The organism is Streptomyces parvulus (assembly GCF_014648855.1).
GTDB classification, from domain to species: Bacteria; Actinomycetota; Actinomycetes; order Streptomycetales; family Streptomycetaceae; genus Streptomyces; species Streptomyces parvulus.
Map to the genome: position 1 here is coordinate 337,762 of NZ_BMRX01000009.1, position 56,343 is coordinate 394,104.

Sequence of the window (56,343 nt, forward strand, 5' to 3'; positions counted from 1 at the left end):
CGCATGGGTGGTCAGTCCACCATGGCGGTCATCGGTGAGTCGTACGACGGCCCCTTCGGTATCGACATCCGGCGCGACGGCCCGCACGGACTCATCGCCGGTACGACCGGTTCAGGTAAGTCGGAGCTGCTCCAGACCATCGTGGCCGCGCTCGCCGTCGCCAACACGCCCGAGAACATGACGTTCGTGCTCGTGGACTACAAGGGCGGGTCCGCCTTCAAGGACTGCGTCAAGCTCCCGCACACCGTCGGAATGGTCACCGACCTCGACGCACACCTCGTCGAACGCGCCCTGGAATCGCTGGGCGCGGAACTGAAGCGGCGTGAGCACCTCCTCGCCGCCGCCGACGCCAAGGACATCGAGGACTACCAGGACCTGATGCGCCGGGACCCGTCGCACACGGCCATACCCCGACTGCTCATCGTCATCGACGAGTTCGCGTCCATGGTGCGCGACCTGCCCGACTTCGTGACGGGTCTGGTCAACATCGCCCAGCGAGGCCGCTCCCTCGGGATTCACCTCCTGCTGGCAACGCAGCGCCCGAGTGGTGTCGTATCGCCCGAGATCCGCGCCAACACCAACCTTCGGATCGCCCTGCGGGTGACCGACGCCGGTGAGTCGACCGATGTCATCGACGCCCCCGAGGCCGGCCACATCTCCAAGAGCACGCCGGGCCGCGCGTACGTCCGTCTCGGTCACGCCTCCCTCATCCCGTTCCAGTCCGGCCGGGTTGGCGGCCGCCGCCCGGGTGCCGCCGATCCGGCGGCGCTCGCCCCATGGGCCGGGCAGCTCTCCTGGCAGGAACTGGGCCGGTCCGCGCTCACCAAGCCCAAGTCCGAGGCGCGGGAGGACGACGAGATCACGGATCTCAAGGTCCTGGTCGACGCCATCCGGGAGGCCAACGACACCCTCGGCATCCCGGCCCAGCACTCTCCTTGGCTGCCCGCCCTGGACGAGACGCTGCTGTTGGACGACATCCCGCAGGTCCACAGCCAGGGGACGCTCCCGGCGGCTCCCTACGGCATCGCGGACCTGCCGGCCGACCAGGCCCGCCGCCCGGTGGTCGTGGACTTCGCCACCTTCGGGCACCTGCTCATCGCCGGTGGCCCGCGCAGCGGCCGCTCGCAGGTACTGCGGACTGTCGCGGGCTCCCTGGCCCGCACCCTCTCGAGCGCCGACGTCCACTTCTACGGCATCGACTGCGGCAACGGCGCCCTGAACGCACTGGCTCGGCTGCCGCACTGCGGCGCGGTCGTCAGCCGCAATCAGCAGGAGCGGGTCATCCGGCTCTTCAACCGGCTGACCGGCGAACTCACCCGGCGACAGGATCTGCTGGCGGAGAAGGGCTATGCCGACATCGGGGAGCAGCGAGCCTCCGCGGCCGAGGACGAGCGACTGCCCCACCTGGTGGTGTTCCTCGACCGCTGGGAGGGCTGGCTGCCCACGCTCGGCGAGTACAACCACGGTGACCTCACCGATCAGGTGATGGCGATGATGCGCGAGGGCGCGAGCGTCGGCCTGCACCTGGTGATCACCGGTGACCGTCAACTGCTGACGGGGCGGATCTCCTCCCTCACCGAGGACAAGTACGGCCTCCGCCTCGCGGACCGCGGCGACTTCTCGTTGCTGGACATCAACGCGCGCAAGATCCCCGAGGAGATCCCGCCCGGCCGCGGTTTCGCGAGCGGGTCGGCGACCGAGACCCAGTTCGCACTGCTCGCCGAGGACACCACAGGTCAGGGCCAGGCTGCCGCGCTCGTCGCGATCGGCGAGGCGGCGACCGCCCGGGACGCCGGGCTGCCGCGTACCCGCCGCCCGTTCCGCGTCGACGTCCTGCCCAGCCGGATCTCCTTCCCCGATGCCTGGGCCATGCGCGACCCGGCGGCGAGCGCATCCCCGTTGTGGTCGCTGGTGGGTGTCGGCGGCGACGAACTCACCGCCTTCGGCCCCGACCTCGCCCAGGGTGTCCCGGCATTCGTGATCGGCGGACCCGCGAAGTCCGGTCGCAGCACGGTTCTGCTGAACGTCGCGCGTTCCTACCTCGCTCAGGGTGTACGGCTGATCCTGGCGGCGCCTCGCCCGTCCCCGCTGCGCGACCTGGAGGGAACGGAGGGCGTCCTCAAGGTCTTCACCGGCCGGGACATCGAGGAGGACGAGATGGAGGAGCTCATCGAGTCGGCCCGCCCCGAGCAGCCGATCGTCGTCCTGGTCGACGACGCCGAGGTGCACGACGACTGCGACGCCGAGGACATCTTCAAGCGCATCGTCGAACGCGGCGTGGAAGAGGGCCTTGCCGTCGTGATCGCCGGTGACGAGGAAGAGATCTGCGACGGCTTCACCGGGTGGCAGGTCGACATGAAGAAGGCCCGCCGCGGCATCCTGCTGTCTCCGCAGGACAGCTCCGCGGGAGAACTGATCGGCATCCGCACCAACCGGAGCATGGTCGGCGGCCAGATCACCCCGGGCAAGGGCATGCTGCACCTCGGCAGCGGAGAGCATCTGACGGTCACCACGCCGATGTGACGGACACCGGCTGCCCGGACGGGACGGCGGGCCGCAGGACCGAGAGGATCCTGCGGCCCGTCGTGCTCGCTACACGGCCGGCAACGCGTAGACCTCGTGGCCGTGCGTCGCCAGCAGCCGGTTCCCCGAGAGGGCGACCTGCCAGGGCTCGCCCACCCCCTTGCTGTCGCTGTAGGTCCAGCGGGACTTGCCCGACCCTGCATCCAGGGCGACGATTCCGCCGTCGAGAGCACCGGTGGCGCCGTACAGCGTCGCGCCTGCTCGCACGAACGTCTCCGGGCCCTCGACGTCCAGTTCGTCGCAGAGCCAGGTCCGTTTGCCGGTCTTGACGTCCACGGCCCATACGCCGTCGTCGTGGTCGCTCGTGTAGAGCACGCCGTCGATGACCGTCGGGTTGTTGAAGCCGCGGCGGCCGGCCGGGGACAGTGTCCAGACGGTGCTGCCCTTGTCCGCGTCGACGGCCGTCAGTTCGTCGCCCGGCAGGAAGACCAGGCCGTTCGCGACTGCGGGGCGCCAGGTCCACTCCTCACCGATCTTCTTGGTCCACAACTGACCGCCGGTGGCGGTGTCCCTCACGGTGAGGTTGAGGTTCGAGTCGGCGTAGACCAGGTACTTGCCCGACACGGTGCCCTGGACGTCGTAGTCCTTGGTCCCCCAGTCGCGGTGCTGGATCCACGTCGGCTTTCCCGTGGTGTGGCTGATGGCCGCCACGGCCGTGCGGTACTTGGTGGCGCTCCGGGCCTGGGCATAGTCGGTCGCCGTGACGTAGACGTTCTTGTCGTCGATCGCGATCGTGTCCTCGACCGACAACTGCTTCCCTAGGCGGCTGCGCCAGACCTCCTCGCCCTTCATGACGTCGTAGGCGACGAGGGCTCCGTCGTGGTCTCCGTCGGCGAGGAACACCTTGCCGTCGTGGAAGAGGAGCTGGGCTCCTGGTCGGCAGATGCCCGGCTTGGTCCAGCGGGCCTTCCCTGTCCTTACGTCGTAGGCCACGAGCGGATCCCCGCTGACCAGGAGCAGTCCGTCGTGCGTCAGAAGTGGTACGCCCGTCGTCGTGCTGTCCTCTGCGGCCGACTTGTGCCACAGCGGCTGAGGGGCCACACCCGCGGGTGGCGTGGTGAAGTTCTCGTCCGCCGGCTGGGCCGAACCGCCCCTGCCCGGAGCGCCCGCTGCCGTGTCGCCTCCGCCGTCGTCCGAGGAGAGCGTCCAGGCAGCCCCGGCCCCGCCCACCGCGACGACCGCGACACCGCCGAGCGCCATGCCGAGCACCCGGCGGCGGGAGCGGACTGGAGCGGGTGAGCCGTCCGGTCCGAGTGAGACGGTGCCGGGCGGTGGGGTTCCGTACGCGGGCCCCGGTGTACCGCCAGGCCGTGTGGCGTATCCGGCCGGTCCGGTCGGTACGGTCGAGGACGTCCCGTTCAGCATCGTCGGTGCCGGGCCGAAGGCGGCCGCGGGCCGGGACTCCGGTGCCTCCAGGTCCAGGATCTTCGCGGCGTGGGTCGCGATGGTCGACGCCACCGCGGACGGCAGCCAGTCGTGCAGGGCGGCGTCGACGCCCTGCTCGGCGAGCGCGGCGACGATCTCCCCCGGCTTCGGTCGCTGGGCCGGGTCCTTCATGAGGCAGGCGCGGATGAGACCCAGGAGGGACGAGGGCACGCCCGTGAGGTCCGCCTCGCCGTGCACGACCTGGTAGAGCAGCGAAGCGTGCGAGGCCGCGCCGTCTCCGAAGGCGGCCCGCCCGGTGGCGGCGAAGGCGAGCACGGAACCGAGCGAGAAGACGTCGCCCGCCGTGCCGACGTCCTTGCCCGTCGCCTGCTCGGGCGACATGAAACCGGGTGAGCCGACGACCACTCCGGTCTGCGTCATCCGGCTGCCGTCCACGGCCCGCGCGATGCCGAAGTCGATGACACGCGGCCCGTCGGCGGCCAGCAGGACGTTGGAGGGCTTGAGGTCGCGGTGAATGAGTCCGGCCGCGTGGATGTCCTGCAGCGCCGCGGCCAGTCCGGCCGCCAGCGCGCGGACCGTGTGCTCGGGCAACGCCCCGTGCACGTCGACCACTTCGGTCAGGTCGGGGCCGAGGACGTACGAGGTGGCGAGCCACGGCAGCGGCGCATCCGGATCGGAGTCCACCACAGGGGCGGTGAAGCGGCCGGACACCGCCTTGGCGATTTCCACCTCGTACCGGAAACGGGTGCGGAAGTCGCTGTCCGCCGCGAGATCGGGGCGGACCACCTTCACTGCGACGGTACGGCCGCCCGGCGAGCGGGCGAGGTAGACGCGGCCCATGCCACCCGCACCGAGTCGTCCCAGGAGGCGGTAACTCCCCAGCTCCCGCGGGTCGTCCGATTGCAGTGTCTCCATGGAGGCCCTTCCCCGTCGTGACGCATCGACGAACACCCGCTCCGTGCAGTGATGTTCGCTGTCGCAGACACGTTAGTGACAGGGCGTGTCCGGTCGGATCGCAGGGCACCGACCCGGACCAGCGACCGGTGTCTACCCGGCCTTCGACATCCGCGCCCGCGGCCGCCCCGACTCCTCGCTGTCCGACTCGTATCGCAGGTCGTCGCCGACCGGTGTGAGGCGGACGGTGTGGGGGGCCGGGTTGCAGACGTCGCGGTTGTCCGGGGCGCCCGCGGCGCTCGCGACGAGCTGGTCGTCCGTGACCTTCGTCAGGGTGAGGACGTCGTCGCAGGTGCCGCCGATGATGTCGGTGTGGCGCATGGTGCCCAGGCGCTCGCCCACCACGGCCCCGCGGACGGTCAGGCGGAAGGTGCCCAACGGCAGGTTGCCGTCCACGGCGACGGCCTGGCCCTCCCAGGTGCCGAGGTAGCGGGCCGGGACGGAGGAGGCGGGCCCGGTGTCGCCGCTGGAGCCGGGGTTCGACGGGGCGGAGGCGGAGGGGGTGCCGGCGCCCTCGTCCCCGGCGGTGTCGTCGTGCCCGCCGCCCGGCATCAGGTCGAAGACGAACACCGACCCGACCGTCACCGCCGCCAGCGCGCCCGCCACGGCGAGGGCGACCGTGCAGCTGATCCTGCGGCCACGCCGCCCCTCGCCCTCCCGGGTGGAGGTGGCCGCGACGGAGACGGACAGCCCGCCGGGCGGGCGAGGAGACGGGGGCCGGTCGCCCTCACCTTGTCCGCGCGGCGCCGCCGGCTTCGGTGCCTCCGGTGACGTCGGTGACGTCGGTGACATCGGTGACGTCGGTGGCGTCGGTGGCGTCGGCGGGGGCATCACCGGCGCCGGCCCGAAGACCCCGGAGGGCACCGCCCCGAAGACTCCGGACGGCACCGCCGGGGCGTTCGCGTCCTGCGCCCCGACCGACGGACTGCTGAATCCGACCGGTCCCGACACCGGCCCGGGCGACACCTCCGCCACCCCGGACGCCGCCCCGTCCGACGCCTCAGCCGCGCCCGGCACCGCCCCCGCCGACGCCTCAGCCACCCCGGACACCGCCCCCGCCGACGCCTCAGCCACCCCCGGCACCACCCCAGGCGACACCGCCCCCGCCGCCCCCTGCGTCACCCCCGGCAACGCCCCCTCCGCCTCCAGGTTCAGCAGTCGTACGGCGCTCCGGCTGACCTGTTCCACCAGGGCCCCGGGCAGCCAGCCGCCGGTCACCAGGGCGGCCGCGCCGTCGGGGGCCAGGCGGTGGGCCACCTCGGCGGGCGTCGGGCGGGCCGCCGGGTCCTTGGCCAGGCAGGCCTCGACCAAGTCGCGCAGGGCGCCGTCCAGTGTGTCGAGCCGAGGCTCCTCGTGGACGACCTTGTAGAGCAGCGCGGCCGAGGAGTCCCCCGGGAAGGGCGGCGTACCCGTCGCCGCGAAGGCGAGGACCGCGCCCAGGGAGAACACGTCCGCCGCGCCGGTCACGCCCTTGCCGAGGATCTGCTCGGGCGCCATGTAGCCGGGCGAGCCGATCGAGACGCCCGTCGAGGTCAGGGAGGCGGTGCCCTCGGTGGCCCGGGCGATGCCGAAGTCGATCAGGAGGGGGCCGTCGAGGGTGAGCAGGACGTTGGAGGGCTTCACGTCGCGGTGGACCAGGCCGAGACCGTGCACCGCGGCCAGCGCCTCGCCGAGGCCCGCGCCGAGCACCCGCACCGAGTGGGCGGGCAGCGGGCCGCCGTCCGCGACGGCCGCCGTGAGCGACGGGCCGGCGGCGTACGCCGTGGCCACCCACGGCACCCGCGCCTCCGGGTCCGCGTCCAGGACGGGCGCCGTCCAGGCCCCGCCGACCCTGCGCGCGGCGGCCACCTCGCGACGGAACCGGGCCCGGAACTCCTCGTCCAGCGCGAAGTGCGGGTGCACGATCTTGACCGCGACCGTGCGGCCCCCGGCGCTGCGGCCCAGGTAGACCCGGCCCATGCCGCCGGAGCCCAGGCGGCCGAGCAGCCGGTAGGGCCCCACCTCGGTGGGCTCGTCGACATCGAGCGGCCGCATGGCGTCCACCCCTCCCCCGTACCCAGGTACGCCGGTCCCTGGGAGCAGGGTAGTGGGCGCCCCCGCGCGGGTGTCCGGGTCGGATCAGGGCGTCAGCAGATCCACCCGCACGTCCGCCGGGAAGCCCGTGGTGGGGCCGACCCGGCGGGCGAACTCGGTGACCGCCTCCAGCTGCGGGGCGCCGAAGCGGAAGTCGAGGGTGGTGAAGTACTTGGCCAGGGTCTCCTCGTCGAAGGCCTCCCAGCGGGCGGCCTGCTCGGCGACCTTGTCGACCTCCTCCAGGGAGAGGTTGCGGGAGGCGAGGAAGGCCTCGTGCACCTTGCGGGTGAGCACCGGCTCCCGCTCGGCGTACTCCCGGCGGGCCGCCCAGACCGCGAAGACGAACGGCAGGCCGGTCCACTCCTTCCAGAGCGCGCCGAGGTCGTGCACGTCGAGGCCGTAGCGCGGGCCGTCGATCATGTTGGCGCGCAGGGCGGCGTCGCCGATGAGGACGGCGGCGTCGGCCTCCTGCATCATCAGGCTGAGGTCGGGCGGGCACGTGTAGTAGTCCGGCCGGACCCCGAAGCGCTCGGCGAGCAGGAGCTGGGCGAGGCGTACGGAGGTGCGCGAGGTGGAGCCGAGGGCGACCCGGGCGCCGTCCAGGCGGTCCAGCGGGACCTGCGAGACGATCACGCAGGACATCACCGGCCCGTCGCAGCCGACGGCGATGTCGGGGAAGGCGACGAGGTCGTCGGCGTTCTTCAGGAATTCGACCAGGGTGACGGGACCGATGTCGAGATCACCGCGCACCAGCTGCTCGCTGAGCTTCTCCGGGGTGTCCTTCGTCAGCTCGAAGTCGAGGAGCGTGCCCGTTCTCGCGAGCCCCCAGTAGAGGGGCAGGCAGTTCAGGAACTGGATGTGGCCGACGCGCGGCCGGGTGCGAGAATTGTCCACATCGCGAGGCTAGACCTCCCCTCCGAGCGGCCCGTCGCCGACCCCCGGCGTCAGCCGAACGGCGCAGGCGTTCAAACGTCCGGGTGAAGTGATCTTGGCCTCTGTTGCGCCGGGGTGCCCGCGTGCTAGGCTCACAGCAAGTTGCAGTTTGGTTTCCCTTGCAGTACAGAGCCTGCGGAGCATGTGACCGCGGGCTCTCGTCGTTCTCAGACGTATGCAGTTGTGCGGAATTCCCGTCTTCACACTTGCTGGTTCTGGAGCAGGGCAACCCTTTGGGCCCAAGGAGGGCTTATGGCTACCGGAACCGTGAAGTGGTTCAACGCCGAAAAGGGCTTTGGTTTCATCGCCCAGGAAGGCGGCGGCCCGGACGTCTTCGTCCACTACTCCGCGATCAACGCTCAGGGATTCCGTTCCCTCGAGGAGAACCAGCAGGTGTCCTTCGACGTCACGCAGGGTCCGAAGGGCCCGCAGGCGGAGAACGTCACTCCTGTCTGATTGACAGCAGTACCCAAGGAGCCCCGCGCCGTTCCGGCGACGGGGCTCCTGCCCTTTTTCCGGCCGTCCGGCGTCCGGGGCGGCTGTCGGTGGGCGGCACTAGGGTCCCGCCATGACCGACACCGCCACCACCCGGACCTTCTACGACGCCATCGCCGAGGACTACGCCGACCACCACCGTGCCGCCGGCGCCGGTACCGCTCTCGACCGCGCCCTCATGGCCGCCTTCGCCGAGCTGGTGGGGCCGGACGGACAGGTGGCCGATCTCGGCTGCGGGCCCGGCCGGGTCACCGCGCACCTCGCCTCGCTGGGACTGCGGGTCTTCGGCCTGGACCTGTCCGCGTCCATGCTCGCGATCGCGCGCCGGGAGAATCCGGGGCTGCGGTTCGAGCAGGGGTCCATGCTGGAGCTGGACCTGCCCGACGGGGCGCTCGCGGGGGCGGTCTCCTGGTACTCGTCGATCCACACGCCGTGGGAGCGGCTGCCGGACCTCTTCGGGGAGATCGCGCGCGTGCTGGCGCCGGGCGGGCACCTGCTGCTCGGCTTCCAGGTCGGCGACGAGCCGAGACTCCTCGACCGTCCGTTCGGCCGTCCGGTCGCCCTGGAGTTCGAGCGCCGGCGGCCGGAGGCGATGGCCGAGCTGCTGGAGGGGGCCGGGTTCACCGTGCTGTCGCGGACCGTGCGCGTACAGGAGGAGGACACCTCCGCGAAGATCCCGCAGGCCTGCCTGATCGCCCGCCGCTGATCCGCCCCCGCGTCCCAGGGCCTGTCCGACAGGCCCTAGGTCGCGTACAGGCCCTCCACCGCGTCCGCGAAGTCCCGCATGATCGCCTCCCGGCGCAGCTTCATCGAGGGGGTCAGGTGGCCCTCCCACTCGGTGAAGTCCCTCGGCAGCACGGCGAAGCGGCGGATGGACTCCGGGCGGGAGACCAGCTTGTTGGCCTCGTCGACCGCGCGCTGGAGCAGCGCCAGGACCTCCTCGTCGTCGGTCAGCAGCTCCGGCGGCACCGGGTGCTTGCCGTTCATGCGGCGCCAGTGGGTGAGGCCGTCCGGGTCGAGGGTGAAGAGGGCGGAGACGTAGGGGCGGCGGTCGCCGAGGACGATGCACTGCGAGATCAGGGGGTGGGAGCGCAGCCAGTTCTCCAGCGGGGCCGGGGCCACGCTCTTGCCGCCCGCGGTGATCAGCAGTTCCTTCTTGCGTCCGGTGATCGTCAGGTAGCCGTCGTCGTCCAGGCTGCCGATGTCGCCGGTGGCGAACCAGCCGTCGGGGGCCGCGGGGACGACGCCGCCGGCCTGGGGGTCCCAGTAGCCGTGCAGGACCTGCTCGCCGGCGACGAGGATCTCGCCGTCGGCGGCGATGCGGATCCGGGTGCCGGGCAGCGGCCAGCCGACGGTGCCGAGGCGCGGGCTGAGCGGGGGCGTGACGGTGGCGGCGGCGGTGGTCTCGGTGAGGCCGTAGCCCTCGAAGATCTCGATGCCGGCACCGGCGTAGAAGGCGGCGAGCCGGCGGCCGAGGGGGGAGCCGCCGCAGATGGCGTACTTGACCCGGCCGCCCATGGCGGCGCGGATCTTGCGGTAGACGAGGGGGTCGTAGAAGGCGCGGGCGGTCCTGAGGCCGCGGCCGGGGCCGCCGCCCGTGCCGGTCTGCCGGGCCTCACTGGCCTCGCCGTAGCGCACGGCCACCGAGGCGGCGCGGTCGAAGGCGGTGGCCCGGCCGCCGGACTCGGCCTTGGCGCGGGCGCTGTTGAAGACCTTCTCCAGCATGTACGGGATGGTCAGCAGGCAGGTCGGGCGGAAGGCGGCGAGGTCGGGCAGGAGGTCATCGGCCTTCAGGCTCGGGGCGTGGCCGAGGCGGACCCGGGCGCGGACGCAGGCCACGGCGACCATGCGGCCGAAGACGTGGGACATCGGCAGGAAGAGCAGGATCGAGGGCTCCTCGCCGGTCTCCGCCTTGAAGACGGGGTAGAGCAGCTCGATCGCGTTGTCGACCTCGGCGAAGAAGTTGCCGTGGGTGAGCACGCAGCCCTTCGGGCGGCCGGTGGTGCCGGAGGTGTAGATGAGGGTGGCGAGGGTGGTGGGGCCGAGCATGCCGCGGCGCACCTCGACCTCGGCGTCCGGGATCCGGGCGCCCAGCTCCGCCAGCCGTTCCACGTGCCCCTTCTCCATCACCCACAGGTGCTTGAGGTCGGGGATGCGGTCCAGTTCGGGGCCGAGGGCGGCGGCCTGCGCGCCGGTCTCGGTGACGAGGGTGACGGCGCCGGAGTCCTGGAGGATCCAGCGGGTCTGGAAGAGGGAGGAGGTCGGGTAGACGGGGATGGTGACCAGGCCGGCCGCCCACGCGGCGAAGTCGAGCAGCGTCCACTCGTACGTCGTCCGCGCCATGATCGCGACGCGGTCGCCCGGCATCAGGCCCTCCGCGATCATGCCCTTGGCCACCGCGAGGACCTGCGCGGCGAACTCGGCCGCCGTCACGTCGGACCACTCGCCCTCCGCCGACCTGCGGCTGAGGACGACCTGGTCGCCGGCGGCGGCCGCGTTGTCGAAGGGCAGGTCGGCGAGGGAGCCGTGGCGCACCGGCGGGGCGAACGGCGGTACGTAGGCCTCCCGTACGGCGCCGTCCAGCCGCCGCGTCTCGGGCGCCACCAGGGTGGGGGCGGGCGAGTCGGCGTAGGCGGCGGACGCGGCGAAGGAGGGAAGCGGGGTGGACACGGGCGGCTCCTGGGACGTGCAGCGGTGCGACCGCTCTGCTGTCGGTGCTCTGCTGCATGACGTACGTGCCTCGCGCGCCGAGGCGTTCATCGCCGGTACCGGGCAGCGGGGGTTACCGGCGGTCAGTCCCGGGATCGTACGGGGCCCGCGTGGGGAGTTGGTGCGCGTTCGGCGTCGGTCCGGCGCCGGGGGTGTGCAGTCCCGGGGGTTACCTGAGGGTAGGTCACGTTCGTTCCAGAATGGCCGTCACGCCCTGGCCGCCGGCCGCGCAGACCGAGACCAGGCCGCGACCCGGACCCCCGCGTTCGGCGAGCAGGGTGGCCAGGGTCGCCACGATGCGGGCGCCGGTCGCGGCGAAGGGGTGGCCGGTGGCCAGGGAGGAGCCGGCCACGTTCAGCCGGGACCGGTCCACCGGGGCGAGCCCGCGCTTCTCCCACGCCGCCAGCGTGGCCAGCACCTGGGACGCGAACGCCTCGTGGATCTCCACGAGGTCGAAGTCCCCGATCCCGAGCCCGGCGCGCTCCAGCATGCGCGGCACCGCGTACGCCGGGGCCATCAGGAGCCCGTCCTCGCCGCCGGCCGCGTCGCCGCCGACGAAGTCCACGGCCGCCGTCTCGTACGCCGTCAGGTACGCCAGCGGTTCCAGGCCCCGGGCGCTCGCCCACTCCTCGCTCGCCAGCAGCACGGTGGCCGCGCCGTCGGTCAGGGGCGTGGAGTTGCCCGCCGTCATCGTGGGTTCGGGGGCGTCGAGTCCGAACACGGGCTTCAGCGCGGCCAGTTTCTCCACCGTCGAGCCCGGGCGCAGGTTCTGGTCGCGGGCCAGCCCTCGGAAGGGGACCACGAGGTCCCGGAACAGGCCGCGTTCATAGGCCGCCGCCAGCCGCTGGTGGCTGGTCGCGGCCAGTTCGTCCTGGGCCTCGCGGGCGACGCCCCAGACCCGGGCGGTGACCGCGGCGTGCTCGCCCATCGAGAGACCGGTGCGCGGCTCGGCGTTGCGCGGGATGTCGGGGACCAGGTGGCCGGGGCGGATCTTCGCCAGCGCCTTCGCCCGGCCGCCGAGGGACTTCGCGCGGCGGGCCTCCAACAGGATGCGGCGCAGGCGGTCGTTGACGCCGAGCGGGGCGTCGCTCGCCGTGTCGGCACCGCCCGCGATCGCCGACTCGGTCTGCCCGAGGGCGATCTTGTTGGCGGCGGCGATCACGGCTTGGAGGCCGGTGCCGCAGGCCTGCTGGACGTCGTACGCGGGCGTGCGCGCGTCGAGCGCCGAGCCGAGGACCGTCTCGCGGGCCAGGTTGAAGTCGCGGCTGTGCTTGAGGACCGCGCCGGCCACGAACTCGCCGACGGCGCCCGGCTCCTGGAGGCCGTGGCGCGTGACGAGACCGTCGAGTGCCGCGGTGAGCATCTCCTGGTTGGATGCGGTGGCGTAGGGCCCGTCGGAGCGGGCGAAGGGGACGCGGGTGCCGCCGATGACCGCGACGCGGCGCGTCTGCCGCGGTGCCAGAGGGCTCATCTCGACCTGCTCCTCACCCGTGACGTAGGCTTACCACCGGTAACCTTACTCCAGAGTAAGCAAGTCTGGACATCCCGGTACGACAAAGGGCTTGGGGAGACAGGACATGGCCGACCGCTATCTCAGCTTCACCGGCACCGCGCCCGGCCGCTTCCTCACCCGGCGGCTGGGGCTGCCGCGACCCGCCCCGCTGGAACGCGGCGCGTTCTCCGGCGGACTGCTGCACCTCACCGCCGGCAAGACCGACCTCGACCTCGCCCCCGTCCTCGCGCGCACCGGCCTCACCCCCCGCCCCGGCCCGGGGGACGCCGGCCGCCCCGCCGCCGTCGTCCTCGACGCCACCGGCGTCCGGGACGTCGACGCGCTCGCCGGGGTGCACGCCGCCCTGCACCCCGTCGTCCGGTCCGTCGCGACCAGCGGGCGCGTGCTGGTGCTCGGCGCGCGGCCCGACCCGGCCGACCACCACCAGGCCGCCGTCCAGCAGGCGTTGGAGGGCTTCACGCGCTCCCTCGGCAAGGAGATCGGGCGCGGCAGGACCGTCAACCTGGTCCGGCTCACCGACGCGCACGCCGCCGAGTCCACCCTCCGCTTCCTCCTCTCCCCCGCCTCCGCCTACGTCAGCGGCCAGGTCGTCGAGGTCGGCGCCGCCGACGGCACCCCCGCCCCGGACGACTGGGAGCTGCCGCTGGCCGGACGCACCGCACTGGTCACCGGCGCCGCCCGCGGCATCGGCGCGGCCGTCGCCGAAACCCTCGCCGGACAGGGCGCCCAGGTCGTCGTCCTCGACGTGCCCCGGGCCGAGGACGAGGCACGCCGGTCCGCCGAACGCCTCGGCGGAACCGCCCTCGCGCTCGACATCACGGCCGCCGACGCCGGCGAGCGCATCGCCGCCGCGGTGCCCGGCGGCATCGACGTCCTGATCCACAACGCCGGCGTCACCCGCGACCGGCGCCTGGCCAACATGGACGCCGAACGCTGGAGTTCCGTCCTCGACGTCAACCTCGCGAGCGTCCTGCGCACCACGGACGCGCTGCTCGCCGCGGGCGCCGTCAACCGCGGCGGGCGGATCGTCGCCACCGCCTCCATCGCCGGGCTCGCCGGCAACTCCGGCCAGACCAACTACGGCGCGAGCAAGGCGGGCATCGTCGGCCTCGTCCGCGCTCTGGCGCCGCGCGCGCTGGCCGAACACGGGGTGACGGTCAACGCGGTGGCGCCGGGGTTCATCGAGACGCGGATGACCGCCGCCGTCCCCCTCCTCATCCGCGAGGCCGGCCGGCGCATGAACTCCCTCGCCCAGGGCGGCCTGCCCGCCGACGTCGCCGAGACCACCGCGTGGCTCGCCCACCCGGCATCCGGCGCGGTCAACGGCCAGGTCGTCCGGGTCTGCGGCCAGAGCCTGCTGGGGGCGTGATGACCACCGCCGGCCCCGCCACCAGCACCCTGACCGGGCTGCCCGCCCTGCCGCCGCTGCTCGCCCGCGGCGCCCTGCTGTCACCGCTCAAGCGGCCCCGCCCGGACGCGGACTTCCCCCGCACCCGGCTCGTCCTGCCCGGGCTGCGCGTCGACCTCGCGCGGCTGGCGGCGTACGAGCGGGTGTGCGGCTTCCCGACCGGGGAGGACGCGCTTCCCGTGACGTACCCGCACGTCCTGGGCTTCCCGCTGGCCATGCGCCTGATGAGCGGCCGCGACTTCCCGCTGCCGCTGCTCGGACTCGTCCACACCTCGATCGCCATCACCCGCTACGCCGCCATGCCGGCCACCGCGGCCTACGAACTCACCGCACGGATCGAGGGCCTGGCCCCCCACCGGCGCGGCACCGAGGCCACCGTGGTGACGCGGGCCCTGGCCGACGGGCAGCCGGTGTGGGAGTCGCGCAGCACGTACCTGGCCCGGCACGACACCGGCCCGCGCCGCGAGGGACCACCCGCCCCGGACGCGGATCCCGCCGCCCCCTCCCCTCTCCCCGCCCACCGCGAATGGCGCCTCGCCGGTGACATCGGGCGGCGCTACGGTGCCGCCTCCGGGGACCGCAACCCCATCCACCTGCACCCGCTCACCGCCCGCCTCTTCGGCTTCCCCCGGGCCATCGCGCACGGCATGTGGACCGTGGCCCGGTGCCTCGCCGAGCACGGGACACCGGACGCGGCGGTGGTGCGCGCGGAGTTCCGGGCGCCGGTGCTGCTGCCGGGGGCGGTGACGTACGGGGCCGGGGGCGGCCGGTTCGAGCTGCGCGGCGACGCGGGGCGGCGGCTGCACCTGTCCGGCACCGTCGGGTCCTACCCGGCGGCCTGAGCCGGAAGTTCCGGTCCGGCGTCCTCGGGCTCGGACCAGGGGCGGCCCGCCATCAGGTCGCCGAGGCCCGCCCAGGCGAAGTTCATCAGGGTGGCCGCGGCCTGCCGCGCGGTGACGCCCTCCGTGGCGCCCGCCCAGTCGGCCAACGACTCGGCGGCGCCGACCAGCGCCTCGGCGAGCCCGGCGACCTCGCGCTCGGGCAGGTGCGGATCCCGGTGCGCGTCCCGCGCCGCGGCCGCGATCAGCTGGGTCACGAAGGCGACGATCTCCTCGCGCATCGCCGCGACCTCGGCCGCGAAGCGCTCGCCGTGCGTACGCGCGTGCAGGTGCAGCACCCGCCAGGCGTCCGGGTCCCGGGCGGTGTGCGTGAAGAACGCCCGCAGGCCCGACCAGAGTTGCCCGTCGGCGGACAGCCCCGGACGCACACCGGCCCGGACCGCCTCGGTGAGGGCCCGGGCCTCGCGCCGGATGCACGCGGTGAACAGGTCGTCCTTCGAGTTCAGGTACAGGTACACCAGCGGCTTGGACACACCCGCCAGTTCGGCGATCTCGTCCATCGACGCCGCCATGTAGCCGCGCCGCCCGAAGACGCGCACGGCGGCATCCAGCATCTGCTGCTCACGGACCGCCCGCGGCATCCGCTTGGTCTTCCCGGCACCCATGCGCATCAGCGTACGGTCCGCGGGGCGGTGTCCAGGACTCCGCCGCCGCGGACCGGTGGGTCAGACGGTGGCCGGGACGGGCTCCGCGGTCTGCTTCTCGCGCTCCGGCTCGTCCAGTGGCGAGGCGTGCGCCTCGTCGTAGGCCGTGCGGTCGAGGATGCCCTCGCGGGCCGAGACGATGACCGGGACGAGGGCTTGGCCCGCGACGTTCGTCGCCGTGCGCATCATGTCCAGGATCGGGTCGATGGCGAGGAGGAGGCCGACGCCCTCCATGGGCAGGCCCAGGGTGGAGAGGGTCAGGGTCAGCATGACCGTGGCGCCGGTCAGGCCCGCCGTGGCGGCGGAGCCGACGACCGAGACGAAGGCGATCAGCAGGTAGTCGCCGATGCCGAGCTGGATGTCGAAGATCTGCGCGACGAAGATCGCGGCGATCGCCGGGTAGATCGCGGCGCAGCCGTCCATCTTGGTGGTCGCGCCGAAGGGCACGGCGAAGGACGCGTACTCCTTCGGGACGCCGAGGCGCTCGGTGACCTTCTGGGTGAGCGGCATGGTGCCGACCGAGGAGCGGGAGACGAAGGCCAGCTGGATCGCGGGCCAGGCGCCCTTGAAGAACTGGACCGGGCTGGCCTTGGCGACGGTGGCGAGCAGCACCGGGTAGACCACGAACAGCACGATGGCGCAGCCGACGTAGATGTCGGCGGTGAAGGTGGCGTACTTGCCGATCAGGTCCCAGCCGTAGGTGGCGATGGCGTTGCCGATGAGGCCGACGGTGCCGAGCGGGGCGAGGCGGATGACCCACCACAGGGCCTTCTGGAGGAGTTCGAGGATCGACTCGCTCAGGTTGAGGATCGGCTGGGCCTTCTCGCCGAGCTGGAGGGCGGCGATGCCGGCGACGGCGGCCATGAAGACGATCTGGAGGACGTTCAGCTCGGTGAACGGGGTGATGACGTCCGTCGGCACGATGCCGGTCAGGAAGTCGATCCAGGACCCGGTGTTCTCGGGCTTGGCGCCGTCGGCCGGGGTGAGGCCGGTGCCGGCGCCGGGGTTGGTGACGAGGCCGATGACGAGGCCGATGGCCACCGCGATCAGCGAGGTGATCATGAACCAGAGGAGGGTGCGGGACGCCAGGCGGGCGGCGTTGTTGACCTTCCGCAGGTTGGTGATCGACACCAGGATCGCGAAGAAGACGAGCGGTGCGACGGCCAGCTTGAGCAGGCCGATGAAGGTGTCACCGACCTTCTCCAGGGTGGTGACGAGCCAGGATATGTCCTGGCTGCGGGCCAGCCAGCCCAGCAGGACGCCGAGCACGAGGCCGGCGAGTATCTGGGCCCAGAAGGGCACCTTGAAGTACTTCGTGACCGAGGACACGGAAGACTTTGAAGTCTCTGAAGACACGGACATGCTCCGTAAGGGGACGGGACGCGGGGACGGGCGCGCTGGACTGACGTGGAGAACGACGGGTGGGGGGAGGACGTCAGGGGCGACAGTTCGCGGACGCGCACCGACAGAGGTCCACGTGCAGGCGCGCCACGAGCCCGAGGCTCGGTGGTGTGCTGGGCGCGGCTGCTTGCTTCATGCACACGACTTTAACACCCATGCTTTGGGACACTCAAAGCCTCTCTTTGAGAGGCTGGGGTCCGCTATCGCCCGCAAAACGCAAAGCGCCCCGGTTTCCTGTGAAATCTGGAAACCGGGGCGTGCGGGTGTGTGACGGACGTTACGAGGTCTGGCTCCGCGCCCGCGACCGCTCCTGCGCGCGTGCGGAGTCGTCGGCGAGGTCCTCCTGGCCGCGGCTGGCCTCCAGGTTGGCCTTCATGCGGTCCACCCGGCCGACGACCTGCACGGAGGCGCGGTCGCGTTCCTTGCGCAGGGCGACGTAGCTGATGGGGGCGGAGATCAGCAGGGCGAGCAGGATGACCCACATGCCGTTGGAGTCGCCGAGGCCGCGCGGGAGGGCGCCGGCGTAGACGAGGCCCCAGACGACCACGAGGCATGCCACGAAGATCCCGAGGCGCATCAGCGTGTACCGGAGCATCTCAATCCACTCTTCCGTTTCTGGCACAAAGAGGCACCGTCCAGTGAAGCATGCCGGGGTGCGGGTCCCGCAGGGGGGTCAGGAGAGCGGGAGCAGCAGGACGACGTCGTCCCGGTCGTCGCCGGGTGCCACCCGGATCGCGCCGGGGACCCGGCCGACCTCCTTGTAGCCGCAGGACTCGTAGAAGCGCTCCAGGCCGAGGCCGCCGCGACAGGTGAGGCGGACCGCCTCGATGCCGTCGACGGTGCGGGCCGCGGCCGCGGCGGCGGACATCAGGTCCCGGCCGTAGCCCCGGCCCTGGTGACGGGGGTGGACCATCACCGTGTAGAGCCAGAGCCAGTGGGTCATGAGCCGGTGGGTGTTCAGGGCGAGGAAGGCGGTGGCGGCGACCCTGCCCTCCGCGTCGCGCCCGACGAGGAGGCGGGTGCGGCCCTCGGCCATGCCGGTGAGGTGTTTGAGGAGTTCGGGGCGGATGTCCTCCCGCGTCACCGGTGGCACGAAGCCCACGGAACCGCCGGCGTTGGAGACGTCGGTCCACAGGTCGAGCACGCCGTCGCGGAGGTCGGGGGTGACGGGCGGATCGAAGGTGAAGGTAAGGGACACGGGGCAATAGTAACCATTACCTGACAGGTGCGGGTCGTCTGTGGCTGATCGCGCAGTTCCCCGCGCCCCTTGCAGGGGCGCCCAGTGCACGCCCTCAAGGGGCGCGGGGAACTGCGCGAGCGACCACCCACGCACCCGCACCCGAAAGTCACCCGACGACGTCACACCCGCATCGGCTGCGGCGACTCCCGACGGCCCGCGTCGGGCCCCGCGTACTCCCGGAGGACCTCGTACCGCGTGTTCCGCTCCACCGGCCGGAACCCCGCGTCGCGGATCAGGTCGAGCAGATCCTCCCGCGTCAGCTTGTTCGGCGTGCCGAAGTCGTCCGCGTCATGCGTGATCTTGTACTCGACCACCGAGCCGTCCATGTCGTCCGCGCCGTGCTGGAGGGCCAGTTGGGCGGTCTGGACGCCGTGCATGACCCAGAAGACCTTGACGTGGGGGACGTTGTCGAAGAGGAGACGCGAGACGGCGAAGGTCTTGAGTGCCTCCGCGCCGGTCGCCATCTGCGTGCGCGCCTGGAGCCGGTTGCGGACCTTGCCGTCCTTCATGTCGACGAAGTCGTGCTGGTAGCGCAGCGGGATGAAGACCTGGAAGCCGCCGGTCTCGTCCTGGAGTTCGCGCAGGCGCAGCACGTGGTCCACGCGGTGGCGCGGTTCCTCGATGTGGCCGTAGAGCATGGTGCACGGGGTCTTCAGACCCTTCTCGTGCGCCAGGCGGTGGATGCGCGACCAGTCCTCCCAGTGGGTGCGGTGGTCGACGATGTGCTGCCGCACCTCCCAGTCGAAGATCTCGGCGCCGCCGCCGGTCAGGGACTCCAGGCCGGCGTCGATCAGCTCGTCGAGGATGTCGGAGGCGGACATCCCGGAGATGGTCTCGAAGTGGTGGATCTCGGTGGCGGTGAACGCCTTGAGGGAGACGTCCGGCAGCGCCGCCTTCAGCTCCCTGAGCGAGCGCGGGTAGTAGCGCCACGGCAGGTTCGGGTGCAGGCCGTTGACGATGTGCAGCTCGGTGAGGTTCTCGCCCTCCATCGCCTTGGCGAGCTTCACCGCCTCCTCGATGCGCATCGTGTACGCGTCCTTCTCCCCCGGCTTGCGCTGGAAGGAGCAGTACGCGCAGGAGGCGGTGCAGACGTTGGTCATGTTGAGGTGGCGGTTGACGTTGAAGTGGACGACGTCGCCGTTCTTCCGCGTCCGCACCTCGTGCGCGAGGCCGCCGAGCCAGGCCAGGTCGTCCGACGCGTACAGCGCGATGCCGTCCTCGCGGGTCAGCCGCTCCCCGGAGCGGACCTTCTGCTCCAGCTCCCGCTTGAGCCCGGCGTCCATGCGATACCTCTTTCTGAGACAGACTCGTAAACCGTACGCCCCCGGTGCCGGGCCGCGGTGCCTGACCTGGTCGTCAGACCTCTTCCGGCAGCTCGCCCACCCGGTTCTCCCACTTCGTGGAGAGCACGATGGTGGTGCGGGTGCGGGAGACGCCCTTGGTGCCGGACAGCCTGCGGATGATGCTCTCCAGGCCGTCCACGTCGGTGGCCCGCACCTTGAGCATGTAGGAGTCGTCGCCGGCGATGAACCAGCAGTCCTCGATCTCGCTGAGGTCCTTGAGCCGCTGCGCCACGTCCTCGTGGTCGGCGGCGTCGGAGAGCGAGATGCCGATCAGGGCGATGACGCCCAGGCCGAGCGAGGCGGAGTCCACGGTCGCCCGGTAGCCGGTGATGACGCCGGCCGCCTCCAGGCGGTTGATGCGGTCGGTGACGCTGGGTCCCGACAGTCCGACGAGGCGCCCCAGCTCCGCGTAGGAGGCCCGGCCGTTCTCCCTCAGGGCCTGGATGAGCTGCCTGTCCACCGCGTCCATGCGATCGATGCCTTCCGGTGAAGAGTTCTGAAGATGTGGTTGACCAAGGTGTGGGGGGAGGTGGTGCTCAGGTGGTGGGGCGTGCCCCGCCGAGATCGCCGCGCCAGCGGCGGTAGAGGCCGTGTCCGACCCCGGCCGCGTCCAGGACGCGCCCGGCGACGAAGTCCACGAGGTCCTGGATGTGGGTGGCGCCCGCGTAGAAGGCGGGCGAGGCGGGGACCACGCTCGCGCCCGCGTCGTCCAGGGCCACCAGGTGGCGCAGGGTCCGGCCGTCCAGCGGGGTCTCGCGCACGGCCACGACCAGCCTGCGGCGCTCCTTGAGGGTGACGCTCGCGGTGCGCTGGAGCAGGTCCTTGGACAGCCCGAGCGCGACGCCGGCGACGCAGGCCGTCGACGCGGGCACGATCAGCATGCCCTTCGTCGGGTACGACCCCGAGGACGGCCCGGCCGCGAGGTCGCCCGCGCTCCAGTGCCGTACGCCGGAGACGTCCGCCTCGAACGTCCCGGGCTTGCCGTCGGCGCCGCGCGCGAGCCATTCCCGCAGGTCGTGCTGCCAGTGGGCGTCGCGGAAGGAGATGCCGGTCTCGTCGAGCAGGGTGAGCCGCGAGGCCCGGCTGACCACCAGGTCGACGCTCTCGCCGGCGGCGAGCAGCGCGCGCAGCACGGCGGCGGCGTACGGGGTCCCCGATGCTCCGGAGACCCCCACGATCCAAGGCACGCGCTGCGTCTGTCCTGGGTTCATGGTGTCGAGCCTAGTCGCAGGCTCAGGGTTTTCAGACCGTGAGGCCCCGCACCAGCAGATCCAGCAGGGCGCACACGAACAGGGCGATGCCGATGAATCCGTTGACGCTGAAGAACGCCCTGTTGAGGCGGGTCAGGTCGGTGGGCCGGACGATGGTGTGCTCGTAGAGGAAGGCGCCCGCGACGACGAGCAGGCCGAGCCAGAAGAAGAACCCGGCGCCGGTGGCGAGGGCGTACCAGACGAACAGGGCCGTGGTCACCGTGTGGCAGGCGCGGGCGCCCCAGATCGCGGCCGGGACGCCGAAGCGGGCGGGGACCGACTTCACGCCGACCTGGCGGTCGGTCTCGACGTCCTGGCAGGCGTAGATCAGGTCGAAGCCGCCGATCCAGATGCCGACCGCGAGACCGAGGATCACGGCGTCCCAGGACCAGCTGCCGGTGATGGCGAGCCAGCCGCCGATCGGGCCCATGGCCTGGGCGAGACCGAGGATGGCCTGGGGGAAGTTCGTGAACCGCTTGCCGTAGGGGTAGACCACCATCGGGATCACGGCGATGGGCGCGAGCGCGAGGCAGAGCGGGTTGAGCAGGGCCGCGGCGCCGAGGAAGACGACGAGGGCGATCAGCGCGCCGGTCCAGGCGTGCTTGACCGACATGGCGCCGGTGACCAGCTCGCGGTGGGCGGTGCGGGGATTGCGGGCGTCGATCTCGCGGTCGATGATCCGGTTGACCGCCATCGCGAAGGTGCGCAGGCCCACCATGGCGACGGTGACCAGGAGCAGCCGGCCCCAGTGGATGTTCTCGTCCCACTCGTACATCGCGGTCAGGGCGGCGATGTAGGCGAAGGGCAGGGCGAAGACCGAGTGCTCGATCATCACCAGGCGCAGGAACGCCTTGGTGCGCCCCGGCTGCCGCGGCAGCGCGGCGGATGCGGACGTCACAGTCCGTACTCCTTCCAGCGGCGGTCGACCGTCGCCGCCGTCTCCGGGTCGGACAGCACCATGTCCGGCCAGCCCCCGCCCCGCGTGTAGCCCTCCTCGGGCAGCTTCCGCGTCGCGTCGATACCGGCCTTGCCGCCCCAGAACTGCTGGTAGGAGGCGTGGTCGAGATGGTCGACGGGGCCCTCGACGACGGTCAGGTCGCGGCCGTAGTCGGTGTTGCCGAGCGCGCGCCAGGCGACCTCGTGCAGGTCGTGGACGTCGCAGTCGGAGTCGACGACCACGATCAGCTTGGTCAGGGACATCATGTGGGCGCCCCAGATGGCGTGCATGACCTTCTGGGCGTGCTTCGGGTACTTCTTGTCGATCGAGACGATCGCGCAGTTGTGGAAGCCGCCGGCCTCGGGGAGGTGGTAGTCCACGATGTCCGGGACGATGATCTTGAGGAGCGGGAGGAAGAAGCGCTCCGTCGCCCGTCCCAGCGGCCCGTCCTCCGTCGGCGGGCGGCCGACGACGATGGACTGGAGCAGCGGGCGCTTGCGCATCGTCACGCAGTCGATCTTCAGGGCGGGGAACGGCTCCTGCGGGGTGTAGAAGCCCGTGTGGTCGCCGAAGGGCCCCTCGGGCAGCATCTCGCCGGGCTCCAGCCAGCCCTCGATGACCACTTCGGCCTGCGCGGGGACCTGGAGCGGAACGGTCCTGCAGTCGACCATCTCGATCCGCTTGCCCTGGAGGAACCCGGCGAAGAGGTACTCGTCGATGTCGCCGGGCAGCGGTGCGGTGGAGGCGTACGTCACGGCGGGCGGGCAGCCGAAGGCGATGGCGACCGGCAGGCGCTCCCCGCGCCGGGCGGCGACCTGGTAGTGGTTCCGGCTGTCCTTGTGGATCTGCCAGTGCATGCCGATGGTGCGCTTGTCGTGGCGCTGGAGCCGGTACAGCCCGAGGTTGCGGACGCCGGTCTCCGGGTCCTTGGTGTGGGTCAGGCCCAGGTTGAAGAAGGAGCCGCCGTCGTCCGGCCAGGTGAACAGGGCGGGGAGTCGGTCGAGGTCCACGTCGTCGCCGGTCAGGACGGTCTCCTGGACGGGCGCGCTGCCCTGCTTCACCTTCTTCGGCGGCACGTGCGTCATCGTGCCGAGCTTGCCGAAGGCCTCGCGCATGCCGACGAAGCCCTGGGGCAGTTCGGGGCGGAGCAGGCCGCCGATCTTCTCCGAGATGTCGGCGTACGACTTCAGCCCGAGGGCCTTGAGCAGGCGGCGGTCGGTGCCGAAGACGTTCATCGCGAGGGGCATGTCGGAGCCCTTCACGTTCTCGAAGAGGAGCGCGGGGCCGCCGGCCTTGTTCACCCGGTCGACGATCTCCCCGACTTCCAGGTACGGGTCCACCTCGGCCTTGATGCGCTTGAGGTCGCCCTCGCGCTCCAGCGCCCTCAGCAGGGAGCGAAGATCGTCGTAAGCCATGCCGTCCAGTATCCCCGAGCGGCTACCCTGGCCCTGTACCTGGGGGCCTTGACGCGTCCCCACCCCCCGCTTCCGCTGGAGACGCCCATGCTCCGGGTGCTGATGTTCCTCGTGCCGCTGGCCCTGAGCGTCTACGCGTTCATCGACTGCATCAGCACGAAGGACGCCGACATCCGCCACATGCCCAAGCCGCTGTGGGCGATCCTCGTCCTGGTGTTCCCGCTGGTCGGGTCCATCTCCTGGATCATCGCCGGCAAGAAGCGGCAGCCCGCGGGGGCGTCGCCGTGGCAGGGCGGCGGCCGCCGGCAGTGGGTCGCGCCGGACGACAACCCGGACTTCCTGAAGTCCCTGGGCAAGGACGGTCGCAGCGCCTCCGATCCCACGTCGGAGACCGAGGGGCGGCGCGGCGCCGACGACGAGGCGGACCGGGACGCGGACAAGGACGACCGGCCGGACGGGGGCCGCGGCGGGGCGTGACCCCCGTCCGGGTGGCCGGACGCCGGGACGTCACCCCGGCTTCTGCAGTTTCTGCGCGACCTCGCCGGCGGGCACCCTCGCGACGGGGGTGAAGAGGTTCACCAGGTTGCCGTCCGGGTCGCGGAAGAGGAGCGCGCGGTTGCCCCAGGGCATCGTCGTCGGCTCCCTGACGAACTCCGTGACGAAGCCGGTGAGCCTCCGGTGCACCGCGTCCACGTCGTCGACGCGGAACTCGATGATCACGCTCCGGTTGTCCGCCGGGCGGGCGGAGCCGGGGGCGAACAGCCCGACGGTGCGGGTGCCGCCGATCGCGAGGGTGCCGGAGGCGGTGCGCAGCTCGGCGAAGTCCTCGGTGGACCAGTCGGCGCGCACGCCGGTGACGCGCTCGTAGAAGCCGACGAGACGGGCGACGTCGTCGGTGATGACGCGGATCGAGACGAGGTTCATGGTGCGCTCCCGCATTCCTGCTTGAAGGGCCGTGGGGTGGCCCGGTGGTGGGGCCGTGGGGGCGGCCGTGGTGGGACCGTGGGTGCGGCCGTGGGTGCGGTCGTGGGTGCGGTCGTGGTGGGACCGTGGGTGCGGCCGTAGTGGGGCCGTGGGTGCGGCGGTTGTCTGCCGTCCCTGCGCACGCTACGAGCGATACCGGACGGAATCCGGCCGGTATCGGCGGCAGACTCTGAGGCATGTCCCGTCCCGTGTCACGCGTGCTCACCCTGCTGGAACTCCTCCAGACCGGAGGCGTCCGGACCGTGGCCGACCTCGCCGGCCGGCTCGGCGTCGCGGAGCGCACGGTGCGCCGGTACGTCGACCACCTCGTCGACCTCGACATCCCGGTGGAGTCGGTGCGCGGCCGCCACGGCGGCTACCGGCTCGCCCCCGGCCACCGCATGCCGCCGCTCATGCTGACCGACGACGAGGCCCTCGCCGTGCTGCTCGGCCTGGTCGCCGGGCGGCGCACGGGGCTCACCGCGGCGGCGGGCACGGCGGGCGAGACGGCGTCGGCGAAGGTCCGGCGGGTGCTGCCGGAGCGCCTGCGGCGGCGCCTGGACGCCGTACTGCAGAGCGTCGCCTTCACCGCCCCGCCCACCGGCTCGGCCGCCGTCCCGGAGACCGGGGTACTGCTCACGGTCGCCGACGCGGTGCGCGGTCACCGGCCGGTGTCGTTCCGGTACGGGGGTGGGCGGCGGGGCGAGGATGGCGCGGGCGGCGCGGGTGCGGGTGGTGCGGGCGCGGCTGATGCGGGCGCGGCTGGTGCGGCTGGTGGCGAGCGGACGATGTATCCGTACGGGCTCGTCGCACACGCCGGCCGCTGGTACGTGACGGGTCGGGACCTGTCGGCCGGCGCGGACCGGACGTTCCGCCTGGACCGCGTCGCCGGGGCGCGGATCCTGCCCGGCACCTTCGAACCGCCGGACGGCCCCGACCCGGCGGAGCGCGTGCTGACGTCCCTGGCGACCGCCCCGTACCGGCACGCGGTGACGGTGTGGGTGCGGGGGACGGCCGAGGAGGTCCGCACCCGGCTGCCGGGGAGCGTGGCGGTCGTGGCGGCGGAGGAGGAGTCCTGGTCCCGGGTCGAGATCCGGGCCGAGAGGCTGGACTGGCTGCCCGGCGTACTCGCCTCGCTGGACCTGCCGTTCGCCGTCGAGCGGCCGGACGAACTGCGGGAACTGGTCGCCGAGTTCGCGAACCGCCTCTCGGACTCGGCGCGGCGCACCACCCGGGACCGCTGACCGGGCCCACCCGCCCGCACCGCCGGGGGGTGGCGAGCGGCGCGCAGGCGTCGTCCCCCGTGCGAGCTACGCGCAGGTGTCCACCGCGGGGTGACGATCGCGGGCGGCGGCGTCCATAGAGTCCTCAGCAGTCGCCGGGCAAGCCGGACCGACCGAGCAGGCCCCCCGACGCACCCGCCAACGCACCTCCCCCACCCCCACCATGCCCGCTGGAGGCCCCCATGTTCCGCACCCTCGCCAAGGCCACCGCCGCGATCGCCGTGGTCTGCACCGTCGCCGGTGCGGGACTCGCTCTGGACGAGGAGCACGCCGGGGCCACCACCGGCAACGGGCCGGCCTCACGGGGCGCGGCCTTCACCGGCACCGCGAAGCTCCGCGTGGACGGCCACACCGTCAACGTCTCCTGCTCCGGCCGGGCCGGCGACGCCGACGAACCCCTCGTCCTGCTCATGGCCGGCGGCGGGGAGGGCCTCGGCAACATGGCCGCCCTCCAGAAGCAGGTCGGCAAGACCCACCGGGCCTGCTCCTACGACCGCCTCGGCGAGGGCGCCAGCGACCGTCCCGCCCCCGGCGCCCTCCAGACCATGGACGACACCGGCAGGCTCCTCACCCAGGTCCTCGACCGCCTGGCCGGCGACCGCCCCGTCGTCCTCGCCGGCCACTCCCTCGGCGGCTACGTCGCCGCCCGCTACACCCCGCACCACACCGACCGCGTCAAGGGCCTCGTCCTCCTCGACGCCACCATCCCCCACCTCACCCGCGACATGAACCGCACCGTCCCCGCCGACGCCACGGGCGTCCCCGCCCAGATCCGCGAGGGCGCCCTCGCGGTCAACGAGGGCCAGAACCCGGAGCGGTTCGTCATCGCCGACGGCCCGGTGCGCTCCGCGGGCCGCATCCCCGTCGAGATCCTCAGGCACGAGTCCCAGTACGCCGAGGTCCCCCAGTACGGCCCCGCCCTGGAGCGCATGTGGGCCAGAGGCCAGCGCGAATGGCTCGGCCTCTCCCGCAACGCCCACCTGACCACCGCCCCCGGCACCGGCCACTACATCCACACCGACCGCCCGGACCTGGCCCTCGATGCCATCACGAAGGCCGCGGACCACGCGAGGAACGATCACTGATCCCCGCCCCTCGCCATCGCTCCGAAACCCGGCCGCACCGCCGTTCGAGAGGCCATCCGTTTCGTTGAAACGTGGCGACACGGCGGGTGCGCGGTCGGGGAGACGGCATTCCCTTGGTCGGGTCTGTTACATCTGCGAACGGAGACCCCTCGTGCGAATGACCGACATCCACCGCTGCGAGATCCGGCCCGGGCGCCTCGTCGAGTGGACGCTCAGTCCCCGCACCCTCGACATCGCGGCGGCGCTGCCCGAGGACGCGCGACCACCCGCGTACATCCAGGAGTCGCACATCCGCACCGCCCGGTCGGTGCGCGAGGAGGGGCTGTTCGTGCCGACCTGGCTCGGCGCGGCCTTCGACATCCCCGGCCCGGTCGACCTCGACGTCCTCCAGGAGGCGCTGCGGGCCTGGACCCTGCGGCACGAGACGCTGCGCAGCGGCTTCCGGTGGGGCGGTGAGAACGGCGACGACATGCGGCGCTTCACCCTCGACGCGGACTCCGTGTCCCTGCACCGCGAGGACATCGGCGACTTCCCGGACGCGACGCGCCTCGCCCGCCACCTCCAGGACCGCTTCGACCGGGTCGCGGACGCGCTGCGCTGGCCCAACCTCATCTACACGGCGGTCGTCCGCGACGACGGCGTCAGCGTCTACATGGCCTTCGACCACAGCAACGTCGACGCGTACTCGATCTACCGGATCCCCGCCGAGGTGGGCGAGTTGTACGCGGCCGGCGTCGCGGGCAGGACCGTGCCGCGGCCCCGCGTCGGCTCCTACGTCGACTTCTGCGAGGCCGAGCGCGCCGACGCCGACCGGATCGACGCCGGCCACGACGTCGTCGCCCGCTGGCGGGAGTTCATCCGCCGCTGCGACGGGCGGCTGCCGTCCTTCCCCGTCGACCTGGGCGTCCGTCCCGACGGGGTCCTGCCCGAACAGCGCATGCTGCGCGAGCCGTTGGTGGACGCGGACGACGCCGCCGCGTTCGAGGCGTACTGCCGCCCGTACGGCGGCAGCCTGGTCGGTGTCCTGGCCGCCACCGCGCTGATCGTCCACGAGATCGGCGGCGAGCCCGTCTACCGCACGGTCGTGCCCTTCCACACCCGGTCCCGGTCCCAGTGGTCGGAGTCCGTGGGCTGGTACGTGGGCGGCGCCCCGATCGAGGTCCCGGCGGCGCAGGCCCACGACTTCCCGAGCGCCCTGCGCACCGTACGGGCCGAACTCCAGGCCAACCGGCGGCTGTCCCGCATGCCCATCGACCGGGTGCTGCGCCTGCTCGGCACCGACTTCCGGCCGACCTCGCCCGACCTGTACTCGATCGTCTCGTACGTCGACGCCCGCGACGTCCCCGGCGCCGGCGACTGGCCGGACCAGTCGGCGTACGCCCTGCTCCGGGTCTCCTACGGCGACCAGGTCTGCGCCTGGGTCACCCGACTCCCGGAGGGCCTGTGGTTCGCCAGCCGCTACCCGGACACGGACGTGGCGCACAAGAACCTGCGGCTGTACGTGGAGCGTCTGAGGGACGTCGTCTCGGGCGTGGCCCGCGCCCGTCCGCCGGTGGACTGAACGGACGCTCGTCCGGGCCCTGGGGCCCCTCGTTCAGAAGCCCACCGACTGAAGGGCGCCCAGGCCCACGTCCGCGTACGAGTGCTTGCCGGAGACGAAGATGTTGACGCCGTAGTAGTTGAACAGCCAGCAGCCGAAGGCGATCAGGGCCAGGTAGGCGGCCTTGCGGCCCTTCCAGCCGGCGGTGGCGCGGGCGTGCAGGTAGCAGGCGTAGGCGACCCAGGTGATGAAGGACCAGGTCTCCTTGGGGTCCCAGCCCCAGTAGCGGCCCCAGGCGTCGCCCGCCCAGATGGCGCCCGCGATGATCGTGAACGTCCACAGCGGGAAGACGGCGGCGTTGACGCGGTAGGCGAACTTGTCGAGGGAGGCGGCGGAGGGGAGCCGGTCCAGGACCGAGTTGGCGAAGCGGCCGGGGGTGCCGCCGGAGGCGAGCTTGTTCTCGAACGAGTCCTTGAAGAGGTACAGGATCGTGGAGACCGCGCCGACGTAGAAGACCGCGCCGCAGAAGATCGCCGTGGAGACGTGGATGTACAGCCAGTACGAGTGCAGGGCCGGCACGAGCTGGTCGCTGGCGGTGTAGAGGACCGTGACGGCGAGGCCGAGGTCCAGCAGGACCGTGGTGATCAGCGGCAGGCCGAGCCAGCGGACGTTCTTCTTCAGGGCGAGCAGCGCGAGGTAGACGCCGGTGGCGACCGTCGTGAACGTGATGTTGAACTCGTACATGTTGCCCCACGGCGCCCGCTGCACGGACAGCGCGCGGGTGAGGACGCCGCCCGCCTCGATCGCGAAGGCGAGGAGGGTGAGCGAGATGGCGATCCGGCCGTACAGGTCGCCCTGCTCGGTGCCGCCGTGGGCGCCGGGCCCGTCGGGCACGTCGCGGGAGCCGGAGGCGGCGCGGACGACGACCTCGGGGCGTTCCAGTACGGCGGTGCCGCCGGCCTTGTTCACGGTGACGGCCGGGCCGGACTTCGCCTTGGCCGCCTTGGCGGTGTCCGTGGCGGTGAGCGCGGCGGCGGTGCGGCCGACCTTGCTGCGGCTGCCGAAGAGCCATTCGGCGATGTACGCGAAGAAGGCCAGGGTGTAGACGGCCATCGACGAGTAGATCAGCGTGTTGCTGACGTTCGCCAGATTCTCGTTGGTCGCGGCGGCGAGATTCACTTCTCAGCCCCTTCGGCAGGTACGGCGCGGGTGTCGGTGGAGTCCGGGGAATCGGGGGTGTCGTCGTCGTTCTGCGGTGCGTCCGGCGCGTCCGGGGCGTCCGGGGCCTGGTCGTACAGGGTTCCGGCCAGGTCGCCCAGTTCCTCGGGGACCTTCGCGGACTCGCTGCGGCCGAGGCCGGCCATCTCGACGACCGTGACGCCGTCGGCGCCGCGCACGGCCCGTACCCAGACGCGGCGGCGCTGGATGAACAGCGAGCCGGCCAGGCCGAGGATGGCGACGACGGCGCCGCCGAGCGCCCAGCCGCTGCCGGGCTGCTGGGTGACCTGGAAGCCGGCCCACTCGTGGATGCCGTTGAAGGTGACCGAGCCGGCGCCGTTCGGGAGGGTCATGGTCTCGCCGACCTTCAGCTGCTTCTTGAACAGCTTGCCGTCGGAGCCCTTGAACTCCTTCAGGTTGGTCTTGTCGAGCTGGTAGATGCTCTGCGGGAAGCCCGCGTCGACGCCGAGGTCGCCGTGGTAGGCGGAGAGCGCGAGCATCGGGTTGATCAGCGCCGGGAAGGTGGAGAGCATCGTGCTGCCCTTGCCGCCGTACGTCGGCAGGAAGAACGCGTTGAAGCCGAGCTGCTCCTTCTCGCCCTTCGCGTTGCGGTAGCCGTCCATCACCTTGATGGCGCCGGAGGACGTGACGTTGGAGTCCAGCGGCAGCAGGGCCACGGCCTGCTTGTCGGTGACGACGTTGCCCTTGGCGTCCTTGACGGTGACGACGGGGGCGTAGCCGTGGCTGACGAGGTAGACCTTGGAGCCCTCGATCTCCAGGGGCTTGTTGACCTTGATGGTCTTGGTCTTCTCGGCGCCGTCCGCGCCCTCGCTGTAGGTGACGTGGGCCTCGTAGATCCGCGGGGTGCCGCGGTTGGGGCCGGTCGGCTCGTAGGTGCCGCGGAAGTCCTTCAGGGAGAAGCTGAACGGGTCCAGCTGGTCCTGGTCGAAGAGGTTCCCGGACTTGAAGTCGTCGTACTGGGTGAGGGTGTTGGCGAAGCCGTCGCCCTCCAGGATCAGCTTGTTGCCCTCGTACTTGAACAGCTGGCCCCACGCGAAGGCGATCAGCATCACGATCAGCGCGATGTGGAAGGCGAGGTTGCCGACCTCCCGCAGGTAGCCCTTCTCGGCCGCGACGGCGTCGCCGACGGCGTGCGCGCGGAAGCGGCGCTTCTTCAGCAGCGCCAGCGCGGCCTCGCGCACCTCCTCGGGCTCGGCGCCGGTGCGCCAGCTGGTGTAGGCGGGCAGCCGGTCCAGGCGCCGCGGGGCGCCCGGCGGGCGGCCGCGGAGCTGGCCGACGAACTGCCAGGTGCGCGGGACGATGCAGCCGATGAGGGAGACGAACAGCAGGATGTAGATCGCGGAGAACCACACCGAGCTGTAGACGTGGAAGAGGCCGAGCTTGTCGTAGACCGGCGCCAGGATGTCGTGGTTCTGCCGGAACTCCTCGACCTTCATCGCGTCGACGCCGTCCTGCGGGATCAGCGACCCGGGGATCGCGCCCAGGGACAGCAGCAGGAGCAGCAGCAGCGCGACGCGCATGGAGGTGAGCTGGCGCCAGAACCAGCGGGCCCAGCCGATGACGCCGAGCGAGGGGAGGTTCGGGGCCTCCTCGGCCGGCGCGGTGGAGAGCTGGGAGCCGGCGGCGCCGAGTTCCCCTTCCTCGGTGGCTGTCGGGGTCTCGCCCGTCGTCGTCTTGCTCATCGGTCAGATCCCCACAGTGAAGCCGTTGGACCAGGTCTGCATGTCCTGCACGATGGCGTCCCACGCGCCGGTGACCAGCAGCAGGCCGGTCGCGATCATCATGACGCCGCCGAGGCGCATCACCCAGACATAGTGCCGCTTGATCCAGCCGAAGGCGCCGAGTGCCTTGCGGAAGGCGATCGCGGCGAGGACGAAGGGGACGCCGAGGCCGAGGCAGTAGGCGACGGTCAGTATCGCGCCGCGGCCGGCGGTGCCCTGGTCGGCGGAGAGCGCGAGCACGGAGGCGAGGGTCGGGCCGATGCAGGGGGTCCAGCCGATGCCGAACAGGGCGCCGAGTATCGGGGCGCCGACCAGGCCGTTCACGGGCTTCTTGTGGAAGCGGAACTCGCGCTGGGTGAGCCAGGGCATCAGGCCCATGAAGAAGACGCCCATGAGGATCATGAAGACGCCCAGCACCTTGCTCAGCACGCCCCGGTTCTCCTGCAGCGTGTCACCGAAGTAGCCGAACAGCGCCCCGCTGGAGACGAAGACGGCGGTGAAGCCGAGGACGAAGAGGGAGGCGCCGGCCACCATCCGGCCGCGCCGGGCCTCGCCGAGGTCGGTGCCGGTGACTCCGGTCACGTAGGAGAGGTAGCCGGGGACCAGGGGCAGCACGCAGGGCGAGAAGAAGGAGACGAGGCCGCCGAGCAGGGCGATGGGGAGGGCCACGAGGAGGGCGCCGTTGAGCACCGTGCCGTTGTAGCCCTCGGCGGCCAGCGTGGTCACTGCGGACACGTCACTTCTCCGACTGGAGGTACGGGTCGAGCATCTTGCGCAGCTTCTCCTCGCTGAGCGCCTGGAGGGTGCGCGCGGCGACCTTGCCGTCCCGGTCGATGACGAGCGTCGAGGGGATGGCCTGGGGGTTGAGGGTGCCCTTGGCGAAGCGGAGCATCAGCTTGCCGGTCGGGTCGTACAGGCTCGGGTAGGTGATCCCGTAGTCCTTCTCGAAGGCGCGGGCCGGACCGGTGGAGGTGTCGCGGGTGTTGATGCCGACGAACTGGACGCCCTGGTCCTTGGTGTCCTTGTAGACCGTCTCCAGGTTCTTGGCCTCGGCGCGGCAGGGCCCGCACCACGAGCCCCACACGTTCAGGACGACGATCTTGCCCTTGAAGTCGGCGACGTCGACCTGGCCGCCGTCGACGGTCTTGCCGGACAGCTCGGGGGCGTCGGCGCGCTCACCCTGCTTGGCGGTCGCGATGCCGTCCGAGCCGGTGATGAAGCCCGTCTGGCCGCCGCCGCCCGAGGTGCCGCCGGAGCTGCACGCGGACACGAGCAGCGCCGCGGCGGCGGCACCGACGGCGAGGACGGCGCGACCGCTCGGGCGGGCGGCGGTGCGGTTCGAGCGCAGGGGGGCGCGGCTGGCGGCACTCATGTGAAAAGTTTCGCATGTCCGTTCCGAGGATCTTGCGCACCCCCCTCACGGCCCGAAACCCGCATTTCAGGCGGCGTTCGAGGGTGCTCCCGAAGTGGCCGGCGCGTCCTTGAGGAAGGCGTTCCAGCCACCGGCCGGCCGCTGCCCCACCTCGACGGTGCGCAGCTTGGCCAGCACCTCCGGCTTCTGCACGTCCATCCAGTCGGTGAACTGGCGGAAGGAGACGAGCCGGATGTCCTCGCCCTTCTCCTTCTCCCGCGCGACGTGCTTGAGGACGTTCTCGACGGCGTCCATGTAGATGCCGCCGTTCCACTCCTCGAAGTGGTTGCCTATGAAGAAGGGTGCCCGATTCATCTCGTACGCCCGCTTGAAGCCGGATATGTAGGCGTTCGTGGCCTGTTCGCGCCAGCCCGGGTAGTTGTGGGCGGGGGCCTTGGTCGAGTTGACCGACTGGTTGGCGAGGATGTTGTAGTCCATCGAGAGCACCTCGAAGGAGTGCCCGGGGAACGGTATCTGCTGGAGCGGGAAGTCCCAGACGCCGTCCTTCTTGGCCGGCCACACCTGGCGGCCGCCGGGCGAGGAGGCGTCGTAGCGCCAGCCCAGCTCGCGGGCGGTGGGCAGCAGGTTGTCCTGGCCGAGCAGGCAGGGCGTGCGGCCGCCGACGAGTTCCTTGTCGTAGTCGAAGGGCAGGGACGGCAGGTCGGTCCAGCCGCTGTTGGTCCGCCACTCCTTGACGAAGGACTTGGCCTGGTCGATCTCGCTGCGCCACTGCGCGGAGGTCCAGTTGCCGACCGAGCCGCCGCCCCCGCAGAAGTGGCCGTTGAAGTGGGTTCCTATCTCGTGGCCGTCCAGCCAGGCCCGGCGGACGTTCTTCAGCGTGTCCTTGATGTGGGCGTCGGTGAGGTAGCCGATGTCGGAGGCGCCGCGCGGGTTGTTCGGCGGGTCGTAGAGGCGCTTCTTCGACTCGGGCAGCAGGTACAGGCCCGAGAGGAAGAACGTCATGTGCGCGCCGTGCTCCCGCGCGAGGTCGAGGAAGCGCGGGAAGAGCCCGTTGCCGACCTCGCCGGCACCGTCCCAGGAGAACACGACGAACTGCGGAGGCGTCTGGCCGGGCTCCAACGGCACCGGCGCGTCCGGCTGGTGGGGCTGCTTGCCGGTGTACGACGTGGAGCCGTCGCCGATGGGCTTCGCGGGGGCCGTGCCGCTGCCGGAGGGCGAGGGCTCCGCGGAGCCGCCGGCCTGGTGCGAGCCGCTCGACGACTGGTGGGAACCGGTGCCGCAGCCCGCGAGCCCGACGGCCGCCGCGGCGCCGGCGCCGAGTCCGAGCATCCCCCTGCGGGTGAGAGTGCGGTTGGAAGTGCGCATCGCAACCTCGTTCGTCGCGTCCTTGGGTGGTCACCCTGTGAGAGGACGCGACGAACGGGTGGGTTCGCGAAAACGTGTGCGGATTCGGTAACGGGCGTCACACCGTCCCGGGCCGTACCGCCGGGTCAGGCGCCGTACGCCTTGCCCTGCCCCTTCACCGGCTTGGCGCCCGCGAGGAGGTGGGCGGGGACGAGGTCGCGGGCGGGCTCGGTGTAGCCGACGGAGACGATGCGGTCGCCGCGGTACGTGAACGTCGTCAGGGACGCCAGCGTGCACTGCCGCTTGCGCGGGTCGTGCCACAGGCGCCGCCGCTCGACGTACGAGCGCAGGATCCAGATCGGCAGCTGGTGGCTGACGATCACGGCCTCGTGCCCGCGGGCCTGGTCGCGGGCCGCGTCCAGCGCGCCCTTCATCCGCACGACCTGGTCGACGTACGGCTCTCCCCAGGACGGGCGGAAGGGGTTGACGACGTGCTTCCAGTTGCCGGGCCGGCGCAGCGCGCCGTCGCCGATGCCGAAGGTCTTGCCCTGGAAGACGTTGCCCGCCTCGATCAGCCGGGTGTCGGTGTCGAGGTCGACCCCGTGCGACTTGGCGATCGGCGTCGCGGTCTCCTGCGCCCGCTCCAGCGGGGAGGCCACGACGTAGGTCACGTCGCGGGGGGCGAGGTGCTCGGCGACCCGGTCGGCCATGCGGCGCCCCAGCTCGGAGAGGTGGTAGCCGGGCAGGCGGCCGTAGAGCACGCCGGTGGGGTTCTCTACCTCGCCGTGCCGCATCACGTGGACGACGGTGAGGTCGTCGTCGCGCGTCTCGCTCGTCTCGCTCATGCCGTGGCCTCCGCGGCTGCTCGGGCCGCCGCCGGGAGGGCGTCGGCGATGCGCTGGACGGCGCGCTCGTCGTGGGCGGTGGAGACGAACCAGGACTCGAAGCTGGACGGCGGCAGGTAGACGCCGTTCGAGAGGAGCGAGTGGAAGAAGGCGGTGAAGCGGAAGGACTCCTGCGCCCGGGCCTCGTCGTAGTTGGTGACCGGCCGGTCGGTGAAGAACACGGAGAACATGTTGGAGGCGTTCTGGAGGGTGTGCGCGACGCCCTCCTTGGTGAGCGCCTCGGTGACGAGCCCCTGGATCCGCCGCGACACGGCGTCGACCTTCTCGTACGCCGCGTCGTCGAGGAGCCGCAGCTGGGCGAGCCCGGCGGCGGTGGCGACGGGGTTCCCGGAGAGGGTGCCGGCCTGGTAGACGGGGCCGGCCGGGGCGAGGTGCGCCATGACGTCGGCGCGCCCGCCGAAGGCGGCGGCGGGGAACCCACCGCCCATGACCTTGCCGAAGGTCATGAGGTCGGGGACGACGCCCTCCACGCCGTACCAACCCGCGCGGCTCGTCCGGAACCCGGTCATGACCTCGTCGGAGACGAAGAGCGCGCCGTTCGCGGCGCAGGCGTCCTTCAGCCCCTGGTTGAAACCGGGCAGCGGCGGCACGACGCCCATGTTGCCGGGGGACGCCTCGGTGATCACGCAGGCGATCTCACCGGGGTGCGCGGCGAACGCGGCGTGCACGGCCTCCAGGTCGTTGTACGGCAGCACGATCGTGTCGCTCGCCTGGGCGCCGGTGACGCCGGGGGTGTCGGGGAGCGCGAAGGTGGCGACGCCGGAGCCGGCCGCGGCGAGCAGCGAGTCGACGTGGCCGTGGTAGCACCCGGCGAACTTGATCACCTTGGTGCGTCGCGTGAACCCGCGGGCGAGCCGGATCGCCGACATGGTCGCCTCGGTCCCGCTGGAGACCAGCCGCACCTCCTCCAGCGGGGCGACCCGCTCGACCATCGCCTCGGCGAGGGCGACCTCACCCTCGGCGGGCGTGCCGAAGGACGTCCCGCGCGCGACCGCCTCCTGCACGGCGGCGATCACCTCGGGGTGGGCGTGCCCGAGGATCATGGGCCCCCAGGAGCAGACCAGGTCGACGTACTCGCGCCCGTCCGCGTCGGTCAGGTAGGGCCCGGTGCCGGACACCATGAACCGGGGCGTGCCGCCGACCGCGCGGAAGGCGCGCACCGGGGAGTTCACGCCGCCGGGGGTGACGGCCGCCGCGCGGTCGAACAGAGCCTGGGAGGCCGGTGCTTCGTATGGGTATGCCAGTTCGCTCATGACCTGCGACTTCTCCGACCTTCTCGACCTTCTCCGACGTATCGGACTCTGCGCGGGCCTCGCTCGGGCCCTGCCCGGTCCCGCCCCGGCCCCTGGTTGCCCAGGGTGACCTCCCTCAGGGTAGACAACCGCCCCGATCGCCGTGCCGTCTGCCAGACTGGAGACCGTCCACGCAGCTCAGCAAGGCGGCGCGGGCGCGGCTGCCGACCGTCCTGCGCACTGGTGACGGACATATGTTTCACCGCACGTTTCGGCGAGCGGCCGTGGGGGAGGTCACTGACACGATGATCGGGTTGCGCGGCGGGGGCCCCGCGTCCTAGAAAAGCAGTCGGGTGGAGATATGCATCGCGGTGGCGGACTGGGCGAGGGGACCGACGACCTGGGTCCTCGACGTGCCCGGCGGGGCAGGCACCGGCGCGAGGCGGATGAAGCGTCCGAAGCACGTCAGACACACGGCACACCGAGCGACCCCGACCGGGACGCACGGCACGCCGGCCGGCCGGGGGCGGAGAGCAGGAATGGTGGTCGGGTGGGGGTGACCTACAAGTACTTCGGCGCGCCCGACGGCGCGACCGCGGCCCGCGTCCCGATCTCGATGCGCCCGGAGGAACTCGGCGGCGACGAGCTCGGGATGAACGGCATGTTCACCAAGATCAAGCCGGAGACCATGGCCGCCATGGTCCTCACCGGCATCGAGGGCGTGCCCCTGCACAAGGTGCCCCCGCTGGAGCTGGTCGTCCTGCATCCCGACTACGCGGTCGTGAAACTCCCGATGACGGTCGTCGACCCCCTGCGCGGCATCGGCGAGGAAGCGGTCGGCGCGGCCGCCTTCATCTGGTCGACGGTCCCGGACCGGGGCGGCCCGCGGGACGCGTTCAACGTGTACCAACTGCTGCACGAGTGGCAGGACTTCAGCCACCGGCTGCATGAGGCGGGACACCAGCCGTACTGCCTGGTGTGGCCCTGAGGCGGGATTCCGCAGCCGGGGCGGGGTCCTAGCCGGGACGGCATGTCCTGATGTGTGGGATACCTGGCCGTACGGACATGGCGCGTGCGTTTGTCGGGATGAAGACTGGTCGTATACGGGCGAGCCCGGCACCCCATACCGCACGACGAAGAGGTGGCAAGCCATGACCACGGACAGCAGCTTCACGGCCGGCGTCCACGTGCCCGACACCAAGCTGGCGCGCGAGGCGACGGAACTGGTTCGCGATCACACCAGCGAGCTGGTCTACCACCACTCCCGCCGCGTGTACTTCTTCGGCAGCCTCCAGGGCCGCAACCGGGACCTCGGCTACGACCCGGAGCTGCTGTACGTCGGGGCCATGTTCCACGACCTCGGCCTGAACGAGCAGTTCCGCTCCAGCGGACGCCGGTTCGAGGTCGACAGCGCCGACGAGGCCCGTCGCTTCCTGCAGTCGCACGGTGTGCCCGAGGACAGCGTGCGGCGGGTGTGGACGGCCATCGCGCTCCACACCACCCCCGGCATCCCCGAGTTCATGGAGCCGGAGGTCGCGCTCGTCACCGCGGGTGTCGAGTACGACGTCCTCGGCATCGGTTACGCGGACATCTCCGAGGACGACCGCCGGGACATCGTCGCCCTGCACCCGCGCCCCGACTTCAAGCGGCGCATCCTCACCGCGTTCACCGAGGGGATCCGTCCGAAGCCGGAGACCACCTTCGGCAACGTGAAGGCGGACGTGCTCGAACACTACGTGCCCGGGTTCGAGCGGGGGGACTTCGTCCGCACCATCCTCGATTCCCCGTGGGCGGAGTAGCGCACCCGGGCGGCGACGTCGTGGTGATCGTCGCCTTCGACCAGGTGCAGCTCCTCGACGTGGCCGGGCCTCTCGAGGTGTTCACGGCGGCCAACCGCTCCGCCGGCCCGCGCTACGACGTGCGGGTCGTCTCGCCCGACGGCCACGACACCGTCACCTCCTGCGGGCTGCGGATCTGTGTCGACGCGTCCTTGGAGGAGCTGCCCGAGCGGCCGCACACGCTGGTCGTTCCGGGCCGCAGGGACTGGCGGCGCGCCACCGCCGACGCGGGTCTCGTCTCCCTAGTGGCGGCGCTCGCCGCTCGTACCCGCAGAGTGACCTCGGTCTGCGCGGGCGCCTTCGTCCTCGCACACACCGGGGCCCTTGACGGGCGGCGCGCCACCACGCACTGGGAACTGGCAGCCCAGCTGGCCTCCGCCTACCCCGGAGTGCGCGTGGAGCCCGACCTGCTGTTCGTGCGCGACCGGCATCTCGTCACGTCGGCGGGCGTCACCGCGGGGATCGACATGGCGCTCGCCCTCGTGGAGGAGGACCACGGCGCGGACGTGGCCCGGGACGTGGCACGTCAGCTGGTGGTATTCATGGCGCGCCCCGGCGGTCAGTCGCAGTTCAGCGTCCGGATGACTCCGCCGAGCCGGCATCCGCTCGTGCGCCGAGTGATGGACGCCATCACCGCGGACCCGTCGGTCTCGTCCGGTATGGACGCGCTCGCCGCGGGGGCGGGCATCAGCACGCGGCACCTGAACCGCCTGTTCCGGCAGGAGACGGGGATGACACCCGGCCGGTACGTCGACGCCGTCCGGCTGGAAGCCGCCAAGGCCCTGCTGTCCTCCGGCACCGCCACGGTGGGCGAGGTCGCGCGGCAGGCCGGCTTCGGCTCCCCGGAGGCCATGCGGCGTCTGTTCCAGAACACCCTCGGGGTGTCTCCCACGGTGTACCGCGCCCGGTTCCGCTCCACTTCCGCGAGCGCCTGACGGTTCGGCCGGGGGGAGGTGGCCCGCCCGTCATCGGGCCGCACGGAAGGCGGGCGAGCCTTCGCCGGAAAGCGCGGGCCCGGCGCGTCGCGTCAATTCGGCCAAGGGGCGTTCTGGACTCGTTCGACCATGGAGGGCCGGCGGAATCCGGGAACGAAGTGTTCCAGGACATCCGCGTTGATGGTCCCGTAGGTGGTGTCGGGGCGGTCCTTCAGTCCCTCGACGAATGCCTCCAGAAACTCCCGCTTGAAATCCCCGCGGGGGTGAGCGGTGACGATCTCCTCCAGCCGGTCGTCCTCGACCTCGTCCAGGCCCCAGCCGATCGCGTCGGTCAGGACGCCGTAGTTCGTGGCGGCGACCTCGGGGCCCATCCGGCCGGGGATCCCCGGTGTCGTGTGCAGGGCGACGGCCGTCCAGACCGCCTCGGCGGCGCTGCCGGAGAACCCGCGCTCCAGCAGGAAGGCCCGCGCATGATCGGCCCCGTCCAGTTCGAAACGCTGCGGTGTGTTCGAGAAGGGGACCAGAAGGCCCGCGTCATGGAACATCGCCGACATGTAGAGCAGCTCGGGGTCGGGCCGAAGGCCCAGCCTTCGCGCGTGCAGGGAGCCGAAAAGGAAAACTCGCCGGGAGTGGTGGAAGATCAAGGGGTTGGTCGTCTCCCGGATGAATTCAGTGGCCTGCGCCACAGCCGAAGTCCCGGGTACTTTCACCCCTGCGATGGTGTCAGCCATGAAATTAGTCCTTTCCGATACGCCGTGCCGCGAGCGGACCGTCTGTCCAGTGTCCACGGTGTCGCTCACTCCGCCCCCGGCGCCGCCTCGGTCCGGCCGTGAATCACCCGGATCCAGCCACCGAGGGCCCACCCGATGAGCTCCGCCGCACACCGGGTCACGGTCCTCGTCTACGACGGGGTCAAACTGCTGGACGTCGCAGGGCCTGCCGAGGTGTTCGGGGAGGCGAACCTGCTCGGCGCCGACTACCGGGTCCACCTGGTGTCACCGTCGGGCTCCGACGTCACCTCCTCGATCGGCATGCGGATCACCGTCGACGGCGCCTCCGCCGCCGCACCCGACGCGGGCACGTTCCTGCTGCCCGGCGGAGACGTCCACCCCCGGACCCCCGTCACCCGCGACCTGATCGACGCGGCACAGGACCTGGCGGGGCGGGCCGGGCGGGTCGCCTCGGTGTGCTCCGGCGCGTTCGTACTCGGCGCGGCGGGCCTGCTGGACGGCAAACGGGCGACCACCCACTGGAAGATCACCGCCGAACTGGCCGCCAGATGCCCCAGGACACGCGTCGAGCCCGACGCCCTCTACGTGCGCGACGGCACGACGTACACCTCGGCGGGGGTGACCGCGGGCATCGATCTCGCCCTCGCCCTGGTCGAGGAGGACCACGGACCCGACGTCAGCCGGCAGGTGGCCCGCTCCATGGTCGTCTACCTGCAACGCTCCGGCGGCCAGTCGCAGTTCTCCGCACCCCTGCAGGGCCCACCGCCCCGGTCACCGGTCCTGCGCACGGTCGTCGACCTGGTGACCGCGGACCCCGCCGGCCGCCACTCCCCGGCGGCGCTCGCCGACCGCCTCAACCTCAGCACGCGCCACCTCACCCGCCTCTTCCGCCAGGAACTGGGCACCACACCCGCCAGGTACGTCGAATCGATCCGCTTCGACATCGCGAAGTCGCTGCTCGACCAGGGCTACACCGCCACGCAGGCGGCGGCCATGGCCGGCTTCCCGTCCTACGAGAGCCTGCGCCGCGTGTTCACCCGCGAACTGGCGCTCTCCCCGGCCGCCTACCAACGCCGCTTCGCCACGGCCCGCCGCCTTCGGTCCGAGTAGCCCGAGCCGCTCCGGCGCGACCGTCGACGGCGGACCCCGACGATCCATGCACAGGGCACGCATCACGGACTTCGGACAACGGTCCGATCTCACGAGCTGGGACTTTCCTCGATCACCTAAAGTCACGTGAGATACGTCACTAAAATTTCGGCAAAGTCGTGGTAGAACTGCGCAACTCCGCAGGCGGCTCGGCCTGCCGCCGCACCGCGGAGGGCAGGCCCGCATGCGCAGCACGCCCCCGACTGGTCACGGTCCGAAGCCGCACCGTGCGCGAGGGGTTCGATCACCGGACACCGAAGTTCGCTCAGAGACCGCTCGCCCCGGCGAGGTCCCCACCCGCCGGCCCGCTCCATCGAGGTAACCCAACGTGTCACTCGACTCCGTCACCCAGTCCGTGGACGAAGCAGTCAGCGGATTCTTCGAACCCATAGCCAAGTGGCTCGGGGAGGTGGTCTTCTACGCCGTCCCCGTCGGCGGGACCGACCTTCCGCTCATCGTCGCCTGGCTCGTCGTCGCCGGCCTGGTCTTCACCGGCTGGTTCGGATTCGTCCAGCTCCGCAAGTTCGGACTCGCCGTCGACGTGGTGCGCGGGAAGTACGACGAGAAGGGGTCGGCCGGCGAGGTCAACCACTTCCAGGCGCTGACCGCCGCGGTCTCCGGCACCGTCGGCCTCGGCAACATCGCCGGTGTGGCCGTCGCCGTGTCCATCGGCGGCCCCGGGGCCACGTTCTGGATGATCCTGTGCGGCCTGCTCGGCATGGCCACCAAGTTCGTCGAGGTCACCCTCGGTGTGAAGTACCGCGAGGTGCACCCGGACGGCACCGTCTCCGGCGGCCCCATGCACTACCTCCCCAAGGGCCTCGCCGAGCGCTTCGGCAAGAACGGCAAGACCCTCGGCAAGGTCCTCGCGGTCCTCGCCTCGTTCATGATCCTGTTCTTCGGCCTCTTCGGCGGCAACCTCTTCCAGGTCAACCAGTCCTACGCGCAGCTCGTCTCGGTCACCGGCGGCGAGGACGGCGCGCTCGGCTCCTCCGCCGGCGCCCTGCTCTTCGGCATCCTGGTCGCCGCGCTGGTCGGCATCGTGCTCCTCGGCGGCATCCGCTCCATCGCCAACGTCACCAGCAGGCTGGTGCCGGCCATGGCGGGCATCTACATCGTGGCGTGCCTGGTCGTGATCCTGGTCAACGTCACCGCCGTCCCGGACGCCGTCGCCACCATCGTCGAGGGCGCGTTCGACCCCGAGGGCGTGGCCGGCGGTGTGCTCGGCGCGCTGATCATCGGCTTCAAGCGGGCCGCGTTCTCCAACGAGGCCGGCCTCGGCTCCGCGCCGATCGCCCACTCCGCGGTCAGGACCAAGCACCCCGCCAGCGAGGGCCTGGTCGCGCTGCTCGAACCGTTCATCGACACGGTCGTCATCTGCACGATGACCGCGCTGACCATCGTCATCGCCAACCCGGCCAGCTGGGGCGAGGCCCGCGCCGGGGACGGGAGCATCGGCGGTGTCACGATCACCTCGGACGCCTTCGAGACGGTGCTCCCCTGGTTCCCGTACATCCTCACCGTCGCGGTGCTGCTGTTCGCCATCTCCACGGTACTGACCTGGGGTTACTACGGGCTCAAGGCGTGGACGTACCTCTTCGGCCGCAGCCGGGCCAGCGAGGTGACGTACAAGGCGCTCTACACCGTCTTCGCCGTCGCCGGTTCGCTGCTGACCCTGCAGACGCTGATCGACCTGGCCGACGCGGTGCTGTTCTCGCTGGCCGTCATCAACATCATCGGCCTGTACCTGCTCGCCCCCGTCGTCAAGCGCGAGCTGAACACCTTCCTGGAGTTCGTCCGGGTCCGGAAGGCCGGCGGGCACGCGGAGGGCGACGACGACCAGGAGCCGGTGCGGACCACCGTCTGACCGCTCACACGGTCCCGGTTCCTGAACGGGCCCCGCTCACCCCGCGCCTGGGTGAGCGGGGCCCGTCCCCCGTCAGTGGCCGCCCGTCAGCTCCCCGGTCAGCCTGCCGTGCAGGGCCGCGCTCGGGTCGTTCAGGCCGGTGATCTCCACGGTCTTGCCGCGCCGGCGGTACCTGGTCTCGACCGCGTCGAGGGCGGCCACCGAGGAGGCGTCCCAGACGTGGGCGGCGGACAGGTCGATGACGACGCGGTCGGGGTCGCCGGCGTAGTCGAACCGCTGGACCAGGTCGTTGGACGACGCGAAGAACAGCTCGCCCGTGACGGCGTAGACGACCTGGGTCCCGTCGGGGTCGGTGACGGCGGTGACGTGGGCGAGGCGGGCCACCCGGCGGGCGAAGACGACCATGGCCGTGACCGTGCCGACCACGACGCCGATGGCGAGGTTGTGCGTGGCGACCACGACGGCCACGGTGAGCGCCATGACGGTGATCTCCCCGGCCGGCATCCGCCGGAGCGTCTTCGGGGAGACGGAGTGCCAGTCGAAGGTGCCGAACGCGACCATGACCATGACCGCGACCAGCGCGGCCATGGGGATGTCGGAGACGACGGGTCCGAAGACGACGCACAGCACCATCAGGAAGGCGCCGGCGAGGAAGGTGGAGAGGCGCGTGCGGGCGCCCGACACCTTCACGTTGATCATCGTCTGGCCGATCATGGCGCAGCCGCCCATGCCGCCGAAGAAGCCGGTGACGATGTTGGCCACGCCCTGGCCGACGGCCTCGCGGGTCTTGGAGGAGCGGGTCTCGGTGATGTCGTCGACCAGCTGCGCGGTCATCAGGGACTCCATCAGGCCGACCAGCGCCATGGCGAGGGCGTAGGGGGCGACGGTGGTCAGGGTGTCCAGGGTGAAGGGCACGTCCGGCAGACCGGGGACGGGCAGCGAGGAGGGCAGCTCGCCCCGGTCCCCGACCGTGGGCACGGCGATCCCGGCGGCGACGGTGATCACGGTGAGGACGACGATGGACACCAGGGGCGCCGGGACGACCCGGGTGATCCGCGGGAAGAACACCATCAGCGCGAGGCCGCCGGCGATCAGCGGATAGACCGGCCAGGGCACGTCCCGCATCTCCGGCACCTGCGCCATGAAGATCAGCACCGCGAGCGCGTTGACGAAGCCGGTCATCACCGAGCGGGGCACGAACCGCATCAGCTTCGCGACGCCCAGCGCGCCGAGCACGATCTGGAAGACGCCGGCCAGGACGACGGTGGCGACCAGGTACCCGAGGCCGTGTTCCCGGTTGACGGGGGCGATGACCAGGGCGACGGCGCCGGTGGCGGCGGAGATCATCGCGCGCCGCCCGCCGACGACGGAGATCGTGACGGCCATCGTGAACGAGGCGAACAGCCCGATCGCGGGATCGACCCCGGCGATGATCGAGAAGGAGATCGCCTCCGGGATCAGGGCCAGGGCGACGACCAGCCCGCCCAGGACCTCGGTGCGCCAGACCTTCGGGTCGCGCAGCCAGTCGGGCTTGAGGGCGCGCAGGCGCGCGGCGGGGGCCGCGGCGGCGGACGACCCGGAAGACGCGGAAGACGCGGAAGACGCGGAAGACGCAGAAGACAAGGTGATGCGTACCTGTCGTACTCGGGCACACCCCACGGGGGACCGGGGCGTACGGGAAGGAGGTGCGGGGGCCGGGCGGTGCGAGAATCGACACTTCGCCGGGGGCGCCGTCGGCCCCGGAAGCGGCAGCGCGGAGCGGCCGGGTCACCCTCACCGGCCACAACTCTACCCTAACGTTAGAGTAGAGATGGGCGGGGTCGTGCGGGGGCAGGGCACGCGGGCGCCGTCCGCCGAGACACGAAGGGCCAGGACACAGGGCGTGGACGACAGGCAGATGCAGATCGGCGAGGTGGCCGAGCGGACCGGGCTGTCCCTGCGCACCATCCGGCACTACGAGGACGCCGGACTGGTCATCCCCTCCGCCCGCTCCCAGGGCGGCTTCCGGCTGTACACCGAGCGGGACGTCGCCCGGCTCATGGTCATCCGCCGTATGAAGCCGCTCGGCTTCTCCCTGGACCAGATGCGCGACCTGCTGTCGGCCACCGACCGCCTCGACGACGGCGACCCGCTGGACCCGGCCGAGCGCGAGGTGCTGCTGGACCGCGTACGCGCCTTCGAACGGGCGGCCACCGAGCAGGTGGAGAAGCTGCGCGTCCAGCTGCGCCGGGCCGAGGAGTTCGCCGCCACCCTCCGGGGCCGCCTCCCGGAGTCCGCTCCCCCGGCCTAGGGCCTGTCTGCGGGGCCCGCCCGGCTCCCTCCGACGGAGCACGTGCGGTAGTCCGCCGCCCCGGCCCGGGTGAGAGTGGCACGAGGCCGCCGCACCGAGCCGGTGAGGGAGACATGACCCGTCCGGGCACGCTCGTCCTGATCATGGCCGTCGCCGTGCTGGCGCCGCTGCTCGTGTACGCCGCCGGACGCCGGGTGCGGATCCCGCTGGTGATCTTCGAGATCGGTCTGGGGATCCTGATCGGGCCGGACGTGCTGGGCTGGGCGGAGCCGGACGAGGTGGTCGACACCCTCGCCGACCTCGGACTGTCGATGCTGATCTTCCTGGCCGGCTACGAGATCGACTTCGCGGCGGTGCGCGGCGACACCCTGCGCCGCTCCCTGTGGTCCTGGCTGCTCTCGCTCGCCGCGGGCATCGGGCTGGCCTTCCTCGTCGGCGGCGGCGACCTCTTCTCGGCGTTCGTCATCGGCACCGCGCTGACCAGCACGGCACTCGGCACGGTGCTGCCGATGCTGCGGGACCGCGGGGCGCTGCGGGGCCGGTTCGGGACGGTGGTGTCGGCGTTCGGCGCGGTCGGCGAGTTCGGGCCGGTGGTCGCCGTCGCGCTGCTGCTCAGCGGGCGCCGGCCGGCCGAGTCGGCGGCGCTGCTCGCCGCGTTCGGGGCGGTCACGGCCCTCGCGGTCTTCTGGGCGCTGCGCCCGCGCCCGCCGTGGTTCGGGCGGCTGACCGAGCGGACCCTGCACAGCAGCGCCCAGTTCGCGGTGCGGTTCGTCATGCTGCTGCTCGCGTGCATGCTGGGCCTCGCCGAGGTCTTCGGGCTCGACGTGCTGCTGGGCGCCTTCGCGGCGGGCGTCCTCACCCGCCTCGTGCTGCACCGGGCGGCGCCGGAGAGCAGCGGCGCGGTCCTCGGCAAGGTGGAGGCGATGGGGTTCGGCTTCCTGGTGCCGCTGTTCTACGTCGTCACGGGCATCGAGTTCGACCTGGACGCGCTGGTCCACGACCCCGGCGCCCTGCTGCTCGTGCCGGGCTTCCTGCTGCTGGTCCTGCTCGTGCGCGGCGTACCGGTGTACCTGCTGGCGCCGCGGGACCTCGGCCGCCCGGACCGGGCCGCGCTGGCCCTGTTCGCGTCCACCTGCCTGCCGCTCGTCGTGGCCATCACGACCATCGGCCTGGACCAGCGGCTCATCGGCTCCGACGAGGCCGCCTCGCTGGTCGGCGCCGCGATGGTCTCCGTACTGGTGCTGCCGCTGGTGGCGATGCGGCTGTGCGGCGGGGGCGGGGAGCGGGCCGAGCGGGGGCGGGCGGCGGCGCCGAGCGACGCGGAGACCTGGTGACGGGGCGGCGCGACGACGCGGTGGCGCGGTGCCCCGGTCACGTCCGGCCGAGTTGCCGCGCCGGGCCGATGCGAGAAGGTGAGGGGGAGGCCCGCCCAGGCCGCCGGCCCGCCGGGGAGCCGACCCGCGAAGGGAGCCGGCATGACAGGCGATCCCGTGACAGGAGAACCCGTGACCGGCGATCCCGACGGCGACACCGCGGTGCTCAACGCGCTGTTCGCCAACTCACCGCAGGGTCTGTTCGTCTTCGACCCGGAGCTGAGGGTGGTCCGCTACAACCCCACCGGCCGCGGGGTGCGGGACCTGCCCGCCGAGGACGTGCTGGGGCACGGCATCGAGGACTTCTCCCCCGGGTTCGACACGACGGAGCTGCGGGCCCTGATCGAGGAGGTGCTCGCGACCGGGGACCCGGTGCGGGGCCGGCTGGTGCGGGGGCGCTCGTCGTCCGGCGGGCACCGCATGCTCGCCCTGGAGGTGTCCCTCTTCCCGCTGCCCGTCCCCGGTGACGGCCGGCCGGGGCTGGTCGGCGTGGTCGAGGACGTGACCGAGCGGCAGGCGGACGCGGACCGGCTCGCGGTGCTGAGCGCGGTGCACGCGCACGTCGGCTCCACGCTGGAGGAGCGGACCACCGTCGACGAGCTGGTACGGGCCCTGGTGCCGGCCTTCGCCGACGCGGCCACCGTCGACCTGCTGGACGACAGCGTCGCCGGCCCCGCCCGGCCGCCCGGCCCCCCGGCGCCGGACGAGCCGCTGCGCCGGGTGGCGTTCGCGCCCCCGACCGCCGACGTGGGCCGGCGACTCGGGGACAGCAGGCGGCCGCCCTACCCCACGCCGTACTCGCAGGCCCTCAACGACCTGCGGGCCCGCCTGGTGCGGGTCTCGGCCGGTGAACCCTGGCTCTCGGCCGACCCGGACGGCTTCGCGCCGCTGCTCAGGACGGGCGTCCACTCCATGATCGTGGCCCCGCTGACGGCGCGGGACACCGTCCTCGGGCTGCTGACCCTGTACCGCCACCGGACCGACCCCTTCGAGGACGCCGACCTGGACGTGGCCCGGCAGGCGGCGTTCACCGCGTCCGTGCACATCGACAACGCGCGCAGCTACCGGCACGAGCGCACCGTCGCCACCGCCCTCCAGCGCGCGCTGCAACCGGGCGAGATCCCGGAACTCTCGGCGGTGGAGACCGCGCACGTCTACCTGCCGGAGAGCGCGGGCGGCGACTGGTTCGACGTCGTCCCGCTGTCCGGCACCCGCGTCGCGCTGGTCGTCGGGGACGTCGTCGGTCACGGCATCGAGGCGGCGGCCACCATGGGGCAGCTCCGCCTCGCCCTGCGCACCCTCGCCCTGCAGGACCTGGAGACCGACGAGCTGCTGACCCGCCTGGACGAGGTCGCCGCCCAGCTCGCCGACGCCTCGAAGGGGCCCGGCACCGAGGTCGCGACGTGCGCGGTCAGCGTCTACAACCCCGTCTCCCGGCACTGCACCATGGTCCGCGCCGGGCACCCCGCACCCGTGGTGGTCGACCCCGACGGGTCCCCGCGTGCCGTGGACGTCCCCCAGGGACCGCCGCTGGGGGCGGGCGGCGGGCACGTGTACACGCCGGCCCTGGTGGAGCTGGAGCCGGGCAGCCTGCTCGCCCACTACACCAACGGGCTGCTCACGGGTGACGGCCGCGATCCGGCCTCGGGCGCCCGCCGCCTGGAACACATCCTGGCCTCCACCACCCGGCCGCTCCAGGAGCTGTGCGACACCGCCGTCTACCGCATGGCACCCTCCCGCGCCGACGACGCCGTCCTGCTGCTGGCCCGTACCCACGCCCTGCCCGCGGAGCGGGTCGCGGACTGGACGCTGCCCTCCGACGCCTCCGTCGTGTCCACCGCCCGCCGGCTGGTGGACCGGCAGCTCGCCGCCTGGCGGCTCGACGAGGCGGCCTTCACCACCGGACTCGTCGTCAGCGAACTGGTCACCAACGCCATCCGGTACGGCGACGGCCCGGTGCGGCTGCGGCTCATCCACGACCGGGGCCGGCTGCTGACCGAGGTCACGGACGCCAACAGTGCCAGCCCCCACGTGCGCCGCGCCCGGGAGAGCGACGAGGGCGGCCGGGGCCTGTACATCGTCATGCGGCTGAGCACGCGCTGGGGTGTCCGGCACGGCCGCCACGGCAAGACCATCTGGTCCGAGCAGCGCCTCGGCGGCGGGCAGCCGGACCCGGGGGCCGCCGCCGACGCCTTCGACCTGGCGGACCTGCTGGAGGACGCGGACCCGTGAGCCGCGGCCGGGCGCCCGCGCGGCGGCTCAGTGGTGGGCGTGGACGACGGCGTGCCCCCTGCCGCGGCCGATCATCCACTTGTTGACCGGCGTGGTGAGCACGAAGGCGACGGCCAGCGCGGCCGCCAGGGTGGCCCAGAACAGCCCCTCCGACAGATGCGCGTCCATCGCGCCCGGCGTGAGGGCGATGATCCCGTTGTCGACCAGTTCCATCACCGCGATGGAGACGGTGTCGGCGGCCAGCGCCACCTTGACGGCGGCCCTGAGGCCGAGGCCGGACCTGCGTACCGAGAACAGGGTGAAGGAGTAGCCGAAGAGGAACGCGAGCACGATCGCCAGGGCCATGGTCGGCGCGTTGCCCCAGGCCAGGGCGGTGCCGATGACCATGCCGAGGATCTCGCCGACGGCACAGCCCGTGAGGCAGTGCAGCGTCGCCCTCGCCGCCGTCCCCCAGGTCGCGTGGTGGGCCGTGTGATCCATCGCGGTCTCCCTTTCTTCCGCACGTCTCGGTCAACTCCGTCAACTATACCCCCCAGGGGTATATTCCCTCCAGGTCGGAGCCCCGGCGCGCCTCATACCGGAAGCCGATCGGAAGCGCATCGGAACGCCGGAAATCTGGATCCGGAAGCGCCGGTGCTGATCGGATCGGTCGATGCACTAGGCACATCGGCCCACTCGGGGCGCGTGCCGTATCCGCCCGCCCGGATACCGGCGGCAATGAGGTGACAGATGAGCAGTTCCCGCGTCCCGCCCGGCGCCCGTGGTTCCTACCCGGCGCCGGGACTCGCACTCACGCCCGGCCAGGTGCGCAACCAGGCCCTGACCGTCATCGCGATCCCGTTCGTCCTCATAGTCGTGCTGGCCGTCGTGCTCTCCACGACCGGCCGCGACGACGACGCCCCGTCCACCGACGGCTTCTACGGCAGCGCGGCGCTGCCCGACTGGGGCTCCGACGGCTCGGAGGACGGGGCCACCGACGGCTCCGGCGACGGCACCTACGACGACGGCACGAGCCCCGACGGCTCCGGCGGCCTGAGCGGTGACGACACCTACCCCTGGGGCGAGGAGACGCCCGCGACGCCGAGCTACGACCCGTACGAGGACGGCACCTACGCGGGCACGGACGGCACCCCCACCGACGACCCGACGGACACCACCTCCGACCCCGCGCTCGACGAGGACGGCCCGGAGGCCACCGTGACCGCCTACTTCGAGGCCATCAACGACCGCGACTTCGCCACCGCCTGGGAACTGGGCGGCAAGAACCTCGACCCGGACTACGACCACTTCGTCGCCGGCTTCGAGACCACCGACCGGGACGACGTCACCGTGAACGGGACGACGGGCGACGAGGTGTCGGTCACCGTCGTGGCCTGGGACAACGACGGCACGTCGGCCACCTTCGAAGGCACCTACACGGTGAGCGACGGCGTCATCACCGCCGCCGACGTGCGGGAAGGGAACTGAGGACCATGACCACCCACGCCGCCCCGCCGCCGCCGGACGCGACCAGCAACGTCACCCGGCTGCTGTGCGCCGGCACCTACCTCGACCCCGTCTACCGCAAGGCGGTCATCCGGGAGCTGCTGACCCACTCCTACCGGATGGTGGCCCCCTCCTACGGCTACGACGCCGCTCCCGTGCTCGCCCACGCCCTCGCCGCCCACAACCTGCGCCGCAACCAGCTGGCCGCCCTCGGCGCGGGCACCGCCGTCGTCCTGGTGCTGCTCTTCACGGGGCTGCTGAGCGGTCTCGGCGCCGCCCTGCTCTTCTTCTGGGTCGCCTGGGCCACGATGTTCCTGCGCCGGCTGGCCATCCTCCAGACCCTCGCCGAGCACCTCGCCCCGGCGACGCCCGGCCGGCCGGGCTTCGACGGCGCCTACCCGATGACCTCGCGCTTCACCCCGGAACTGGTCGGCAAGATCAACCGGCAGCAGGGCTCCGACACCGTCTACTACGGCGGCTACAAGCCGTTCGTGGGCGCCGGAAGCTCCATCCGCCGCTGGGCCAACGCCGAACTGCTCCTGGGCGCCCCCGTCTCCCGGGGCGGCGTGCTCACCGGGCCGGGCTCCCTGCTCAACGGCCACTTCCCCGCCCAGCACGGTCCGGCGGACGGCGGCGGGGACCACGCCCCCGCCGAGCGCAAACCGATCATCCCGTTCACCGTCGAGGACATCACCGGCCGCGTCTGCGAGCAGATGCTCGCCGAGCTGCGCGACAAGCCGGCGCCCAGCGACCGGATCCAGCTGCTCTCCGTCGACCGGCGCCGGTTCACCAAGGCGGTCCGCACCGCCGAGGGCCGCGACCCGGTCGCCGTACTCCTCGACGTGCCCGACCCCGAGGAGGGCGACGAGCACTGGCGGGAGGACTACGACGCGCGGCGCGAGTACCTGTGCATCCGCATCGGCGCCTGGCAACAGGAGCTGGTCACCTCGGTGTTCATCGGCTTCGACATCAAGGGCAGCACCCTGCACACCGAGTTCTACACCTACGTGCTCGGACCCGTGCCGGAGAGCTTCCACCTCGCCGACCGGCTGCCCGCCGCCATCGACGGCCGACTCATGGTGCGCATCGCCTGGGACGTCACCCGCAGCGCGCCCGGCGAACTGCTGCGGCTGGTCTTCAACCCGCTGCGCGAGCGGCTGCCCAGCCGCTTCGGCACCGACACCGTGCGGACCCTGGTCCGCCAGGCCCACGACACCAGCGAGTTCCGCCTCGGCCGCTACGCCCTCACCGAGGTCGACTGCGGCGCGCTCACCAGCGTCCGCGAGCTGGCGCCCGGCAACGACTTCCACCACTTCTTCCAGGAGTCGGACGCGATCAAGTACATCCAGATCATCGAGCGCCACCTGCTCCAGATCGTCGGTGACTTCCTGCGCGACCACGACGTCGACACCCGCGAGCACGACGCCCACCAGACCAACATCCTCCAGCAGAACTTCGGGGCCAACAGCACCAACAACTTCGGCGGCAACCAGAGCGTCGGCAACAACGGCACCCAGACCTTCGGCAACAACTCCGGCATCACCAGGGAGGCACGACCGGCATGAGCGCCCAGAAGTTCCACGGCAACGACTTCGGCCAGGGCAGCACCAACAACTTCGGGGGCAACCAGAGCACCGGCAACAACGGCACCCAGACCTTCGGCGACGGCTCCCCGGTCCACACGGGCCCGCCGGCTCACCCGCACGCCGACGGTTTCCGGAGGGGTGCGCTCCCGCCGCTCTCGGACGCCGAACGGGCGCGCGGCGTCTTCGTGGTGCACGGCCGCGACGACCAGGTGCGGCGCGAGATGTTCGAGCTGCTGCGCCGGCTCGACCTGCGCCCCAAGGAGTGGGAGGACCTGGTCAGAGCGACCGGCCAGGCCTCCCCGTTCCTCGGCGACGTCGTCGCCGGCGCCCCGGCCCAGGCCCAGGCGGCGCTCGTCCTGCTCACCCCTGACGACGTCGTCAGCCTCCACCCGGACCTGCGGGGCCACAACGAACCGGACTACGAGACCCGGCCCGTGTGCCAGCCGCGGCCCAACGTGCTGATCGAGCTGGGCATGGTGCTCATGGCGTACCCCGAGCGGACCCTGATCGTCGAGGTGGGCGGCCTGCGGCCGATCGCCGACATCGCGGGGCGCAACGTGATCCGCTTCGACGGCTCCGGGACCGCGCTCGGCAAGATCGTGGAACGGCTCAAGCTGGCGGGCTGCACGGTCAACGACACCGGTTCGGACTGGCGCCACACCTACCCGTTCCAGCACCTGTCCGCCTACCACCGCCGGCCCTAGCCCGGCGGATCCCGCGCCGTTCGGGGGACCGGCGCAGGCGGCCCCCGGGACGCGTCCCGTACGACGGAACGCGTCCCGGGGGCCGGCCCTTCTCCGCCCGGCCCTCCCGCTACGCCGCATCGCGCGCGTCCGCCGCCGCCAGCACCCCGAGGAACGCCGCCACCTCCGCCAGGTCCACCCGCTCCAGTTCGGCGGGCCTGAGCACGACGCTCAGTTCGCGGCAGATCACCCGTTCCCGGGAGTGCGTGATGAACGAGAGCAGGATCAGCCGCAGCAGGCTCTCCTCGTCCAGACCGTGCAGCCGCGACAGCCCGGACCCGATCAACGGCACCGCCACCCGGTCCAGTTGCCCGTGCCGGTACACCGCGTCCCACACCCGGCCGAGGCTCAGCCACAGCTCCTCGGTGCTCGACCGCGCCACGCAGTCGTTGCCCAGCCGGCTGTGCGCGACCCCGAACACCAGCCGCGGCCGGCTGCCCAGCACCGCCACCGTGCCCACCGGGTAGCGGTCGAGCTTGCCGTACGGCTTGTCCTCCCGCGCCTCCCGCGCGACCGGCACCGCGGCGCCCAGGGCCGCCGCCAGCTCCTCGTCGAGCCGCGCCGCGTCACCCCCGTACCGCCGCTCCAGCAACTGCCCCTGCACGCTGGCGCCGCTGATGACCACGCCGTCCCGGACATCCGTGTCGAACGTGTCGCAGAAGCCGACGACCAGGTGGGCGGGCTGGTCGAAGAGGTCGCCCGGGCCGACCGCGACGGACATCCGCGGCCGCCCGAACTCCTGGCGCACGGCCACCGTCGGCCTGCTCCGCGCCACCGCCCAGGCCACGCACAGCAGCACCGAAGCCGCCGTCACCGGGGCCGGCCCGGGAACCGCCCCCGGCCACAGCTGCCCCACGAACTGCAGCACCGCCGACACCCCGCCGAAGGCCGCCATCAGACTCCCGGCGAACAGCCTCCGGGACCGCGCCCCGCCGAACGGCCGGCGCCGGCCGGACCCGCCCCGCGGACTCAGCCGGACCCGCCGGGGCGGCGTGCGTACGGCGGGACCGGCACCACGCGAACCGTCCGAATCCACAACTCCCCCAAACGGACAATTGATACGCTGCCGAAACCTCCCCCGTGACCACTCGGCGGAAGAGGGCGGAACGAGTGGAGACCACTTGTATGACGCGCATCCGTGTGAGCGTCCTCGGCCCGGCGGGGCTCGAAGTCGACGGCATACCCGTCCGGTTGACGCCCCTGACGACACGGCTCCTGGTCCGGCTGGTGGCCGCCGAGGGCGAGGCCGTACCCGTCCGTACCCTGCACCGCGACGTGTGGGCGGTCGACGGCGAGCGGCCGCACCAGTCGGGCCGGCACCGCAACGAGGTGCAGAAGCGCGTCCTCGAACTGCGCCGCGCCCTCGACCCGGACCACGGCGGTGACGGCGCCCGGGTGCTGCGCACCGAGCAGCTGCTGGCCGCGCCGGCGCCGGAGACCGCGTACCGGCTGGTGCTGACGCCCGAGCAGCTGGACTGCGCGGAGTTCACCGACCTGGTCAACTCGGCGCTGCTCGCGGCGCCCGCGTCGGCGGCCGACCGGCTGGCGGCGGCCCTTGCCCTGGTCCGCGGCCGCCCCCTGGCCGAGGCGGGCGGCGAGGACTTCGCCCGGCCGCTGGTGCGCCGGCTGCTCGCGCTGCACGAGACGGCCCGCCGCCAGCTGATCCGCAGCCGCATGGACCTGGGCCGCCACGACCTCGCCCTGCCGGTCGCCCAGCAACTGGCCCGGGAGCGGCCGGACGACCAGGACGTCGCCGAGCTGCTGGGCGCGCTGCGGGCCCGGCTGCGCGAGCGGCACGGGCAGGAGCTGCTGCGCCACACCTTCCCCGGGGCCGGGGACCTGGTGGTGGTGCGCGGCGACCTGTTCGACCAGGAGGACGCCAACCTGGTGGTCGGGTTCACCGACACCTTCGACACCGCCACCGAGCGGGACCTGGTGATCAGCCGGGACAGCGTGCAGGGGCAGCTGGTGGACCGGCTGTTCGGCGGCGAGCGCAAGCTCCTCGACGACCGGCTCCAGGCCGGGCTGCGGGCGCTCACCCCGCTGCGCACCGAGCGGCCCCGGGACAAACCGCGCGGCCGGCGGGTGCGCTATCCGCTCGGCACCACCGTGCCGCTCACGGTGAACGGCCGCCGCGTCTTCGCGGTGGCGTACTCCCGGCTCGGCAACGATCTCGTCGCCCGCTCCGGACCGGCCGACCTGCGGGAGAGCCTCGCCACCCTCTGGCCGGCCGTCGCCCGGTACGGCATGTTCAAGCCGGTCGCGATCCCGTTGATCGGCTCCGGCCTCGCCCGGATCGTCGAACTCGACCGCACCCAGCTGCTGTTCATGATCGTCGAGAGTTTCGCCGCGCACTGCCGCCGGGACCCGGCCACCGCCCCGGAACTGCGCGTCGTGATCCGCCCGGCCGACCTCGAACGCACGGACCTGTCCGCCCTCGGCACCCACCTGCGCACCCGGGCGGCCCACGGCCGCGCCGATGTCGGGGCCGGCACCGGCCCCCCGAGCACCGGTGCCGGCGCCGGCGACAGCGGTGCGGTCCAAGGCCACCGGTGACGTCGGCATGGGTCCAGCCCACCAGCACGACCGCTTCCGGCACCAGCGACGACCCGCTTCCGAACCGCTTCCGACGGGGCGGACTGAGGGGCGGCGGCCCTAGCTGCGGCGGCCCTCGCCGTCCGCCGCGTCCCGCCCGGTACCCGCGGCCGCCGGGGCCACCGTGAAGCCGATCACCGAACCGCCGCCGTCCCGCCGGTACGCGAACGGGGCCCCGCCGTGGGCCAGGGCCACCTCGCGCACGATGGACAGGCCGAGCCCCGAGCCGGGCCGGGAGCGGGCGTCGGCGGCGCGGTAGAAGCGGTCGAAGACCCGGGCCAGGTCGGCGTCCGAGATGCCGGGGCCGCGGTCCAGGACCTCCACGCGGATCGGGCCCGGCCGGGCGGGTCCGGCCACGACCACCTCGATGGGCCCGGTGCCGTCGGGGTCGAACTTCGCGGCGTTCTCGACCAGGTTGGAGAGCGCGCGGGTCAGCATCGCGGGCCGGGCCTCGGCCGTGGTCGCGCCGCAGACGCGCACGCCGATCGCGCGGCCGGTGCGGCGCCGGGCCTGCACCGCCACGTCCCCGGCCAGCTCGCCGAGGTCGACGGGTTGCGGGGGCTCGCCCGCGAACTGGCCGGCCGCCAGCTCGACCAGCTCGTTGACCAGGTCGGTCAGCTCACGGGCCTCCTGCCCGAGGTCGGCGACGAGTTCCCCGCGGGCCGCGGGCGGCAGCTCGTCGATGCGGCGCAGCAGGGAGATGTTGGTCCGCAGCGAGGTCAGCGGCGTCCGCAGCTCGTGCCCGGCGTCCTGGACCAGGCGCCGCTGGTCCTCCTCCGACTGGGCGAGCCGGCCCAGCATGAGGTCGAAGGCGCGGCCGAGGCGCCCCACCTCGTCGGGGCCGGTGACCGGGACCTGGACGCCGAGCCTGCGGGTGCGGGCGACGTTCTCGGCGGCGGAGGTGAGGACCACCAGGCGCCGGGTGATGCGCCGGGCCAGCCACCAGCCGAACAGGCCCGCGGCGAGCACCACCGCCGCCATCAGGAGCAGCGTCCGGCGCTGGAGGGCGCGCAGCAGGTCCTCGGTGTCGCTGAACTCCTGCGCCACCTGCACCGCGCCCCGGCCGCCGCCGAGGGAGACGGTCGCCACCCGGAAGACGTCGGTGCCGACGTCGACGTCGTCGTGCTGGACCACCCGCCCGGCCTCGGCGGCGCCGGCGGTGTCCCGGTCGGAGGCGGTCACCGGCAGCCGCGGTCCGGCCGGGTCGAGGATCCCGCCGTCCGGCCCGAGGACCTGTACGTCGGTGCGGGCCGGGCGCACGATGTCGTGGCCCGGCGCGGAGGAGGAGAAGTCGCCCGGGGACAGCCGCTGCCTGCGCACCTCGGCGCGCAGCTCGCCCGCCGCCTGCTCGAAGACGGACTCCTGGTCGACCCGGACCAGCCGCGCGGCCGCGTTGTAGGAGAGCCCGCCGACGAGGACCGTGACGACCGCGGTGATCGTCGCGAAGGACACCGCGAACGTCGTCCGCAGCGACAGCAGCCGGGGCCGGCGCCCGAGCGGGGAGGGGCCCACTCAGTCCGCCCGCAGCACGTAACCCACGCCGCGCACGGTCTGGATCAGCTGCGGGGCGCCCGGCTGGTCGAGTTTGCGGCGCAGGTAGCCGACGTAGACGGCGAGGTTCTTGGAGCCGGGGCCGAAGTCGTAGCCCCAGA

Annotated in this window: 50 protein-coding genes (2 of these 50 cut by a window edge); 21 read left to right on the forward strand and 29 right to left on the reverse strand. The window is 72.3% G+C overall.

Going from position 1 to position 56,343, the window contains the following annotated elements; translation table 11 throughout:
- Window positions 1-2,523, forward strand: partial view of an FtsK/SpoIIIE domain-containing protein gene (locus IE108_RS19855; protein ID WP_064729220.1) — the 3' portion only. The gene continues 2,082 nt to the left of window position 1, outside the view; only the last 2,523 of its 4,605 coding nucleotides appear in the window; its start codon lies beyond the left edge, outside the window; it ends in the stop codon at window positions 2,521-2,523.
- Between the two features lie 69 nt (window positions 2,524-2,592).
- On the opposite strand, the gene IE108_RS19860 is transcribed toward IE108_RS19855, so the two are convergent.
- The 3 genes from IE108_RS19860 to IE108_RS19870 all read right to left on the reverse strand — a co-directional run bounded on the left by IE108_RS19860 (window position 2,593) and on the right by IE108_RS19870 (window position 7,890).
- A complete protein-coding gene (locus IE108_RS19860; protein WP_064729219.1) occupies window positions 2,593-4,884 on the reverse strand; it encodes a protein kinase domain-containing protein in 2,292 nt (763 codons plus the stop codon).
- 132 nt (window positions 4,885-5,016) lie between these two features.
- A complete protein-coding gene (locus IE108_RS19865) occupies window positions 5,017-6,957 on the reverse strand; it encodes a serine/threonine-protein kinase (RefSeq protein ID WP_064731903.1) in 1,941 nt (646 codons plus the stop codon).
- 84 nt (window positions 6,958-7,041) lie between these two features.
- A complete protein-coding gene (locus tag IE108_RS19870) occupies window positions 7,042-7,890 on the reverse strand; it encodes a menaquinone biosynthetic enzyme MqnA/MqnD family protein (protein ID WP_064729218.1) in 849 nt (282 codons plus the stop codon).
- A 291-nt stretch (window positions 7,891-8,181) separates the two neighbouring features.
- Between IE108_RS19870 and IE108_RS19875 the strand changes: the two genes are divergently transcribed.
- Both IE108_RS19875 and IE108_RS19880 read left to right on the forward strand, forming a co-directional pair.
- Window positions 8,182-8,385: a cold-shock protein gene (locus IE108_RS19875; RefSeq protein WP_003974443.1), complete on the forward strand. Its 204-nt coding sequence runs from the start codon at window positions 8,182-8,184 to the stop codon at window positions 8,383-8,385.
- Window positions 8,386-8,497: 112 nt separating this feature from the next.
- On the forward strand, window positions 8,498-9,130 hold the full coding sequence (locus IE108_RS19880) for a class I SAM-dependent DNA methyltransferase (protein ID WP_064729217.1): 633 nt from the start codon (window positions 8,498-8,500) through the stop codon (window positions 9,128-9,130).
- Between the two features lie 35 nt (window positions 9,131-9,165).
- Here IE108_RS19880 and IE108_RS19885 read toward each other — a convergent pair whose 3' ends face one another.
- The gene (locus IE108_RS19885) at window positions 9,166-11,094 is read right to left on the reverse strand and encodes an AMP-dependent synthetase/ligase (RefSeq protein ID WP_064729216.1); all 1,929 of its coding nucleotides are present in this window, start codon (window positions 11,092-11,094) and stop codon (window positions 9,166-9,168) included.
- 223 nt (window positions 11,095-11,317) lie between these two features.
- Window positions 11,318-12,604 (reverse strand): acetyl-CoA C-acetyltransferase, encoded by a 1,287-nt coding sequence (locus IE108_RS19890; protein WP_064729215.1) that lies wholly within the window; start codon window positions 12,602-12,604, stop codon window positions 11,318-11,320.
- A 106-nt stretch (window positions 12,605-12,710) separates the two neighbouring features.
- On the opposite strand from IE108_RS19890, the gene IE108_RS19895 reads away from it, so the two are divergent.
- Window positions 12,711-14,015 (forward strand): 3-oxoacyl-ACP reductase, encoded by a 1,305-nt coding sequence (locus IE108_RS19895; RefSeq protein ID WP_064729214.1) that lies wholly within the window; start codon window positions 12,711-12,713, stop codon window positions 14,013-14,015.
- Window positions 14,015-14,896, forward strand: coding sequence for a MaoC family dehydratase (locus IE108_RS19900; RefSeq protein ID WP_064731901.1), 882 nt, complete (start codon window positions 14,015-14,017; stop codon window positions 14,894-14,896). Before IE108_RS19895 ends, IE108_RS19900 begins: the two co-directional genes overlap by 1 nt.
- On the opposite strand, the gene IE108_RS19905 is transcribed toward IE108_RS19900, so the two are convergent.
- The 10 genes from IE108_RS19905 to IE108_RS19945 all read right to left on the reverse strand — a co-directional run bounded on the left by IE108_RS19905 (window position 14,881) and on the right by IE108_RS19945 (window position 23,183).
- A complete protein-coding gene (locus IE108_RS19905; protein WP_064731902.1) occupies window positions 14,881-15,558 on the reverse strand; it encodes a TetR/AcrR family transcriptional regulator in 678 nt (225 codons plus the stop codon). The genes IE108_RS19900 and IE108_RS19905 overlap by 16 nt on opposite strands.
- A 60-nt stretch (window positions 15,559-15,618) precedes the next feature.
- Window positions 15,619-16,959: a dicarboxylate/amino acid:cation symporter gene (locus IE108_RS19910; RefSeq protein ID WP_064729213.1), complete on the reverse strand. Its 1,341-nt coding sequence runs from the start codon at window positions 16,957-16,959 to the stop codon at window positions 15,619-15,621.
- A gap of 73 nt (window positions 16,960-17,032) precedes the next feature.
- Window positions 17,033-17,134 carry a putative leader peptide gene (locus IE108_RS35350; protein WP_309475051.1) on the reverse strand — a complete coding sequence of 34 codons (102 nt, stop codon included), beginning with the start codon at window positions 17,132-17,134 and terminating at the stop codon, window positions 17,033-17,035.
- 141 nt (window positions 17,135-17,275) lie between these two features.
- Window positions 17,276-17,593, reverse strand: a complete 318-nt coding sequence (locus tag IE108_RS19915) for a DUF4229 domain-containing protein (RefSeq protein WP_064729212.1) — start codon at window positions 17,591-17,593, stop codon at window positions 17,276-17,278.
- Window positions 17,594-17,671: 78 nt separating this feature from the next.
- Window positions 17,672-18,196, reverse strand: a complete 525-nt coding sequence (locus IE108_RS19920) for a GNAT family N-acetyltransferase (protein ID WP_064729211.1) — start codon at window positions 18,194-18,196, stop codon at window positions 17,672-17,674.
- A gap of 161 nt (window positions 18,197-18,357) precedes the next feature.
- Window positions 18,358-19,521 (reverse strand): aminofutalosine synthase MqnE, encoded by a 1,164-nt coding sequence (gene mqnE / locus IE108_RS19925; protein ID WP_064729210.1) that lies wholly within the window; start codon window positions 19,519-19,521, stop codon window positions 18,358-18,360.
- A gap of 73 nt (window positions 19,522-19,594) precedes the next feature.
- Window positions 19,595-20,050: an Lrp/AsnC family transcriptional regulator gene (locus tag IE108_RS19930; protein ID WP_064729209.1), complete on the reverse strand. Its 456-nt coding sequence runs from the start codon at window positions 20,048-20,050 to the stop codon at window positions 19,595-19,597.
- A gap of 67 nt (window positions 20,051-20,117) precedes the next feature.
- Entirely contained in the window at window positions 20,118-20,768 is a 651-nt protein-coding gene (locus IE108_RS19935) for a UbiX family flavin prenyltransferase (protein ID WP_064729208.1), read from the reverse strand.
- Window positions 20,769-20,823: 55 nt separating this feature from the next.
- Complete coding sequence (mqnP, locus tag IE108_RS19940; protein WP_064729207.1) at window positions 20,824-21,729, reverse strand: menaquinone biosynthesis prenyltransferase MqnP; 906 nt, start codon at window positions 21,727-21,729, stop codon at window positions 20,824-20,826.
- A complete protein-coding gene (locus IE108_RS19945; protein WP_064729206.1) occupies window positions 21,726-23,183 on the reverse strand; it encodes a menaquinone biosynthesis decarboxylase in 1,458 nt (485 codons plus the stop codon). Before IE108_RS19945 ends, mqnP begins: the two co-directional genes overlap by 4 nt.
- Before the next feature lie 87 nt (window positions 23,184-23,270).
- Between IE108_RS19945 and IE108_RS19950 the strand changes: the two genes are divergently transcribed.
- The gene (locus IE108_RS19950) at window positions 23,271-23,660 is read left to right on the forward strand and encodes a PLD nuclease N-terminal domain-containing protein (RefSeq protein WP_064729205.1); all 390 of its coding nucleotides are present in this window, start codon (window positions 23,271-23,273) and stop codon (window positions 23,658-23,660) included.
- Window positions 23,661-23,690: 30 nt separating this feature from the next.
- Here IE108_RS19950 and IE108_RS19955 read toward each other — a convergent pair whose 3' ends face one another.
- Entirely contained in the window at window positions 23,691-24,107 is a 417-nt protein-coding gene (locus tag IE108_RS19955) for a VOC family protein (RefSeq protein WP_064729204.1), read from the reverse strand.
- 236 nt (window positions 24,108-24,343) lie between these two features.
- On the opposite strand from IE108_RS19955, the gene IE108_RS19960 reads away from it, so the two are divergent.
- The 3 genes from IE108_RS19960 to IE108_RS19970 all read left to right on the forward strand — a co-directional run bounded on the left by IE108_RS19960 (window position 24,344) and on the right by IE108_RS19970 (window position 28,075).
- Entirely contained in the window at window positions 24,344-25,390 is a 1,047-nt protein-coding gene (locus IE108_RS19960; protein WP_064729203.1) for a helix-turn-helix transcriptional regulator, read from the forward strand.
- Between the two features lie 221 nt (window positions 25,391-25,611).
- Window positions 25,612-26,514 carry an alpha/beta fold hydrolase gene (locus tag IE108_RS19965; RefSeq protein WP_064729202.1) on the forward strand — a complete coding sequence of 301 codons (903 nt, stop codon included), beginning with the start codon at window positions 25,612-25,614 and terminating at the stop codon, window positions 26,512-26,514.
- A 151-nt stretch (window positions 26,515-26,665) separates the two neighbouring features.
- Complete coding sequence (locus IE108_RS19970; RefSeq protein WP_064729201.1) at window positions 26,666-28,075, forward strand: condensation domain-containing protein; 1,410 nt, start codon at window positions 26,666-26,668, stop codon at window positions 28,073-28,075.
- Window positions 28,076-28,108: 33 nt separating this feature from the next.
- Here IE108_RS19970 and ccsB read toward each other — a convergent pair whose 3' ends face one another.
- The 7 genes from ccsB to hemL form a co-directional block, all read right to left on the reverse strand.
- The gene (gene ccsB / locus IE108_RS19975; RefSeq protein ID WP_064729200.1) at window positions 28,109-29,233 is read right to left on the reverse strand and encodes a c-type cytochrome biogenesis protein CcsB; all 1,125 of its coding nucleotides are present in this window, start codon (window positions 29,231-29,233) and stop codon (window positions 28,109-28,111) included.
- A complete protein-coding gene (resB, locus tag IE108_RS19980; RefSeq protein ID WP_064729199.1) occupies window positions 29,230-30,975 on the reverse strand; it encodes a cytochrome c biogenesis protein ResB in 1,746 nt (581 codons plus the stop codon). Before resB ends, ccsB begins: the two co-directional genes overlap by 4 nt.
- Window positions 30,976-30,978: 3 nt before the next feature.
- A complete protein-coding gene (locus IE108_RS19985) occupies window positions 30,979-31,749 on the reverse strand; it encodes a cytochrome c biogenesis CcdA family protein (RefSeq protein ID WP_064729198.1) in 771 nt (256 codons plus the stop codon).
- Window position 31,750: 1 nt separating this feature from the next.
- Window positions 31,751-32,386 carry a TlpA family protein disulfide reductase gene (locus IE108_RS19990; protein WP_064729197.1) on the reverse strand — a complete coding sequence of 212 codons (636 nt, stop codon included), beginning with the start codon at window positions 32,384-32,386 and terminating at the stop codon, window positions 31,751-31,753.
- A 66-nt stretch (window positions 32,387-32,452) separates the two neighbouring features.
- Window positions 32,453-33,751 (reverse strand): polysaccharide deacetylase family protein, encoded by a 1,299-nt coding sequence (locus IE108_RS19995; RefSeq protein WP_107420242.1) that lies wholly within the window; start codon window positions 33,749-33,751, stop codon window positions 32,453-32,455.
- Between the two features lie 125 nt (window positions 33,752-33,876).
- On the reverse strand, window positions 33,877-34,575 hold the full coding sequence (locus tag IE108_RS20000; protein ID WP_064729196.1) for a histidine phosphatase family protein: 699 nt from the start codon (window positions 34,573-34,575) through the stop codon (window positions 33,877-33,879).
- Window positions 34,572-35,888 (reverse strand): glutamate-1-semialdehyde 2,1-aminomutase, encoded by a 1,317-nt coding sequence (hemL, locus tag IE108_RS20005; RefSeq protein ID WP_064729195.1) that lies wholly within the window; start codon window positions 35,886-35,888, stop codon window positions 34,572-34,574. The genes IE108_RS20000 and hemL overlap by 4 nt, the downstream gene beginning before the upstream one ends.
- A 340-nt stretch (window positions 35,889-36,228) precedes the next feature.
- Between hemL and IE108_RS20010 the strand changes: the two genes are divergently transcribed.
- The 3 genes from IE108_RS20010 to IE108_RS20020 all read left to right on the forward strand — a co-directional run bounded on the left by IE108_RS20010 (window position 36,229) and on the right by IE108_RS20020 (window position 38,640).
- Window positions 36,229-36,855, forward strand: a complete 627-nt coding sequence (locus IE108_RS20010) for a hypothetical protein (RefSeq protein WP_189397711.1) — start codon at window positions 36,229-36,231, stop codon at window positions 36,853-36,855.
- A gap of 163 nt (window positions 36,856-37,018) precedes the next feature.
- Window positions 37,019-37,666 carry an HD domain-containing protein gene (locus tag IE108_RS20015; RefSeq protein ID WP_064729194.1) on the forward strand — a complete coding sequence of 216 codons (648 nt, stop codon included), beginning with the start codon at window positions 37,019-37,021 and terminating at the stop codon, window positions 37,664-37,666.
- Entirely contained in the window at window positions 37,654-38,640 is a 987-nt protein-coding gene (locus tag IE108_RS20020) for a GlxA family transcriptional regulator (RefSeq protein WP_229852173.1), read from the forward strand. The genes IE108_RS20015 and IE108_RS20020 overlap by 13 nt, the downstream gene beginning before the upstream one ends.
- A gap of 92 nt (window positions 38,641-38,732) precedes the next feature.
- Here IE108_RS20020 and IE108_RS20025 read toward each other — a convergent pair whose 3' ends face one another.
- The gene (locus IE108_RS20025; protein WP_189397712.1) at window positions 38,733-39,371 is read right to left on the reverse strand and encodes an HD domain-containing protein; all 639 of its coding nucleotides are present in this window, start codon (window positions 39,369-39,371) and stop codon (window positions 38,733-38,735) included.
- A 135-nt stretch (window positions 39,372-39,506) separates the two neighbouring features.
- Here IE108_RS20025 and IE108_RS20030 point away from each other — a divergent pair, with 135 nt between their 5' ends.
- The gene (locus IE108_RS20030; protein ID WP_064729193.1) at window positions 39,507-40,481 is read left to right on the forward strand and encodes a GlxA family transcriptional regulator; all 975 of its coding nucleotides are present in this window, start codon (window positions 39,507-39,509) and stop codon (window positions 40,479-40,481) included.
- 367 nt (window positions 40,482-40,848) lie between these two features.
- Window positions 40,849-42,387, forward strand: a complete 1,539-nt coding sequence (locus IE108_RS20035; protein WP_064729192.1) for an alanine/glycine:cation symporter family protein — start codon at window positions 40,849-40,851, stop codon at window positions 42,385-42,387.
- A 72-nt stretch (window positions 42,388-42,459) separates the two neighbouring features.
- On the opposite strand, the gene IE108_RS20040 is transcribed toward IE108_RS20035, so the two are convergent.
- Window positions 42,460-43,932, reverse strand: a complete 1,473-nt coding sequence (locus tag IE108_RS20040) for a SulP family inorganic anion transporter (protein WP_064731897.1) — start codon at window positions 43,930-43,932, stop codon at window positions 42,460-42,462.
- Between the two features lie 337 nt (window positions 43,933-44,269).
- Here IE108_RS20040 and IE108_RS20045 point away from each other — a divergent pair, with 337 nt between their 5' ends.
- From IE108_RS20045 to IE108_RS20055, 3 genes are all read left to right on the forward strand, one after another.
- Window positions 44,270-44,677 carry a MerR family transcriptional regulator gene (locus IE108_RS20045; RefSeq protein ID WP_229852175.1) on the forward strand — a complete coding sequence of 136 codons (408 nt, stop codon included), beginning with the start codon at window positions 44,270-44,272 and terminating at the stop codon, window positions 44,675-44,677.
- A gap of 113 nt (window positions 44,678-44,790) precedes the next feature.
- Window positions 44,791-46,011 (forward strand): cation:proton antiporter, encoded by a 1,221-nt coding sequence (locus IE108_RS20050; protein WP_064729191.1) that lies wholly within the window; start codon window positions 44,791-44,793, stop codon window positions 46,009-46,011.
- A 171-nt stretch (window positions 46,012-46,182) separates the two neighbouring features.
- Entirely contained in the window at window positions 46,183-48,282 is a 2,100-nt protein-coding gene (locus IE108_RS20055; RefSeq protein ID WP_064729190.1) for a SpoIIE family protein phosphatase, read from the forward strand.
- A gap of 27 nt (window positions 48,283-48,309) precedes the next feature.
- Here the strand turns inward: IE108_RS20055 and IE108_RS20060 are convergent, their stop codons facing one another.
- Complete coding sequence (locus IE108_RS20060; RefSeq protein ID WP_064729189.1) at window positions 48,310-48,762, reverse strand: DUF4396 domain-containing protein; 453 nt, start codon at window positions 48,760-48,762, stop codon at window positions 48,310-48,312.
- Between the two features lie 249 nt (window positions 48,763-49,011).
- Here IE108_RS20060 and IE108_RS20065 point away from each other — a divergent pair, with 249 nt between their 5' ends.
- From IE108_RS20065 to IE108_RS20075, 3 genes are read left to right on the forward strand one after another with little or no spacing between them, the layout of a single operon-like run.
- A complete protein-coding gene (locus tag IE108_RS20065; RefSeq protein WP_064729188.1) occupies window positions 49,012-49,749 on the forward strand; it encodes a hypothetical protein in 738 nt (245 codons plus the stop codon).
- Window positions 49,750-49,754: 5 nt separating this feature from the next.
- Window positions 49,755-51,332 (forward strand): AbeC-like domain-containing protein, encoded by a 1,578-nt coding sequence (locus IE108_RS20070; protein WP_064729187.1) that lies wholly within the window; start codon window positions 49,755-49,757, stop codon window positions 51,330-51,332.
- Complete coding sequence (locus IE108_RS20075) at window positions 51,329-52,057, forward strand: TIR domain-containing protein (protein WP_064729186.1); 729 nt, start codon at window positions 51,329-51,331, stop codon at window positions 52,055-52,057. The genes IE108_RS20070 and IE108_RS20075 overlap by 4 nt, the downstream gene beginning before the upstream one ends.
- 109 nt (window positions 52,058-52,166) lie before the next feature.
- Here IE108_RS20075 and IE108_RS20080 read toward each other — a convergent pair whose 3' ends face one another.
- The gene (locus IE108_RS20080; RefSeq protein ID WP_229852179.1) at window positions 52,167-52,991 is read right to left on the reverse strand and encodes a macro domain-containing protein; all 825 of its coding nucleotides are present in this window, start codon (window positions 52,989-52,991) and stop codon (window positions 52,167-52,169) included.
- 230 nt (window positions 52,992-53,221) lie between these two features.
- On the opposite strand from IE108_RS20080, the gene IE108_RS20085 reads away from it, so the two are divergent.
- The gene (locus tag IE108_RS20085; RefSeq protein ID WP_064729185.1) at window positions 53,222-54,652 is read left to right on the forward strand and encodes an AfsR/SARP family transcriptional regulator; all 1,431 of its coding nucleotides are present in this window, start codon (window positions 53,222-53,224) and stop codon (window positions 54,650-54,652) included.
- Window positions 54,653-54,751: 99 nt separating this feature from the next.
- Here IE108_RS20085 and IE108_RS20090 read toward each other — a convergent pair whose 3' ends face one another.
- A complete protein-coding gene (locus IE108_RS20090; RefSeq protein ID WP_064729184.1) occupies window positions 54,752-56,203 on the reverse strand; it encodes a sensor histidine kinase in 1,452 nt (483 codons plus the stop codon).
- A protein-coding gene (locus IE108_RS20095; protein ID WP_064729183.1) for a response regulator transcription factor crosses the window boundary here: on the reverse strand, window positions 56,204-56,343 show its final stretch. It continues 601 nt past the right edge of the window; 140 of the gene's 741 nt are visible here — the last part of the coding sequence; the start codon falls outside the window, past its right edge — the gene reads right to left on this strand; its stop codon occupies window positions 56,204-56,206.

What these genes read in the sequence shown, in the direction of transcription:
- IE108_RS19880 (WP_064729217.1), top strand. Translation starts at nt 8,498, where the DNA reads ATGACCGACACCGCCACCACCCGGACCTTCTACGACGCCATCGCCGAG.
- IE108_RS19905 (WP_064731902.1), bottom strand. Translation starts at nt 15,558, where the DNA reads ATGGGTGCCGGGAAGACCAAGCGGATGCCGCGGGCGGTCCGTGAGCAG.
- IE108_RS19950 (WP_064729205.1), top strand. Translation starts at nt 23,271, where the DNA reads ATGCTCCGGGTGCTGATGTTCCTCGTGCCGCTGGCCCTGAGCGTCTAC.
- IE108_RS19890 (WP_064729215.1), bottom strand. Translation starts at nt 12,604, where the DNA reads ATGAGCCCTCTGGCACCGCGGCAGACGCGCCGCGTCGCGGTCATCGGC.
- IE108_RS19865 (WP_064731903.1), bottom strand. Translation starts at nt 6,957, where the DNA reads ATGCGGCCGCTCGATGTCGACGAGCCCACCGAGGTGGGGCCCTACCGG.
- IE108_RS19895 (WP_064729214.1), top strand. Translation starts at nt 12,711, where the DNA reads ATGGCCGACCGCTATCTCAGCTTCACCGGCACCGCGCCCGGCCGCTTC.
- IE108_RS19930 (WP_064729209.1), bottom strand. Translation starts at nt 20,050, where the DNA reads ATGGACGCGGTGGACAGGCAGCTCATCCAGGCCCTGAGGGAGAACGGC.
- IE108_RS19995 (WP_107420242.1), bottom strand. Translation starts at nt 33,751, where the DNA reads ATGCGCACTTCCAACCGCACTCTCACCCGCAGGGGGATGCTCGGACTC.
- IE108_RS20050 (WP_064729191.1), top strand. Translation starts at nt 44,791, where the DNA reads ATGACCCGTCCGGGCACGCTCGTCCTGATCATGGCCGTCGCCGTGCTG.
- IE108_RS20065 (WP_064729188.1), top strand. Translation starts at nt 49,012, where the DNA reads ATGAGCAGTTCCCGCGTCCCGCCCGGCGCCCGTGGTTCCTACCCGGCG.
- IE108_RS20015 (WP_064729194.1), top strand. Translation starts at nt 37,019, where the DNA reads ATGACCACGGACAGCAGCTTCACGGCCGGCGTCCACGTGCCCGACACC.
- IE108_RS19900 (WP_064731901.1), top strand. Translation starts at nt 14,015, where the DNA reads ATGACCACCGCCGGCCCCGCCACCAGCACCCTGACCGGGCTGCCCGCC.
- IE108_RS20030 (WP_064729193.1), top strand. Translation starts at nt 39,507, where the DNA reads ATGAGCTCCGCCGCACACCGGGTCACGGTCCTCGTCTACGACGGGGTC.
- IE108_RS20080 (WP_229852179.1), bottom strand. Translation starts at nt 52,991, where the DNA reads ATGGCGGCCTTCGGCGGGGTGTCGGCGGTGCTGCAGTTCGTGGGGCAG.
- IE108_RS19960 (WP_064729203.1), top strand. Translation starts at nt 24,344, where the DNA reads ATGTCCCGTCCCGTGTCACGCGTGCTCACCCTGCTGGAACTCCTCCAG.
- IE108_RS19910 (WP_064729213.1), bottom strand. Translation starts at nt 16,959, where the DNA reads ATGTCCGTGTCTTCAGAGACTTCAAAGTCTTCCGTGTCCTCGGTCACG.
- IE108_RS20075 (WP_064729186.1), top strand. Translation starts at nt 51,329, where the DNA reads ATGAGCGCCCAGAAGTTCCACGGCAACGACTTCGGCCAGGGCAGCACC.
- IE108_RS19915 (WP_064729212.1), bottom strand. Translation starts at nt 17,593, where the DNA reads ATGCTCCGGTACACGCTGATGCGCCTCGGGATCTTCGTGGCATGCCTC.
- IE108_RS20085 (WP_064729185.1), top strand. Translation starts at nt 53,222, where the DNA reads ATGACGCGCATCCGTGTGAGCGTCCTCGGCCCGGCGGGGCTCGAAGTC.
- IE108_RS20010 (WP_189397711.1), top strand. Translation starts at nt 36,229, where the DNA reads ATGCATCGCGGTGGCGGACTGGGCGAGGGGACCGACGACCTGGGTCCT.
- IE108_RS19945 (WP_064729206.1), bottom strand. Translation starts at nt 23,183, where the DNA reads ATGGCTTACGACGATCTTCGCTCCCTGCTGAGGGCGCTGGAGCGCGAG.
- IE108_RS20000 (WP_064729196.1), bottom strand. Translation starts at nt 34,575, where the DNA reads ATGAGCGAGACGAGCGAGACGCGCGACGACGACCTCACCGTCGTCCAC.
- mqnE (WP_064729210.1), bottom strand. Translation starts at nt 19,521, where the DNA reads ATGGACGCCGGGCTCAAGCGGGAGCTGGAGCAGAAGGTCCGCTCCGGG.
- IE108_RS19990 (WP_064729197.1), bottom strand. Translation starts at nt 32,386, where the DNA reads ATGAGTGCCGCCAGCCGCGCCCCCCTGCGCTCGAACCGCACCGCCGCC.
- IE108_RS19875 (WP_003974443.1), top strand. Translation starts at nt 8,182, where the DNA reads ATGGCTACCGGAACCGTGAAGTGGTTCAACGCCGAAAAGGGCTTTGGT.
- IE108_RS19965 (WP_064729202.1), top strand. Translation starts at nt 25,612, where the DNA reads ATGTTCCGCACCCTCGCCAAGGCCACCGCCGCGATCGCCGTGGTCTGC.
- IE108_RS20070 (WP_064729187.1), top strand. Translation starts at nt 49,755, where the DNA reads ATGACCACCCACGCCGCCCCGCCGCCGCCGGACGCGACCAGCAACGTC.
- IE108_RS35350 (WP_309475051.1), bottom strand. Translation starts at nt 17,134, where the DNA reads ATGAAGCAAGCAGCCGCGCCCAGCACACCACCGAGCCTCGGGCTCGTG.
- IE108_RS19860 (WP_064729219.1), bottom strand. Translation starts at nt 4,884, where the DNA reads ATGGAGACACTGCAATCGGACGACCCGCGGGAGCTGGGGAGTTACCGC.
- resB (WP_064729199.1), bottom strand. Translation starts at nt 30,975, where the DNA reads ATGAGCAAGACGACGACGGGCGAGACCCCGACAGCCACCGAGGAAGGG.
- IE108_RS19955 (WP_064729204.1), bottom strand. Translation starts at nt 24,107, where the DNA reads ATGAACCTCGTCTCGATCCGCGTCATCACCGACGACGTCGCCCGTCTC.
- IE108_RS20025 (WP_189397712.1), bottom strand. Translation starts at nt 39,371, where the DNA reads ATGGCTGACACCATCGCAGGGGTGAAAGTACCCGGGACTTCGGCTGTG.
- hemL (WP_064729195.1), bottom strand. Translation starts at nt 35,888, where the DNA reads ATGAGCGAACTGGCATACCCATACGAAGCACCGGCCTCCCAGGCTCTG.
- IE108_RS20060 (WP_064729189.1), bottom strand. Translation starts at nt 48,762, where the DNA reads ATGGATCACACGGCCCACCACGCGACCTGGGGGACGGCGGCGAGGGCG.